This window comes from Ruegeria sp. CH2 (assembly GCF_056537065.1).
On record NZ_JBQFQV010000001.1, the window covers coordinates 678761 to 735130 of the forward strand.

57 protein-coding genes and 2 pseudogenes are annotated in these 56370 nt (G+C 59.7%); 18 read left to right on the forward strand and 41 right to left on the reverse strand.

What is annotated here, in order from left to right; genetic code table 11:
• Nucleotides 1-19 precede the first annotated feature (19 nt).
• The 4 genes from ACR0M9_RS03370 to hemA form a co-directional block, all read right to left on the reverse strand.
• Nucleotides 20-838, reverse strand: coding sequence for a DUF2189 domain-containing protein (locus ACR0M9_RS03370; protein WP_480772841.1), 819 nt, complete (start codon nucleotides 836-838; stop codon nucleotides 20-22).
• A gap of 166 nt (nucleotides 839-1004) precedes the next feature.
• Entirely contained in the window at nucleotides 1005-2126 is a 1122-nt protein-coding gene (gene ispG / locus ACR0M9_RS03375) for a flavodoxin-dependent (E)-4-hydroxy-3-methylbut-2-enyl-diphosphate synthase (protein WP_209503626.1), read from the reverse strand.
• 71 nt (nucleotides 2127-2197) lie between these two features.
• Entirely contained in the window at nucleotides 2198-3403 is a 1206-nt protein-coding gene (locus tag ACR0M9_RS03380) for a helix-turn-helix domain-containing protein (protein WP_480772842.1), read from the reverse strand.
• A 129-nt stretch (nucleotides 3404-3532) separates the two neighbouring features.
• Entirely contained in the window at nucleotides 3533-4756 is a 1224-nt protein-coding gene (gene hemA, locus ACR0M9_RS03385) for a 5-aminolevulinate synthase (protein ID WP_480772843.1), read from the reverse strand.
• 327 nt (nucleotides 4757-5083) lie between these two features.
• Between hemA and ACR0M9_RS03390 the strand changes: the two genes are divergently transcribed.
• The gene (locus ACR0M9_RS03390) at nucleotides 5084-6469 is read left to right on the forward strand and encodes a M20/M25/M40 family metallo-hydrolase (protein WP_480473343.1); all 1386 of its coding nucleotides are present in this window, start codon (nucleotides 5084-5086) and stop codon (nucleotides 6467-6469) included.
• A gap of 153 nt (nucleotides 6470-6622) precedes the next feature.
• Here ACR0M9_RS03390 and lpdA read toward each other — a convergent pair whose 3' ends face one another.
• Nucleotides 6623-8017 (reverse strand): dihydrolipoyl dehydrogenase, encoded by a 1395-nt coding sequence (gene lpdA / locus ACR0M9_RS03395; RefSeq protein WP_480517424.1) that lies wholly within the window; start codon nucleotides 8015-8017, stop codon nucleotides 6623-6625.
• Between the two features lie 215 nt (nucleotides 8018-8232).
• On the opposite strand from lpdA, the gene ACR0M9_RS03400 reads away from it, so the two are divergent.
• On the forward strand, nucleotides 8233-8667 hold the full coding sequence (locus ACR0M9_RS03400; RefSeq protein ID WP_480772844.1) for a hypothetical protein: 435 nt from the start codon (nucleotides 8233-8235) through the stop codon (nucleotides 8665-8667).
• Nucleotides 8668-8705: 38 nt separating this feature from the next.
• Here the strand turns inward: ACR0M9_RS03400 and ACR0M9_RS03405 are convergent, their stop codons facing one another.
• The 4 genes from ACR0M9_RS03405 to ACR0M9_RS03420 all read right to left on the reverse strand — a co-directional run bounded on the left by ACR0M9_RS03405 (nucleotide 8706) and on the right by ACR0M9_RS03420 (nucleotide 15255).
• The gene (locus ACR0M9_RS03405; protein ID WP_267364025.1) at nucleotides 8706-9281 is read right to left on the reverse strand and encodes a DUF924 family protein; all 576 of its coding nucleotides are present in this window, start codon (nucleotides 9279-9281) and stop codon (nucleotides 8706-8708) included.
• A gap of 109 nt (nucleotides 9282-9390) precedes the next feature.
• Nucleotides 9391-10668 carry an MFS transporter gene (locus tag ACR0M9_RS03410; RefSeq protein WP_480504774.1) on the reverse strand — a complete coding sequence of 426 codons (1278 nt, stop codon included), beginning with the start codon at nucleotides 10666-10668 and terminating at the stop codon, nucleotides 9391-9393.
• Nucleotides 10669-10776: 108 nt separating this feature from the next.
• Nucleotides 10777-11826: a tRNA preQ1(34) S-adenosylmethionine ribosyltransferase-isomerase QueA gene (gene queA, locus ACR0M9_RS03415; protein ID WP_480772845.1), complete on the reverse strand. Its 1050-nt coding sequence runs from the start codon at nucleotides 11824-11826 to the stop codon at nucleotides 10777-10779.
• 42 nt (nucleotides 11827-11868) lie between these two features.
• Nucleotides 11869-15255, reverse strand: coding sequence for a YhdP family protein (locus ACR0M9_RS03420; protein WP_480772846.1), 3387 nt, complete (start codon nucleotides 15253-15255; stop codon nucleotides 11869-11871).
• A 68-nt stretch (nucleotides 15256-15323) separates the two neighbouring features.
• On the opposite strand from ACR0M9_RS03420, the gene ACR0M9_RS03425 reads away from it, so the two are divergent.
• The 7 genes from ACR0M9_RS03425 (at nucleotide 15324) to ACR0M9_RS03455 (ending at nucleotide 21361) form a co-directional block, all read left to right on the forward strand.
• Nucleotides 15324-15785, forward strand: a complete 462-nt coding sequence (locus tag ACR0M9_RS03425; protein ID WP_480492993.1) for a peroxiredoxin — start codon at nucleotides 15324-15326, stop codon at nucleotides 15783-15785.
• Between the two features lie 89 nt (nucleotides 15786-15874).
• Complete coding sequence (locus ACR0M9_RS03430) at nucleotides 15875-16693, forward strand: ferritin-like domain-containing protein (RefSeq protein WP_480772950.1); 819 nt, start codon at nucleotides 15875-15877, stop codon at nucleotides 16691-16693.
• 173 nt (nucleotides 16694-16866) lie between these two features.
• A complete protein-coding gene (locus ACR0M9_RS03435; RefSeq protein ID WP_480504766.1) occupies nucleotides 16867-18198 on the forward strand; it encodes a DUF5930 domain-containing protein in 1332 nt (443 codons plus the stop codon).
• Nucleotides 18188-18688, forward strand: a complete 501-nt coding sequence (locus ACR0M9_RS03440) for a bactofilin family protein (protein ID WP_209596778.1) — start codon at nucleotides 18188-18190, stop codon at nucleotides 18686-18688. Before ACR0M9_RS03435 ends, ACR0M9_RS03440 begins: the two co-directional genes overlap by 11 nt.
• 118 nt (nucleotides 18689-18806) lie before the next feature.
• Nucleotides 18807-19628, forward strand: a complete 822-nt coding sequence (locus ACR0M9_RS03445; protein WP_480772847.1) for a M90 family metallopeptidase — start codon at nucleotides 18807-18809, stop codon at nucleotides 19626-19628.
• A 102-nt stretch (nucleotides 19629-19730) separates the two neighbouring features.
• Nucleotides 19731-20420, forward strand: coding sequence for an aquaporin Z (gene aqpZ, locus ACR0M9_RS03450; protein ID WP_209503607.1), 690 nt, complete (start codon nucleotides 19731-19733; stop codon nucleotides 20418-20420).
• 98 nt (nucleotides 20421-20518) lie between these two features.
• The gene (locus tag ACR0M9_RS03455) at nucleotides 20519-21361 is read left to right on the forward strand and encodes an alpha/beta fold hydrolase (RefSeq protein WP_480538106.1); all 843 of its coding nucleotides are present in this window, start codon (nucleotides 20519-20521) and stop codon (nucleotides 21359-21361) included.
• 41 nt (nucleotides 21362-21402) lie between these two features.
• Here ACR0M9_RS03455 and ACR0M9_RS03460 read toward each other — a convergent pair whose 3' ends face one another.
• Nucleotides 21403-21960 (reverse strand): peptidylprolyl isomerase, encoded by a 558-nt coding sequence (locus ACR0M9_RS03460; protein ID WP_209503603.1) that lies wholly within the window; start codon nucleotides 21958-21960, stop codon nucleotides 21403-21405.
• Entirely contained in the window at nucleotides 21953-22459 is a 507-nt protein-coding gene (locus tag ACR0M9_RS03465; RefSeq protein ID WP_209503601.1) for a peptidylprolyl isomerase, read from the reverse strand. Before ACR0M9_RS03465 ends, ACR0M9_RS03460 begins: the two co-directional genes overlap by 8 nt.
• 133 nt (nucleotides 22460-22592) lie before the next feature.
• Here ACR0M9_RS03465 and ACR0M9_RS03470 point away from each other — a divergent pair, with 133 nt between their 5' ends.
• The 6 genes from ACR0M9_RS03470 to ACR0M9_RS03495 all read left to right on the forward strand — a co-directional run bounded on the left by ACR0M9_RS03470 (nucleotide 22593) and on the right by ACR0M9_RS03495 (nucleotide 28507).
• Entirely contained in the window at nucleotides 22593-23783 is a 1191-nt protein-coding gene (locus tag ACR0M9_RS03470; RefSeq protein WP_480558152.1) for a phosphoglycerate kinase, read from the forward strand.
• A 72-nt stretch (nucleotides 23784-23855) separates the two neighbouring features.
• A complete protein-coding gene (locus ACR0M9_RS03475; RefSeq protein ID WP_209503597.1) occupies nucleotides 23856-24200 on the forward strand; it encodes a lysozyme inhibitor LprI family protein in 345 nt (114 codons plus the stop codon).
• A gap of 141 nt (nucleotides 24201-24341) precedes the next feature.
• A complete protein-coding gene (locus ACR0M9_RS03480) occupies nucleotides 24342-24641 on the forward strand; it encodes an FtsB family cell division protein (protein WP_209503595.1) in 300 nt (99 codons plus the stop codon).
• A gap of 159 nt (nucleotides 24642-24800) precedes the next feature.
• On the forward strand, nucleotides 24801-25790 hold the full coding sequence (gene pdhA / locus ACR0M9_RS03485; protein ID WP_209503593.1) for a pyruvate dehydrogenase (acetyl-transferring) E1 component subunit alpha: 990 nt from the start codon (nucleotides 24801-24803) through the stop codon (nucleotides 25788-25790).
• Between the two features lie 15 nt (nucleotides 25791-25805).
• A complete protein-coding gene (locus ACR0M9_RS03490; RefSeq protein ID WP_480564279.1) occupies nucleotides 25806-27179 on the forward strand; it encodes a pyruvate dehydrogenase complex E1 component subunit beta in 1374 nt (457 codons plus the stop codon).
• A gap of 14 nt (nucleotides 27180-27193) precedes the next feature.
• Nucleotides 27194-28507, forward strand: a complete 1314-nt coding sequence (locus tag ACR0M9_RS03495; protein WP_480772848.1) for a pyruvate dehydrogenase complex dihydrolipoamide acetyltransferase — start codon at nucleotides 27194-27196, stop codon at nucleotides 28505-28507.
• A gap of 68 nt (nucleotides 28508-28575) precedes the next feature.
• On the opposite strand, the gene cysE is transcribed toward ACR0M9_RS03495, so the two are convergent.
• Nucleotides 28576-29385, reverse strand: a complete 810-nt coding sequence (gene cysE / locus ACR0M9_RS03500) for a serine O-acetyltransferase (RefSeq protein ID WP_480473363.1) — start codon at nucleotides 29383-29385, stop codon at nucleotides 28576-28578.
• A gap of 27 nt (nucleotides 29386-29412) precedes the next feature.
• Between cysE and ACR0M9_RS03505 the strand changes: the two genes are divergently transcribed.
• Nucleotides 29413-29808 (forward strand): TraR/DksA family transcriptional regulator, encoded by a 396-nt coding sequence (locus ACR0M9_RS03505; protein WP_480545417.1) that lies wholly within the window; start codon nucleotides 29413-29415, stop codon nucleotides 29806-29808.
• Here the strand turns inward: ACR0M9_RS03505 and ACR0M9_RS03510 are convergent.
• From ACR0M9_RS03510 to ACR0M9_RS03605, 20 genes and pseudogenes are all read right to left on the reverse strand, one after another.
• A complete protein-coding gene (locus tag ACR0M9_RS03510; RefSeq protein WP_480545415.1) occupies nucleotides 29789-30085 on the reverse strand; it encodes a DUF7742 family protein in 297 nt (98 codons plus the stop codon). The genes ACR0M9_RS03505 and ACR0M9_RS03510 overlap by 20 nt on opposite strands.
• Nucleotides 30086-30093: 8 nt before the next feature.
• Nucleotides 30094-32709: pseudogene (locus ACR0M9_RS03515) on the reverse strand (baseplate multidomain protein megatron); the annotation flags it as partial.
• A 162-nt stretch (nucleotides 32710-32871) separates the two neighbouring features.
• Nucleotides 32872-34203: pseudogene (locus tag ACR0M9_RS03520) on the reverse strand (baseplate multidomain protein megatron); the annotation flags it as partial.
• Complete coding sequence (locus ACR0M9_RS03525; RefSeq protein WP_480772849.1) at nucleotides 34203-34649, reverse strand: C40 family peptidase; 447 nt, start codon at nucleotides 34647-34649, stop codon at nucleotides 34203-34205. The pseudogene ACR0M9_RS03520 and the gene ACR0M9_RS03525, both read right to left, overlap by 1 nt.
• A complete protein-coding gene (locus ACR0M9_RS03530; protein WP_480772850.1) occupies nucleotides 34646-35533 on the reverse strand; it encodes a DUF2163 domain-containing protein in 888 nt (295 codons plus the stop codon). Before ACR0M9_RS03530 ends, ACR0M9_RS03525 begins: the two co-directional genes overlap by 4 nt.
• Nucleotides 35533-36165 (reverse strand): DUF2460 domain-containing protein, encoded by a 633-nt coding sequence (locus ACR0M9_RS03535; RefSeq protein ID WP_267364987.1) that lies wholly within the window; start codon nucleotides 36163-36165, stop codon nucleotides 35533-35535. The genes ACR0M9_RS03530 and ACR0M9_RS03535 overlap by 1 nt, the downstream gene beginning before the upstream one ends.
• 15 nt (nucleotides 36166-36180) lie before the next feature.
• Nucleotides 36181-36843: a phage tail tape measure protein gene (locus ACR0M9_RS03540; protein ID WP_480504745.1), complete on the reverse strand. Its 663-nt coding sequence runs from the start codon at nucleotides 36841-36843 to the stop codon at nucleotides 36181-36183.
• Entirely contained in the window at nucleotides 36830-37039 is a 210-nt protein-coding gene (locus ACR0M9_RS03545; RefSeq protein ID WP_267364990.1) for a rcc01693 family protein, read from the reverse strand. The genes ACR0M9_RS03540 and ACR0M9_RS03545 overlap by 14 nt, the downstream gene beginning before the upstream one ends.
• On the reverse strand, nucleotides 37036-37356 hold the full coding sequence (locus ACR0M9_RS03550) for a gene transfer agent family protein (RefSeq protein WP_480772851.1): 321 nt from the start codon (nucleotides 37354-37356) through the stop codon (nucleotides 37036-37038). Before ACR0M9_RS03550 ends, ACR0M9_RS03545 begins: the two co-directional genes overlap by 4 nt.
• A gap of 4 nt (nucleotides 37357-37360) precedes the next feature.
• Nucleotides 37361-37774 (reverse strand): phage major tail protein, TP901-1 family, encoded by a 414-nt coding sequence (locus tag ACR0M9_RS03555; protein WP_267364994.1) that lies wholly within the window; start codon nucleotides 37772-37774, stop codon nucleotides 37361-37363.
• A gap of 20 nt (nucleotides 37775-37794) precedes the next feature.
• Nucleotides 37795-38208, reverse strand: a complete 414-nt coding sequence (locus ACR0M9_RS03560; protein ID WP_480492978.1) for a DUF3168 domain-containing protein — start codon at nucleotides 38206-38208, stop codon at nucleotides 37795-37797.
• Complete coding sequence (locus ACR0M9_RS03565; protein WP_480772852.1) at nucleotides 38205-38543, reverse strand: phage head closure protein; 339 nt, start codon at nucleotides 38541-38543, stop codon at nucleotides 38205-38207. Before ACR0M9_RS03565 ends, ACR0M9_RS03560 begins: the two co-directional genes overlap by 4 nt.
• A complete protein-coding gene (locus tag ACR0M9_RS03570; protein ID WP_480772853.1) occupies nucleotides 38540-39139 on the reverse strand; it encodes a head-tail connector protein in 600 nt (199 codons plus the stop codon). Before ACR0M9_RS03570 ends, ACR0M9_RS03565 begins: the two co-directional genes overlap by 4 nt.
• 171 nt (nucleotides 39140-39310) lie before the next feature.
• On the reverse strand, nucleotides 39311-40489 hold the full coding sequence (locus tag ACR0M9_RS03575) for a phage major capsid protein (protein ID WP_267365002.1): 1179 nt from the start codon (nucleotides 40487-40489) through the stop codon (nucleotides 39311-39313).
• 35 nt (nucleotides 40490-40524) lie between these two features.
• Nucleotides 40525-41082 (reverse strand): HK97 family phage prohead protease, encoded by a 558-nt coding sequence (locus ACR0M9_RS03580; RefSeq protein ID WP_480772854.1) that lies wholly within the window; start codon nucleotides 41080-41082, stop codon nucleotides 40525-40527.
• Between the two features lie 14 nt (nucleotides 41083-41096).
• The gene (locus tag ACR0M9_RS03585) at nucleotides 41097-41315 is read right to left on the reverse strand and encodes a GTA head formation protein, RCAP_rcc01685 family (RefSeq protein WP_480480401.1); all 219 of its coding nucleotides are present in this window, start codon (nucleotides 41313-41315) and stop codon (nucleotides 41097-41099) included.
• A complete protein-coding gene (locus ACR0M9_RS03590; RefSeq protein WP_267365008.1) occupies nucleotides 41308-42471 on the reverse strand; it encodes a phage portal protein in 1164 nt (387 codons plus the stop codon). Before ACR0M9_RS03590 ends, ACR0M9_RS03585 begins: the two co-directional genes overlap by 8 nt.
• A gap of 335 nt (nucleotides 42472-42806) precedes the next feature.
• Nucleotides 42807-43433, reverse strand: coding sequence for a hypothetical protein (locus ACR0M9_RS03595; RefSeq protein WP_480564253.1), 627 nt, complete (start codon nucleotides 43431-43433; stop codon nucleotides 42807-42809).
• A gap of 104 nt (nucleotides 43434-43537) precedes the next feature.
• Nucleotides 43538-44839 (reverse strand): DNA-packaging protein, encoded by a 1302-nt coding sequence (locus tag ACR0M9_RS03600; protein ID WP_480772855.1) that lies wholly within the window; start codon nucleotides 44837-44839, stop codon nucleotides 43538-43540.
• Nucleotides 44817-45161: a hypothetical protein gene (locus ACR0M9_RS03605; protein ID WP_267366896.1), complete on the reverse strand. Its 345-nt coding sequence runs from the start codon at nucleotides 45159-45161 to the stop codon at nucleotides 44817-44819. The genes ACR0M9_RS03600 and ACR0M9_RS03605 overlap by 23 nt, the downstream gene beginning before the upstream one ends.
• Before the next feature lie 690 nt (nucleotides 45162-45851).
• Between ACR0M9_RS03605 and ACR0M9_RS03610 the strand changes: the two genes are divergently transcribed.
• Nucleotides 45852-47117, forward strand: a complete 1266-nt coding sequence (locus ACR0M9_RS03610) for a DEAD/DEAH box helicase (RefSeq protein WP_480772951.1) — start codon at nucleotides 45852-45854, stop codon at nucleotides 47115-47117.
• A gap of 88 nt (nucleotides 47118-47205) precedes the next feature.
• Here ACR0M9_RS03610 and mltG read toward each other — a convergent pair whose 3' ends face one another.
• From mltG to fabD, 7 genes are all read right to left on the reverse strand, one after another.
• A complete protein-coding gene (mltG, locus tag ACR0M9_RS03615) occupies nucleotides 47206-48363 on the reverse strand; it encodes an endolytic transglycosylase MltG (protein WP_480772856.1) in 1158 nt (385 codons plus the stop codon).
• Complete coding sequence (gene fabF, locus ACR0M9_RS03620; protein WP_209596796.1) at nucleotides 48364-49629, reverse strand: beta-ketoacyl-ACP synthase II; 1266 nt, start codon at nucleotides 49627-49629, stop codon at nucleotides 48364-48366. It lies immediately after the preceding gene.
• Nucleotides 49630-49808: 179 nt separating this feature from the next.
• Nucleotides 49809-50552: a 1-(5-phosphoribosyl)-5-[(5-phosphoribosylamino)methylideneamino]imidazole-4-carboxamide isomerase gene (locus ACR0M9_RS03625; RefSeq protein ID WP_480564242.1), complete on the reverse strand. Its 744-nt coding sequence runs from the start codon at nucleotides 50550-50552 to the stop codon at nucleotides 49809-49811.
• Between the two features lie 122 nt (nucleotides 50553-50674).
• Nucleotides 50675-51214 carry a GNAT family N-acetyltransferase gene (locus ACR0M9_RS03630; protein ID WP_267364575.1) on the reverse strand — a complete coding sequence of 180 codons (540 nt, stop codon included), beginning with the start codon at nucleotides 51212-51214 and terminating at the stop codon, nucleotides 50675-50677.
• Nucleotides 51215-51352: 138 nt separating this feature from the next.
• Complete coding sequence (locus ACR0M9_RS03635) at nucleotides 51353-51586, reverse strand: acyl carrier protein (RefSeq protein ID WP_050602116.1); 234 nt, start codon at nucleotides 51584-51586, stop codon at nucleotides 51353-51355.
• 207 nt (nucleotides 51587-51793) lie between these two features.
• Nucleotides 51794-52531: a 3-oxoacyl-[acyl-carrier-protein] reductase gene (gene fabG / locus ACR0M9_RS03640; RefSeq protein ID WP_480504723.1), complete on the reverse strand. Its 738-nt coding sequence runs from the start codon at nucleotides 52529-52531 to the stop codon at nucleotides 51794-51796.
• A 42-nt stretch (nucleotides 52532-52573) separates the two neighbouring features.
• Nucleotides 52574-53512: an ACP S-malonyltransferase gene (fabD, locus tag ACR0M9_RS03645; protein ID WP_209503566.1), complete on the reverse strand. Its 939-nt coding sequence runs from the start codon at nucleotides 53510-53512 to the stop codon at nucleotides 52574-52576.
• A 174-nt stretch (nucleotides 53513-53686) separates the two neighbouring features.
• On the opposite strand from fabD, the gene ACR0M9_RS03650 reads away from it, so the two are divergent.
• Nucleotides 53687-54910 (forward strand): cytochrome b/b6 domain-containing protein, encoded by a 1224-nt coding sequence (locus ACR0M9_RS03650; RefSeq protein ID WP_480772857.1) that lies wholly within the window; start codon nucleotides 53687-53689, stop codon nucleotides 54908-54910.
• A 57-nt stretch (nucleotides 54911-54967) separates the two neighbouring features.
• Here the strand turns inward: ACR0M9_RS03650 and ACR0M9_RS03655 are convergent, their stop codons facing one another.
• Both ACR0M9_RS03655 and ACR0M9_RS03660 read right to left on the reverse strand, forming a co-directional pair.
• Nucleotides 54968-55540, reverse strand: coding sequence for a YceI family protein (locus ACR0M9_RS03655; protein ID WP_209503563.1), 573 nt, complete (start codon nucleotides 55538-55540; stop codon nucleotides 54968-54970).
• Between the two features lie 125 nt (nucleotides 55541-55665).
• Entirely contained in the window at nucleotides 55666-56184 is a 519-nt protein-coding gene (locus ACR0M9_RS03660; protein ID WP_209596809.1) for a hypothetical protein, read from the reverse strand.
• Nucleotides 56185-56370: the final 186 nt, after the last annotated feature.

Consider the following 56370-nt stretch of genomic DNA (forward strand, 5'->3'; position numbering starts at 1 on the left):
GACGAACTGATCGCTGACCTCAGCCGTCTGCCGGTTCCACGGCCCGTTGATAGAGATGCCACGTTGTATGGCCAAGGATCGGCAAGGTGAAGATCAAGCCCATAAACGCCGGAACCATCGACAATAACATTGTGACCGAGATGATCGCTGCCCAGCCGAGCATGACCACAGGGCTTTCCGAGACGACGCGTAAGGACGTCAACATGGCTGAAACGAAATTGGTTTCCCGGTCCAGAAGCATGGGCATGGCGACGACAGTTACCGAAAACAGGACAGCCGACAGAAACGCTCCGACACAGGTACCGATTGCAAGGAATGTCCACCCCTGCGGAGTGAACAAGATGATGTTCAAGAATCCATCAAAATCCGAAAAGGATGAGTTCTGCAGGATGATCGCAAGCCAAAGCCGGACCTGGTAAACCCAAACCCAGAAAATGAACAGTGTGACAAAGGCCATCCAGCCCATTTCGCGCTTGCGTTGATCGGCCATGACAGTGATGATTTCATACCAGCCAAATTCCTCTCCCTTCTGTAACCGCCGGGACATCTCATATAGTCCTGCAGCGGCGAAAGGCGCGACCAGAGGAAATCCAACAATCGCTGGAATGATCATCCAGATCTTGCCAAGCCAGACCAAGCTCCAGACCATCAGGATTCCAAAAGCCGCATAGAAAAGCCCGAAGAAACCGCTCATGAAGGGGCGCGCCAGAAAGTCGGAAAACCCAGCTTTCAGCGACGCCTTTATATCATCCGAAGTAACCCGAATGACATTTGGCATGGCCTGTTGGTCTGGCGTCAGGTTCTCAGGTGGCGTAGGGCCTGCGGTCTTGGATGTCATGACACACTCCTCCCAAAGCATGGGTCCGCGCGGGTCTGTTTACCAACAGAACCAGCGGCGAAACAGGCATCGTTCAGTCACGAAACAAGTTTGCAACAGCTCAGGCATCAGGGCAAGGGATGAGTAAGGTCGCTATGCCTGCCTTACCGACACAGCCAACCCCACACTACTCTGCGGCTTCCGCAGCCGCATCCAGTTCCGCGGCTTTCTTTTCGACCTGTTCCACGATGTGGTCGATCATCTGATCGTTGGACATCTTGTGGCTGGCCTTGCCTGCCAGATAGACCATCCCGGACCCGGCCCCGCCACCGGTAAACCCGACATCGGTCATCAACGCCTCGCCCGGCCCGTTGACCACGCAGCCGATGATCGACAGGCTCATCGGTGTCTTGATGTGTTCCAGACGGCGTTCCAGCGCCTCGACGGTCTTGATGACGTCAAACCCCTGCCGTGCGCAGGACGGGCATGAGATGATGTTGACGCCCCGGTGGCGCAGACCAAGGGACTTGAGGATTTCAAAGCCAACCTTCACCTCTTCCACCGGATCGGCAGACAGGCTGACGCGGATCGTGTCGCCGATCCCCATCCACAGCAGGTTGCCCAACCCGATGGCAGATTTGATGGTGCCGGACACCAGTCCGCCCGCCTCGGTGATACCCAGATGGATGGGCGCATCAGTGGCTTCGGCTATGCCCTGATATGCGGCGGCGGACAGGAAAACGTCGCTGGCCTTCACACTGATTTTGAACTCATGAAAATCATTGTCCTGAAGGATGCGGATATGTTCCAACCCGCTTTCGACCATCGCTTCGGGGCACGGTTCGCCATATTTCTCAAGCAGGTGCTTTTCCAGACTGCCCGCATTCACGCCAATGCGGATCGAGCAATTGTGGTCGCGCGCGGCCTGAATGACTTCTTTCACCCGGCGTTCATCGCCGATGTTGCCGGGATTGATGCGCAGACAGGCAGCGCCTGCCTCGGCCGCTTCGATACCACGACGATAGTGAAAATGGATGTCCGCAACGATGGGCACCGGGCTTTCGCGCACGATCTCTTTCAATGCCTTAGCCGACGCCTCATCGGGGACTGAAACGCGCACGATATCCGCGCCAGCTTCGGCTGCGGCCTGAACCTGCGCCACTGTTGCCGCCACATCGGTGGTCAGGGTGTTGGTCATGGTCTGAACAGCGATCGGGGCATCGCCGCCAACAGGGACGTTGCCGACCATGATTTGACGGGATTTACGACGATAAATGTCGCGCCAGGGGCGCACGTGATTAAGGGACATAAGGACGGATCCGCGTCTGCCTGAGTTGCGACAGTAGATAGTCCGGCACAGGGGTTACCGCAATGGCAAGATCACTCGGCGGGCGCTTCTGTCGCCGCGGTTTGCAGTTCAGCCACCAGCTGCTTGAGCGCGCTGTTCTGATCCGCCTCAAGATCGGCAACGGCATAAACTTCCGAAACTGCGTCTTTCGAAAGGATCACCCCTTTGGCAACCGTGCCGGGTGCCCCTGCCGGGCCATAGTGCTCGCCGTTCATCGAGAAATAAACCGATCCCGACGCCCCTGCCCGCAACAGCGGCGGTTCTTCTGTCAGAGGAACCTCAAAGACACTGCCTTGCTCGACCGTTCCAAGCGTCCCTTCGAAAATGACACTGCCATCTGCCGCCGTTACCCGCATCCAAGAAGGATCGACAGCAACGATTTTCAGCATGGTATCAACCTGTTCCACGACCTGAGGCAAAGCTGGTCGTTCAACCGTGTGCACTTCGGCAACTTCGAACTGCGGCAGGCTTGGCGGGCGGAAGGTTCCGACATCGCGCGGATCAAGGGTCGAAATCGGCGCATCGCGGGCAACCAGAACCGGAACATCCAACGCCTGCGGACGATAAAGGCGGTCCAGTGCCTCGGTATTCGCCGCAGCAACCACATCATCGACAACGCCGCCGCGCACGGCATCCAGCGGATCAAGGTCGGACAGCACCACAGGCGCTTGTTCGACCGGGCTGACCTGCACCTGCTGGATCTTGTTCAGAACGGCCCACCCGCCATAGCCGATGCCGCCAATTACCGCCAACAGCACCAGCGACGAGCCGATGGCGCGCGGTTCAATCTGACTGACCAGAGATTCCTTGCCCGGAATGTACGGCGTATTGGGCGAGATGAAGGGATCGCGCCCCATTGGCCCACGCGCCGGAAGCGCGCCGGTCGGCTTTCGCACCACCGAAGCCTCGGCCGACATGCCATGCGCGACCGAAAAACCGCTTTCCGCGCAGAAAGTCGAGAATGTTTCATCCGGGTTCATTCCCAGATAACGCGCATAAGAACGCACATACCCGGCGATAAAGCCGGGCGTGTCAAAGGCGTCGGGATCCGCGTTTTCGATGGCAGCAATGTAGTTGGCTTTGATCCTCAACTCGCGCTGAACATCCAACAGGGATTTGCCCATGGTTGCGCGTTCGCCGCGCATCTTGTCACCAAGGCGTACCTCGTAGTCATCAAACCCTTTGGGTCTGACATCTACGTCCTCATCAGATTCGCGCTGTGATCTGCGCCCAATCATTCCTGCTGCCCCATTCTGCCTGTCGCGTGTTTCGCGTTAGCGGCGAATCATCCCCAAAACGATTCGTCTGCCAATTTTGTTAGCGTAAGCTTAACACGCGGCAAATACGTTGCACACTTTGGCGTGAGGTTAACCGGCAAGTTCGGCGCGATTTAGCGCACAATGTGACCAAAGTTCGTCCATCGCCTGTACCAGACGGTTCATTTCGTCAGGTCCATGCACCGGAGAAGGGGTAAAGCGCAGACGCTCGGTTCCGCGCGGAACGGTCGGGAAATTGATCGGTTGCACATAAATGCCGTAATCATCCAACAGCATATCGCTGAGCTTCTTGGTATGGACCGGGTTTCCGACGATCACGGGCACGATATGGCTTCCGTGGTCGATCAGCGGCAGTCCCATCCCCTTCAACCGCAGCTTGAGGATTTTGGCCTGCGTCTGATGCTGCTCGCGCAGTTCAGGTGCAGTTTTCAGGTAGGCAACAGATGCGGCAGCCCCGGCCGCAACCGCAGGTGGCAGGGACGTGGTAAAGATAAAGCCCGGTGCGTATGACCGCACGGCGTCGCACATCTTGGCGCTGGCCGCGATATAGCCGCCCATCACGCCATAGGCCTTTGCCAGCGTGCCGTTGATGATGTCGATCCGGTGGGCAAGGTTATCGCGCTCGGTCACACCGCCCCCGCGGGGGCCATACATGCCCACGGCATGCACTTCATCGATATAGGTCAGCGCGCCGAATTCATCTGCCAGATCACAGATTTCTTCGATTGGACCAAAATCGCCATCCATTGAATAAACCGACTCGAATACGACCAGTTTGGGCGCGGCGGGGTCATCCGCCTCAAGCAGTTCGCGCAGATGCGCCACGTCATTGTGCCGGAAGATGCGCTTAGCCCCGCCATTCCGGCGTACGCCTTCGATCATCGAGGCATGGTTCAGCGCGTCAGAATAGATGATCAGGCCCGGGAACAGTTTGGGCAGCGTGCTGAGCGTTGCGTCATTGGCGATATAGGCGCTGGTAAAAAGCAGCGCGGCTTCCTTGCCGTGCAGATCGGCCAGTTCAGCCTCAAGCCTTTTGTGATAAACTGTGGTGCCCGAGATATTGCGTGTACCGCCCGAACCTGCACCGGCTGCATCAACAGCTTCGTGCATTGCATTCAGAACGACCGGGTTTTGCCCCATGCCCAGATAATCGTTGCCGCACCATACGGTGATGTTCTGCTGTGACCCGTCCGGACGTGTGCGCACCGCATGGGGAAAATACCCATTGCGACGTTCGATATCGATGAAGGTCCGGTAACGACCTTCATCATGCAGCCTGGCAATCGCTGAATCGAGCTGAGCAGTATAGTCCAAAGGACCCTCCTTGAACGCCCGTATCCGGTTTCCCATTGGGCGATATTTTCGCCACCTCCCACAGCTTACCCTGTTTCGGTGGCTTTGTGTTCCCTTATTCAGCTGGTTACAGCCGAAAAGGTGAACCCAACTTTGATTTGCATCAAATATAAGTTTGCACCCCATCCGACAAGTAAAGTTACGGCCATCGAACGCGTGGAAACGACGCAGGTCCCGCCTCCCTACCCAAAGCTTACACCGCCGGGCCGCAATTCGTGTCAACAACTCTGGACGGCGCCGACAACGCTGCTAGGGTTCGCGGGAACAAAAAACAGGCAGGAGCCCCCCATGTCGCTAGACGCCGTGTTGAACCGGATTGACGAAGATCTGCAAACCTCGATCGACCGCCTGATGGAACTGCTGCGCATCCCGTCGATCTCGACTGACCCCGCATACAAGGCCGAGGTTAGCCGCGCCGCGGACTGGCTGGTCGCCGATCTGAACAGCATCGGGATTGCGGCAGAGAAACGGGAAACACCGGGCCACCCGATGGTTGTTGGCCACGTGGGTGAGGACGCGACTGCGCCGCATTTCCTGTTTTATGGCCACTACGATGTGCAGCCGGTCGATCCGTTGAACCTGTGGAACCGGGATCCATTCGATCCCGCCATTGAGGACACCGAAACCGGACCGGTCATCCGCGGACGCGGAGCGTCAGACGACAAAGGCCAGCTAATGACTTTTGTCGAAGCCTGCCGCGCCTGGAAGGCCGTACACGGATCCTTGCCCTGCCGCATCACTTTCTTTTTCGAGGGCGAAGAAGAATCAGGCTCGCCCTCACTGGTTCCTTTCCTCAAGGAAAATGCCGCCGAACTCAAAGCGGATCTGGCGCTGGTCTGCGATACATCCATGGTATCACGCGGCGTTCCGTCGATTGCGGCGCAGTTGAGGGGCATGCTGAAGGACGAGTTTACCATTGTGGGGCCGCGCATCGACCTGCATTCCGGCCACTATGGCGGCCCGGGCCTGAATCCGCTGCGCGAACTGTCGAAAATCGTGACCTCTTTTTATGACGACGAAACCGGGCGGATCGCTGTCGACGGGTTCTACGAAGGCGTGCATGAAGTACCCGAAGACCAGTTGCGCCAATGGCAGAATTGCGGCTTCGACGAAGCGGATTATCTGAATTCGGTCGGCTACACCCAGCCGCATGGCGAAAAGGGTTACTCCACCTTGGAGCAACAATGGGCACGACCAACGCTCGAAGTGAACGGGCTGTGGGGTGGTTATAACGGTGCGGGCTCCAAAACCGTTATTCCGTCCAAGGCCCATTGCAAAATCACCTGCCGTCTTGTTGGTGACATGGACCCGGACGCGCTGCGCGCCAAAATCCGCAAACATGTCGAGGATCAGCTATCCCCGGACGCCAAAGTGGTCTGGGATAACGATATGGAAGGGTCTCCCGCTTCGGTCATGAATATCACCCGCCCCGAATTCGAAGCCGCGCGCGGCGCATTGTCGGATGAATGGGACCGCGAGGCAGTGTTCACTGGAATGGGGGGATCAATCCCTGTTGTCGGCTATTTCAACACCGTTCTGGGGCTCGACTCGATGCTGGTTGGCTATGCAAACGAAGATGATGCCATCCATTCGCCGAACGAGAAATATGACGTGAAAAGCTTCCACAAGGGCATCCGGTCATGGGCGCGCATTCTGGATGCTTTGAACAAATAGGTCTTATGCGAGGCTCTGCCTCGCGCTCCGGGATATTTGCAGCCAGATGAATAAAGGATCCCTGCTTCATCTGGCCTAAAATATCCCGGGGGAGGCGCGCGGCACGCGCGGCGGGGGCAGAGCCCCCAACCCTGACGGGGAACTACGCCGATCTTACATATGGATCACGCGACCATAGGCATCCAGCACACTTTCGTGCATCATCTCTGACAGTGTCGGGTGCGGGAAGACGGTGTTCATCAGGTCTTCTTCCGTTGTCTCCAGCTGGCGACCGACCACGTAACCCTGAATCAGTTCGGTAACTTCGGCACCGATCATGTGGGCGCCCAGCAACTCGCCTGTTTTCGCATCAAACACGGTTTTGATCAGCCCGTCCGGCTCACCCAAGGCTATGGCCTTGCCATTGCCGATAAAGGGAAAGCGGCCGACTTTGATGTCGTAACCCAGCTCTTTGGCCTTTGCTTCGGTATATCCAACCGAGGCAACCTGAGGCTGGCAATAGGTGCATCCCGCGATGCTTTCGGGTTTGACCGGGTGCGCATGTTGACCCGCGATGAGGTCCGCGACCATGACACCCTCGTGGCTTGCTTTATGTGCAAGCCAGGGCGCGCCTGCGATGTCACCGATCGCATAAAGGCCCTCAACGCCGGTGCGGCAATACTCGTCCGTAACCACATGTGTCCGGTCGATCTTGACGCCCAGAGCTTCCAGACCAAGGTTTTCGATATTGCCAACGATCCCGACAGCCGAGATCACTGTGTCGAACTCTTGTTTCTCGACCTTGCCCTTTACCTCGATATGCGCGGTCACTTTCCCCTTGCCACGGTCCAGCTGCTTGACCATGGCTTTTTCCATGATGGTCATGCCCTGTTTGGTGAACGCCTTCTTGGCCAATGCGCTGATTTCGGCGTCTTCGACCGGCAACACCCGGTCCATCACCTCGACAACTGTGGTGTCTGCGCCCAGCGTATTGTAGAAGCTGGCAAACTCGATGCCGATCGCACCAGACCCGATGACGAGCAGTTTTTTCGGCATCCGCGGCGGTTGCAGTGCGTGCTTGTACGTCCAGACCAGATCGCCGTCAGCTTCAAGGCCCGGCAGTTCCCGCGCCCGTGCCCCGGTTGCGAGAATGATGTTCTTGGCGGTCAGTTCCTCGGTGCCTTTGTCGGTCTTGACGCTGACCTTGCCCTTTGCAGGGATCGTGGCCTGCCCCATTACAACGGCAACCTTGTTCTTCTTCAGCAGATGGCCAATGCCTCCTGACAGCTGCGCGGCCACGCCACGGGATCGTTTGACCACCGCGTCCAGATCATATCCGATCTTTTCGGCTTTCAGACCGAAATCCTTGGCGCGCTCCATCAGATGGAACACTTCGGACGACCGCAACAGCGCCTTGGTCGGAATACAGCCCCAGTTCAGGCAGATCCCCCCCAAATGCTCGCGCTCGACCACTGCGGTTTTCAGGCCCAGCTGGGCTGCGCGGATTGCAGCGACATAGCCGCCGGGGCCAGCCCCGATTACGATCAGATCATAGGATTGTGCAGCCATGTGTTCCTCTCGGCGCAGGAGTTGAAAATTTAGTTTACCATTAAACTATTATTCGGAACGCATCAACACACCGTTCCCGCGACAAATAGGACGCAGGGTAAGCGATGCCTGAACTTGCGGATTTCAGCCTATACCCCGGGCCATGCAATGGCTAGAAAAGAAACGCCGACACCGGTCGGACCTATTCTTTTCTCAACCCATTCAAGGGGCTGACCATGGCCAAAACTCTGAAAGATCTGCTGCTTGCCCTGCTCAACGCCACATTGATACTTGTTGCGCTGTGCCTGTTTCTGGGCTGGAAACTGGCGTCGAAAGCCGAAAGCATCACTGCTGAAGTCTCGCAAACGGTTCAGGCCGTGGCCCCCCTCCGGGATGAGGCAAAGGGCATTCGGGACGAGCTTGCGGCGTTGCGGACTGATTTGACGGTACTTTTACAACAAGACACGTTGGCAGACAGCCAAGCCGCGCAAAACCTCCGGGCAACGCTGGGGCGCCTGAATGCAGCAGAACAGAAGCTGCAAACGGTTCAGGAGCGGATTTCGGAACTTACTGACACGCCAGAAGTGCTGATTGCGCAGGCGATCCAAACCGGTGCCGATATCGCGGCAGAACGCGTTTTGGCATTGCGGGGATGTACACCGGAGTCATAAAGCGCAGCCGCGACCAAAGCGCGGTTGCGGCTTCGCGCTCAGCCCGTTGCCTGTAGTTCGCGCACGGTCGTGCCGTACCCGCCCATATCGACATAGGCAGTTTCATGCGGGGTCGAGCTGCGGGACAGCGCCGCGTTCCGATACGGGAAACGACCGAACTTGCGGATCACCTCGCGATGCGCTCTGGCGTGCAGAAGGTTGCTTGCGTCACTGCTCATGTTTTGGCAGATCAGACGCACACAGCGTTCCTGATCACACAGGTTTTCCGAGTGCATCATGGGCAGGTAAAAGAACTGTCTGGCCGGTTCGTCAATCTTTTTGTCCCAGCCTTTGTCGACCGCACATTTCGCTGCCGCCAAAGCCGCGCGATCGGTCGAGAAGGCACGCGCCTCCCCCCGGAACATGTTGCGCGGGAACTGATCTGTCAGGATGATATAGGCAAGCGCCCCGCTGGGGTAAGTCAACCAGAGCGAAAACCGGCCCGCTGCCGCCGCTTCCCAAGTTGGCTGAAACCGCGCCCGAATGTCTGCATCCAGCGCCTCATCCTCAAGATACCAACCCTTAGGGCCAACTTCATCTAACCAAAAACTCAATACTTCTTCAGGCGTTACCATTGCCTTAAACTCCGTCAATTGCCCGCGCCCCAGACGTAACGTCATTTAAGTCCCTTTTACAGAACTGTTACAGTAACATATTGCAACACAAACGACATAATTCCGTGTCTCAAGCGGTTTCGCGCGAACCCTCTTCGAACTCGGCTTCTGCCGCCTCTATCGCAACTTCCTGTGCAACCTCGAATGCAACGGGCGATGCGGTTGGATAAAGCGTCGACATGGTGCTGGTTTCATCAACAGGAATGGCTGCACGCTGGGTCATCCGGTAGACCGAATAGGCGGCCAACGCGACAAGCAACACGGCGATGATCAGGAAAAAGCCCGGCGGGCCAAACACTGCATCCCCCATCAGCCAACCTGTGATAACAGGTCCGGTAATTGCCCCAAGGCCGTTGATAAAGATCAGGCCGCCGGATGCCGCGGCCATATCTTCGTATTCCAGAAAATCGTTGGTGTGCGCAATCAGCAATGAATACAAAGGGTTGGTCATTCCGCCGATCACAAAAGCAGACGCCAGAAGGATTTCGAAGGAAAAGCCATAAAGCATACCACTGACGGCGCCAACAGCCCCGGTTGCCGCAACCAACAGGATCAGGAAACGCCTGTCCATCCGGTCGGAAAACCAGCCCAGCGGGTATTGCAGGACAATTGCCCCAACATAGAACGCCGCCACAAATGCCGAGATTTCAACCAAGGACAATCCGGCCTGAGCCCCATAAACCGCCGACATCCCAAACTGCGCCGAGAACACGCCCCCCAGCAGGAACATGCCGACACACCCCAGCGGAGAGCTTTTCATCAACTCCCGCAGCGTCATCGGCTTGGTGGTATCGAACGCCGGAGTTGGTGAGATCGACAGCAAAATCGGTGCGAAAGAAACCGAAACAAGGATCGAGGCGATCACGAATGTTTCGTACCCGGCCGGGTCGCCCAACAGGAAAAGGCCCTGCGCGCCGATGATACCCAACATCTGAACGATCATGTAAAGCGACAGGGCCTGCCCGCGGTTTTCATTATTGGCTGCGTTGTTGAGCCAGCTTTCCGCAGTGACGTAAACACCCGAGAAACAGAACCCGATCACCACGCGCCCCAGAACCCAGGCAATCGGGTCTGCCAGCATCGGATACATGATCATCACGGCCGAAATGAAAGACGCCAGTGCCGCAAAGACCCGCACATGGCCAACACGCCGGATCATCTCGGGCGCAAGCCGTGAACCGCCCAGAAAACCAACGAAATAAGCTGACATTACAAAAGACATCTCAAGGGTCGAAAATCCCTCAAGCTGTCCACGAACACCCAGGATCGTGCCCTGAAGGCCGTTTCCGACCATCAGCAACCCCATGCCGAGCAACAATGCCCATGCGCTGGACAGAACCTGAATCATTTGGGCCTCCGATAGGTGCCAACCTTGTTTGAGTTTTGTTCTGCGATCAAAGACCGCTTCCATCGCGCTTGTCTACGACATTCCCTGTCGGTGATGCCGTATGCGCGCCTATCCGGGGATCAAAAGCGACGCATCGCCATAAGAAAAGAACCGGTATTTCTGTGCGATGGCATGGGTGTAAACCTCGCGCATCCGGTCCTGACCCATTAACGCTGAAACCAGCATCAGCAGCGTGGATTTTGGCAGATGAAAGTTTGTCATCAGCGCATCGGTCACATGAAACCGGAAACCGGGATAGATGAAGATATCGGTGTCACCTTCCCACGGTTCGATCGCGCCCGAACGCGCAGCACTTTCGATCAGGCGCAGGGCAGTGGTGCCCACCGGGATGACACGCCCGCCCGCAGCTTTTGTGGCCTGTATCTCGGCAACAGCCTCGGCGCTGACCTGCCCCCATTCGGCATGCATCTTGTGGGTTGTCACATCCTCGACCTTGACCGGCAGGAAGGTTCCGGCGCCAACATGCAGGGTCACATGTGTGACGGCGACACCCCGTTCCGACAAAGCCTGCATCAGGGCATCGTCAAAATGCAACGAGGCGGTCGGCGCTGCCACCGCACCGGACCTGCGGGCCCAGATGGTCTGATAATCCATCTTGTCCTGCTCGTCCGCCGGACGTTTGGCGGCGATATAGGGCGGCAACGGCATTACACCGGCCTGATCCAGCGCCTTGTCGAAATCCTGACCGCTGAGATTGAAGCGCAAAATGGCCTGCCCGTCTTCCACCCGATCCAGCGTCGCGCTCAGATCGGCGGAAAATACAATCTCTTCCCCCGGCTTCACTTTCTTCAGCGGCTTGATGAGCGCAGACCAAGTGCCATCGGCCTGTGGGTCCAGCAGAGTGGCCTCGATCCCGGCGGAAACCGGGCCTTGCGCGCTGTCCCTGTGGCGCCGCCCGTTCAGGCGCGCCGGGATAACGCGTGTGTCGTTCAACACCAGCCGGTCACCCGGACGCAGGAAATCGGGCAGATCGAACACGTGGCTGTCCACTGTACCACCCCCCTGCGCCACAAGCAGGCGCGCAGAGGATCGCGGGCAGGCAGGCCGCGTTGCAATCAGGTCGTCGGGCAGGTCGAAATCAAAATCGCTGAGCTTCATGACCGCGCCTTACAACCCCACAAAAGATTCGGCCATATCCCCTCAGCGGTCACTGGGAGGAGAGCCAAAAGTCGGTTTCGGCTCGTCAGGTTCCACCGGCGCAGCATTGGGGCCGTCCGAGACCGTTGGCGCAGGCTGACGCAAGAGATCACGCAGAAAAAGGGGCGCCAGACCGGACAGAGGGTTCACCGCGACTTTGGGCGAGGATATCGGCCCGGTGAGCGTGTAATTGAACCCAAAGACGCCTTCACCCTTGCGGGTAAATACGCTGCCAACGGCATTTAGAAGGTAAATCGGTGAAATCGCCCCCCGCAGGTTCAGCAGGCTGTTCACGGTGTCGATTGTGCCATCAAACGAAAGCCCCATTGACGGGCCAACAGCGCTGCCACTCAGCACTTTGATGTCAGTGGGCGATATCCTCATGCGGCTGTCAATCGCCGAAAAGAAGATCCCCTGCCCGGCCATCTCGTCCAGCAGACCAACAAGGCTGATCGCGTTCAGGATCGCGGCCATGGCCGGGGCATCGGTGATCCGCGTATTTACGATTTTCAGGATCACGTCGTAACTGCCGGGCGCAGCCACCGGTTCAAGCTTGAGGTCCAGATCACCGCCGCGCGCCTGCGTCAGAACCCCGGCTGATCGCAAAACGGCCCCCGCGTCTTTCGACGTCAGGTCAACGGCGCTTCGATTTCCCCGCGGGGTCACTTGACCGGCAACAGCCGCTCCGCCGTTCACCCGCGCTGTGAAAGTGCCATTTACGCCACCGGTTGTCTGGAACGCCCCCCGGAAACCTGTCAGCGCGACAGTTTCGGTGACCTTAAGACGGTCCAGTGCCACGTCCAGATTCGGCCCGGGGGCCCCGCCGCCACCCGATCCTCCGCTGCTTTCCCCGAAGTTTGCACGCCCCATGTTCAGCACACCGCCTAAGACGCGGATATCCGGGACAGCAGCCCCCCGCCCGATCAGTTCCGCCGGAACCGCCAGCCAGTCCCCCAGATCGAACGAGCTGAAATGGACGCGGTCATATTCACCGTTTTCGTGAAAGGAAATGGATGCGGTTGTGCGCAGTCCCGCTGCATCGATCCGCAGGTCGTCCACCTTCAGCTGCGCGCCCAACGTCGCGTCCGCAGTCAGCGATCCCGTGGTGTTCGCTGCCTTGCGCCAGCCAAGTTCGGGGATGGCAAGTGCCACGCCCTGAAGGTCCGAAACAACAGACAGTTTCGGAGGTACCCCAGCGCCCAGGCCCAGTGTAATATCGGCAGTTCCTTTGCCCGTCAGCATCCCCGGCGGCAGACCGGCCCTGATCTCATCCATCAGACGCGGGGACAGTTCGATCTGGCCGGTCAAGGTGCTGCGCTGTTCGGTTTCGCCGTCAATGGGTTGCTGCCAAAGCGCCTCTAGCGGTACATCGCCGAACTGACCCAGTCCCTGAATCTGAACACCCGACTGATTGCCGGAAATATCCAGCATCGGGGCACTTACGGAAAATCCCGGCACCAGACGGTCACTGGACAGATTGGCCAGCGTTCCGTTGAAGTGAAATTCGGTATCCTGAAACTTCAACTCTTTTATCAACGGCAGGGACAGCGTTCCGGTCAACGCAACCGTGCCTGTGGCAACGTCAACGGGCAACCCGGCCTTGCTCAGCAATTCCAGCGGCGGTCGGTCCAGCAGCGACAACGCAGAGGTCACGCTGCCCTTTGCCTGAATACGCGCGATGCCGGGTGCGGATTTCTTGATATCCGTGTCAGGTATGATGAAGGACGTCCCCGCGGCATCCACACTCCCCCCGTCATCGGCGATCACCACCCCGTGCTGCGCAGTGACCGTAAACCGGCTGTCGATCAGACTGGCCTGCCCCTGTGCATTCTCGATCGGCGGCAGGGTCTTGGCAAAGCGGACCTTGGCCTGATCGAACCCGAAATCAAGATACAGATCCGGTTTGGAACCGGGCTCCAGACGCAGGGCGAAATCCATGTCTGACAGAACCCCCTGATAGAGGTTTTCCGTCACCCATTCCCGCGGCTTCGGCGCCAGACGCTCGGGCCAGTAACTCAGAACATTGTCCGAGCTCATCTGATCCAGATGGGCATCCAGCGCCACAGCCCAGCCATCGGGACGCCCGTGCAATACCCCGAAGGCGCGCACGGTGTGGCCCGGATCCTCGATGGTCATCTGGCCAAGGCGCAGCTGGAACGGGTTGAACGCCATCTTGAAATCCACGCTGGCGCGCGACAGCTGAATCGGCTCTGGGAACAGGTTCGCCGGGTTCACATTGATCCCGGACAAGCGCAACTGCGTCTCCAGACTGTCCAGCACACCATCCTCAGCCCCTTGCAGAAACGCCTTACCATCGGCCTGAACCTCGCCCCAGGCCGACACCACCGACACCTCATTGAAGTCCAGCATCTGGGCTTTCGGGTCATAGGTGAAATACGTGCGAGCAGATTCGAAAGGAACCGGGCGCGTTTCCGGGTTGGGCTGCACCGCCCCGGCCCCCAGATTGAGGGTTGCGAACACGGTTCCTGTGGCCCCGTTCTCATCGACACTGCCCCGCAAAGCCCCTGAAATCGGTGCGCGTAGAACCTGCAACCAGGCAAGGGCCGGGCTTTGGCCTGCTATGTCTTCGGCCGGAAGATCGGTGACCGAGATGCCAAAGCTGGCGGCAGGCGTGCCCAGCACGCTGGTATAGTTGGCCTCGATACTGCTGACATAGTCACGCCCGGCCAGAACCGAAAACCCGGTCGCAAGCCGCACTTCGTTGTCACTGCGGTTCGCCTGAATATGCCCACCGTCCAGAACCCACGACCGCCCCTGCCGCAGGTCGCGGTAATCCAGCGTAATCGCATCAAGTTCGACCGAGGTCAGCGCCGACAGGAGCGGAGACTGAAACACCTCGTCCGATCCCTCGATCAGCTGTGCAAGGTCCGGCGCTTCCTGCACCGGCGCGCTGCCCGATCCCACGGTCAGGGTCAGCGCCCCGTCCTGATCGCGGGTCATGGCGATCTGCGCGCCGCTCAGAATGATGCGCTTGGGCCGGACCTGACCGCGCAGCAAGGGACGCATGGCCAGGCTGGCGCGCATATCGGATACCTGCGCAATCTGCTGGCCTGCGGCGTCACTGATGGCAACATCGGTCAGCCGCAGACGGGGGCGCCAGCCTTCGTGGATGATGAAACTGACGTCTCCAAACCGGATTTGCAGCCCGCCCAGCGCCCGTTCCAGCCGGGCTTCGACCCTGTCGCGCAGCCACACAGGTGCGTGCATCCTCTGCCCCACGACCATGAAACCGGTGAACATCGCCAGAAGCACCAGCACGATGGCCCCACGCATGGCCCACAGACCAGCGGTGCGGCGGCGCGACCGACGGCGCACAGGCTTGCCCGGCTTTGCTTCGTCGTCTTCGTGCTGCTTCAATTTGCTATCCACGCCTTCCAACCCGCACGCGTTGCCCTATGATGAAGGGCAGCCTTTAAAAACCTTTAGCGGAGTTTCCAATGCCCGACGTTTCAGACATCGCCCCCGACTTCACTTTGCCGCGCGACGGCGGTGGCGAGGTGACGCTTTCGGCGTTGCGCGGTGGCACCGTGGTTTTGTTCTTCTATCCCCGTGATGATACGCCGGGCTGCACCAAGGAATCCATCGGTTTCTCAGAGCAGCTTCAGGCGTTTACCGAGGCAGGGGCTCACGTTTTCGGCATTTCGCGGGACAGCGTCGCCAAGCATGACAAGTTTGTCGCCAAACACGGGCTGACCACTCCGCTCTTGTCGGACGAAGGCTCGACCGTCTGCGAGGACTATGGCGTATGGGTTGAAAAGAACATGTATGGCCGGAAATCGATGGGGATCGAGCGATCGACCTTTGTCATTGATAGCGAGGGACGCATTGCCAAGGTCTGGCGCAAGGTCAAGGTGCCCGACCATGTGGATGAGGTGCTGGAAGCGGTGAAGGCGCTCTAAGCCCCCCTCGACCTGCCGCGCCATCCGGTCTATCACCCGCGCTGACATGCCAAAGGCGGAGCAACCCGGTGCCCAAAACACTGACACAGATGGCGACAGAGGTTCTGACAACAGCGGACGGGCGGGCCAAAACCGCCCTGTCCAAAGCCCATGCCGCCGCGTGGTTTGCTTCCCGCAAGGCCGAGGGTGAGCCGATCGAGATCGGCACCGCATCACCGCCCCTGTCCCCCGCGCGCCCGGACAAGCCCGCGCTGTTGTCTCCGCGTGAGGTACCCAAACGGAAACCGGGTACCGAGGCCGGGCGCATTGCCCTGCTACACGCGGTTGCCCATATCGAGCTGAACGCCGTCGATCTGCACTGGGACATCATCGCGCGCTTTGGCCATGTACCCATGCCCATCGGGTTCTATGATGACTGGGTGAAATGCGCCGAAGAAGAATCGCGCCATTTCGAGATGGTCTGCGATTGTCTGGAACAGATGGGCAGCCATTATGGTGCCCTGCCCGCCCATGCTGGCATGTGGCGCGCCGCCGAAGATACAGCCGAAGATCTGATGGGGCGGCTGGCCGTTGTACCCATGGTGCTTGAGGCGCGTGGGCTGGATGTCACTCCCGGCATGATCGAGATATTCCGCAAGGCCAAGGCCGCGCAGGCCATCGCCGCGCTCGAGGTAATCTATGCCGAAGAGGTCGGCCACGTCGCTTACGGCTCAAAATGGTTCCACTTCCTGTGTGGCCGCGAAAACGCCGACCCCAAGGATGTGTTTCACGCGCTGGTCCGGCGGTACTTCCACGGTGTTCTCAAGCCCCCCTTCAACGAAGAAAAACGGGCCGAAGCCGGGTTGCCCCCCGATTTCTACTGGCCCCTGACCGAAGACATGCCCGCACCCGGAGACCTCTCGAACTGACACTTCTGCGTCATTTTCGGCAAAATCTCGCCGATCTTTGCGGGATATCAGCGCCATTTGCAACTGATTGGTCAACAAACTTGCCCGAACGCCCCTGCCGCTTTATGCAATCGGCGCAAGGGACGGCAGGCACTCACGACCGGTTCCGATCTTGGGGATGAAAGGTAGGGCGCGTGCGAACACGTCTGGCAATAAAACTGCACTCACTGCTTGAGAGGCATTTCCCGGAACGCCGGGTCTTTCTGAAATCCGACACAGACACAAAATTTATCCGGCTCAGTTCGGAAACTCAGGTCGTCGCAGTGGCCGGCGTTGCCGTCATGGTCGGATGGACAGCTGTTGCGACAGCCATACTGTTGATGGACAGCATCGGGGCCGGGAATTTCCGGGAACAGGCAAAGCGCGATCAGGCCATCTATCAGGAACGCCTGAACACCCTGTCGGCAGAACGCGATTCCCGCGCGCATGAGGCACTGGCCGCTCAGGACCGATTCAATGCCGCGCTGGACCAGATTTCCGCGATGCAGTCGGAACTGCTGGCCTCGGAAAACCGTCGCCGCGAGCTTGAGACAGGTATTGAAGTCATCCAGACGACATTGCGCGCCACGATGAAACAGCGCGAGGAGGCGCGCTCAGAGCTGGCCCAATTGAAACAGGACACCAGCGGATCCGATATGTATGCCGCGGTTTCCAGCGCCCCGGTGCAGATGGCCTTTATGACGGACGCCTTGGCGCGAACCGCCAAAGAACGCGACCTGATCGCCACCAACGCGCAGGACGCGTTGGAACAGCGGGACGACCTGGAACTGGAAATCCGTCTGATGCAGGAACGCAGCGACGAGATTTTCCGCCAGTTGGAAGAGGCGATGGTCATCTCGGTCGAACCTCTGGACAAGATGTTCCGAGAGGCCGGAATGCCGACAGATCGCATCATCGAAGAGGTCCGGCGCGGATATAGCGGTATGGGCGGTCCGCTGACCCCTTTATCCCTTAGCACACGCGGCGAAGAAGACGAGCTTTCGCCCGAAGAAGTCCGCGCAAACACGTTGCTGCGCCAGATGGATCAGCTGAACCTGTACCGGATTGCTGCGGAAAAGGCCCCCTTCGCCAATCCCGTACATTCTGCCGTGCGTTTCACCAGTGGCTACGGCAACCGGCGTGACCCCAAGTCCGGTGGTCGTCGGCAGCATAACGGTGTCGATTTTGCGGGACCGCAAGGCACCGATATATTCGCGACCGCTGATGGTGTGGTCACGCATGCCGGCTGGCAATCAGGCTTCGGACGCCTTGTGAAGATCAAGCACGCGTTCGGAATTGAGACACTTTATGCTCATAACACCAAGATCAACGTAAAGGTCGGCCAAAGGGTCTCGCGCGGGGATCATATTGCTGATATGGGTAGCACCGGACGGTCCACCGGCACGCATCTGCACTATGAGGTGCGCGTGAACGGAAATCCCGTAAACCCAATGACTTACATCAAGGCTGCGAAAAATGTTTTCTAAAAGCAAAATCAACGAGCCCGCACCCAAAGCACCTGAGGCGGCCAAACCTGCCGCTCCGGCGACCCCAGCGGCCCCTGCTCCGGCTGACGCGAAACCTGCAATGGCACCCAAGCCCAAGCCGCCGGCCTCGGTCCTGTCCTCGGATCTGCACATCACCGGCAACATCAAGACCAGCGGTGACATTCAGGTGGAAGGCACCGTCGAAGGCGACATTCGCGCCCATCTGCTGACCATTGGTGAATCGGCAACGATCAAGGGCGAAGTCACCGCAGATGACGTTGTGATCAACGGTCGCATCGTTGGCCGCGTGCGTGGTCTCAAGGTTCGCCTGACCTCGACCGCCCGTGTCGAAGGTGACATCATCCACAAGACCATCGCCATTGAAAGCGGCGCGCATTTCGAAGGCTCGGTTCAGCGTCAGGACGACCCCCTGAACCCCGGCCGCAGCGCCAAAGCCGGATCGAACCCGGCGGCAGAAGTCAAGCAGTAAGCAGACTGCATTTCTTGTCAGGACGCCGTGGGGAAACCCGTGGCGTCTTTTCTTTTGCGTGCCCGGTTGATCCGGGTTTCCCGTTTTCGTCCCTAACTGATCACGCTACAGTCGATCCATGTTGCTTTTTCTGACGGTTGTCGCGCTGATCGCTGGCGCTGCCGCCTTTCACTTCTGGTCGAAACGACAAACCCGCCTGACCTTGCTGGCCACGTCGCTGTCCCGGCACCAGCGCGATATTGTGAACGCTCAGGTGCCGATAATCCGGAAACTGCCCAAAGACCTGCGCGGGGCGCTGGAAGGAAAGATCAACCTGTTTCTTGATCAGGTCGATTTCGTCGGCTGCAACGGGCTGGACGTCACCGAAGACATGCAGGTGTCGATTGCCGCGCAAACCTGTCTGCTCGTGGTGAATACGGACCAGTGGTATGACAACCTGACGACCATTCTGGTTTACCCCGGTGCCTTCAAGTCAAAACAGCGTCGCCACAGTGGCTATGTCGTCACCGAACAGGAAATCATCCGCAGCGGGGAAAGCTGGAACCGCGGCCCCGTGATCCTGTCCTGGGCCCACAGCCAGCGCGGAGCCCTGAATGATCACGATGGCCGGAACGTCGTCTTTCACGAGTTCGCGCACCAGCTTGATGACCTCTCGGGCGCAACCAATGGTGTTCCCGTGCTCAGCAATGGACAAAGCTTTGGCGAATGGGAAACCGCCTTTCTGAACGGTTACAAGACACATGTTCTTGCCGTGGAAAACGGAAAACCTACAGTGATCGATCCCTACGGCGCGGAAGGTCACGAAGAGTTCTTTGCCGTTTCGGTCGAAGTGTTCTTTGAACGTCCACATGCACTGAAATCCTCTGACCCGGCAATCTATGAACAGCTGTCAAAGCTTTTTCATCTTGATCCCGCTCAATGGCACAGCGGTCCGTTCTGACCCGATTGAGGAAGCGTCGAAAAAAATTCCCCGTTCGCAACAATTTAACATAAGCTAATTCTTGAATTACGGTTAACCTCATTATTGGGCGGAGGATTTTCTATGTCATCGAAACTACTTGCCGAGTTCTTCGGCACGTTCTGGTTGGTTCTGGGGGGCTGCGGCAGTGCCGTTCTGGCGGCTGGTGTGGCAGATGTCGGCATCGGTTGGCTTGGTGTTTCCTTTGCCTTTGGCCTTACCGTTTTGACGATGGCTTACACGGTCGGCCCAATCTCGGGCGGGCATTTCAACCCGGCCGTCAGTTTGGGCCTGATGATTGGAGGACGGTTTCCGGCCAAAGACCTTCTGCCTTATTGGGTTGCACAGGTCATTGGCGCAATTGCCGCCGCAGTGGTTCTGTACCTGATCGTCAGCGGGGCACCCGATTTCGCTGGTGTCGGTGGGTTCGCGTCAAACGGGTATGGTGAGGCCTCACCACAGGGATATTCGTTGATGTCGGCTTTGATCATCGAAATCGTGATGACCGCTTTCTTCATTCTGATCATTCTGGGCGCGACGTCGGACAAGGCACCCGCAGGGTTCGCTCCGATTGCCATCGGTCTGGCGCTGACCCTGATCCACCTGATCTCAATCCCGGTGACGAATACCTCCGTCAACCCGGCGCGCTCAACCGGCGTTGCCCTGTTTGCCGACGGCCCTGCACTGGCTCAGCTCTGGCTGTTCTGGGTAGCCCCCCTGATTGGCGGCGCAATCGGTGCCTTGATCTGGAAAGCAATGTCCTCGGATGACTGATCCGCGCGGGAAAGGTAATTATCCCGTTTATTGAAAAACACGGTATCCTTCCGCTTAACCTGGCTTGGTTACGGCCTTTGGTTCAACGGGAGGATACAATGAAGACATTAACCACAGCATTTTTTCTAAGCTGCGTCGCGACGGCAGGCTGGGCCGAAGACAAATGGCTGAGCATCCCGCAAGCCCCCCAGATGCCCGCCGCCACCGAAGCGGGCACGGCAGAGATCAACGGCATCGACATGTATTACGCCACGTATGGCGATGCGGGCGGCACCCCGGTTCTGATGATCCACGGTGGGCTTGCCCATGGCGATGTCTGGGCCGCGCAGGTTGCCGACCTGTCCCAGGACCACAGGGTAATCGTGGCGGATACGCGCGGGCACGGACGGTCCACCAACGATGGCAGCCCCTATTCCTACGCGTTGTTGTCGCAGGATTATCTGGCGCTGCTGGATCATCTGGGGGTCGATCAGGTGCACTTGGTCGGCTGGTCCGACGGGGCAAATATCGGGTATTCAATCTCGACCACCAACCCGGATCGGCTGGCCAGTCACTTTGCCCATGCAGGCAATGTCACGCTGGACGGGATCGATCCTTCGGTGGAAACCAACGAGGTGTTTGGCACTTATGTGGGCATGATGGCCCAAGATTATGCGGCCAAGTCCCCGACTCCTGACGGGTTCGAGGCATTCCTTGGTGGCGTTGCCGCCATGTGGGGCACCGAAAAACCCGGTGGGCTTGAGGCGCTGTCATCGATCACCGTCCCGACACTGGTGGTTCAAAGCGCACATGACGAGGCCATTCTGATGGCGCATTCACAAGCAATTGCTGACGCGATTCCGGGCGCCAAGTTGCTTGTTCTGGATGATGTCAGCCACTTTGCATCTTTTCAGGATCCCGGTGCCTATACCCGTGCCATCCGCGATTTCATCGACCAATAGGCCAAAGAAAAAGCCCGGCGTTTGAGCCGGGCTAAATCATCTTATTCGGTAACGGTAACTTTTTTCATCACATCCGGTGCACCGATGATCGCACCGTTCTGGCCTTCGCCCCGCTTGATCGCGTCGACCACATCCATACCGTCGGTCACCTGACCAACCACGGTATACTGGCCGTCCAGAAACGGGCCGGGGGCGAACATGATGAAGAACTGCGAATTGGCCGAATCCGGATCGCTTGACCGGGCCATGCCGACAACACCCCTGTCAAAACTCACGTCCGAGAACTCGGCAGGCAAATCCGCGCGATCCGACCCGCCGCGCCCGGCATAGCGCATGTCGAAGCCGTCCGCGCCCGAGTTGCCGTATTGCACGTCGCCGGTTTGCGCCATGAAGCCATCGATTACGCGATGAAACACGACGCCGTCATACTGACCGTCAGCGGCCAGAGCGGTGATCTGTTCCACATGCTGGGGTGCCACATCTTCGAACAGGTCGATCGAGATTGTGCCATTGGCCCCTTCCCCTTCGACCTCGATCTGCAAACCGCTGGCCAGCGCCGGGCTTGCCAGCAAGGCAAAAGCCGCAGCCAGTTTATGCATCTGCGGCCACCTTGACGCTGATCATGCGGTCTGGGCTTGCAGGCGGCTCACCGCGTACGATGGCGTCCACATGCTCCATACCGTCGATGACCCGGCCATAGACCGTGTACTGACCGTTCAGGAAGTGATTGTCCTTGAAGTTGATGAAGAACTGCGAATTGGCCGAATCCGGGTTCTGCGAGCGCGCCGCGCCCAGCGTGCCGCGATCATGGGGCAGCTTGGAAAATTCTGCCGGAACATTCGGCAGCGACGAACCGCCGGTGCCCGCCATGCGCAGGTTGAACCCGTCTTCCATATCACCATGCTGCACGTCGCCGGTTTGCGCCATGAAACCGTCGATCACACGGTGAAACGCCACGTTGTCATATTCACCGCCACGGGCCAGTTCCTTCATCCGCGCACTGTGCAAAGGCGCTACATCCGGCAGCAGCTCGATGACGACATTGCCGCCTTTCAGCTCGATGATGATTGTGTTTTCGGGGTCTTTGATCTCGGCCATGAGGCCCTCCTGTCGTTTATCTTGCGCAAATACCTATGACGCACGCGTGCGAATGCCAAGTGACGCATTGACCTGAGGGCAAAATGCAGGAAAAGAACCGCCTAAATCGGTTGCCAACGACAAGGATCGCACAATGGGCTGGAAAACACTGGACGATATGGACCTGAACGGCAAACGCGTGCTGGTGCGTGTGGACATCAACGTGCCCGTGGTTGACGGTGTTGTGACCGACGCCACCCGCATTCAAAGGATCGTCCCCTCGGTGCGCGATATTCTGGCCGCTGGCGGCAAACCGATCCTTCTGGCTCATTTTGGCCGTCCCGGTGGCGAACGGCGTGAAAGCCTGTCACTGAAACAACTGGTCCCGACTTTGGAAAGCGCTTTTGGCGCCAAGGTTCTGTTTGCTGCCGATTGCGTCGGGGCCGAGGCGGAACTGGCCGCCGGAGCCTTGCAACCCGGTCAGGTCCTGCTGCTCGAAAACACGCGCTTTCACGCGGCCGAAACCAAGAACGACGCCGATCTGGCCGCTGGCATGGCCAAGCTGGGCGATGTCTATTGCAACGATGCGTTTTCAGCCGCGCACCGCGCCCACAGCTCGACCGAGGCCATCGCCCGTCTGCTGCCCGCCTGTGCGGGCCGTCTGATGCAGGCCGAGTTGCAGGCGCTGGAAAGCGCGCTGGGTGCGCCCAAGCGCCCGGTAACGGCGGTTGTCGGCGGCGCCAAGGTCTCGACCAAGCTGGAACTGCTGGGCAATCTGATCGACAAGGTCGATTACCTGGTGATCGGTGGTGGCATGGCGAACACATTCCTTGTCGCCCAAGGCATCAGCGTTGGCAAATCACTGGCTGAAACCGCAATGAAGGACACCGCAGCCGAAATTCTGGCCAAAGCCGAAAGCTCGGGCTGCCAGATCGTCCTGCCGCGTGACATTGTAGTGGCCGAGAAATTCGAAGCCAACGCACCCCACAAGGTTCTGCCAGCCGACCAGTGCCCCGAGGATGGCATGATCCTGGACGCGGGCCCTGAAAGCGTCGCCGCGATTACCGCGATTTTCGACAAAAGCCAGACCCTGATCTGGAACGGCCCGCTGGGCGCGTTCGAACTGGAGCCGTTCGACGCGGCCACCAATGCCGCGGCCCTGAAAGCCGCGGCCCTCAGCCGGTCGGGTCAGCTGATTTCGGTCGCAGGTGGCGGTGACACGGTTGCGGCGCTGAACGCGTCGGGGGCGGCCAAGGATTTCACCTATATCTCGACCGCAGGCGGTGCGTTCCTTGAATGGATGGAAGGCAAAACCCTGCCCGGTGTCGCTGCGCTGGAACAATAAGTGACGCTGACCGCATTTGGCCGCTTGTCAGGGTTCATGGTATTATCCCCTATTTGAATGGGGGATTATACCATGAGGTCATTATACCTGCTCATCCTTCTCGCAATGCCGTGGCCTGCAACAGCACAATCCAGTTGCGGTGGCCAGACACAGCTTGATGCAAATTTCTGTGCCAAGGAACAATGGGAAGCCGTTGACCGCGACCTCAACCGGTTGTGGAAACAGATCAAGCCGGTCGCTGATGCACGTGGCAACGGCGATGCCCTTCTGGCGGAACAACGTGCGTGGCTAAAGGCGCGGGACGCCACCTGCGACAAGGAACTATCCGGCGGCGGCAGCGCTGCGCCCATGTTCTACTGGACCTGTATGAAAGAGCAGACGGTCGCAAGAAATCAGCAGCTTCAGTCCTGGCGCTGAGCTTTAACCGGGACGCACACGAAATACTGATGAAAAAACCGAATCAGGGGATTCACAACCCGAATCGCCTGTGACATAGTGCGATCAGAGGCTCGGAAAGAGCCCGTTATTGAGGCAAGTTTTCATACGGCGGTAAACAGAGTGTCCCGTTCCCATCGGCCCGGTTTGGGTGCAGTTCTCTTCTTCTCGGTGGCTTTCATGCTGGGTGTGTATTTCACCTTTGCCGCTGTTCAAGGGGATTACGGCCTGTTCCGGCGGGTCGAAATTGCGGCGGAACGGGACGCTCTGTCACGCAGTCTGGAAAAACTGAATGTCGAAATCGCCGAGATGGAAAACCTGACACGGCGTCTGTCCGACACCTATCTGGATCTGGACCTGCTGGACCAGCAGGCGCGCTCGGTTCTGGGCATGATCCGGTCGGACGAAATCGTGATCCGCTGATCAAGTACCCTATTCAGAAAAGGCAACTCAGGCCCGGCGTTTCGGCCGGGATGCGCCGTGGCGAACGCTGCGTCACATTTACCCTCGCCAGAAAGCCCCAAATGCTTTATGAGATAGTTTAACGCTAAACTATCTGTCCGAAAGGGGGAGATCGCCACGATGGCTGCGCGAAAAACCACAAAGAAACCAAATGTTTCTGCGGAAGAACTCCAGACATACTACCGCGAGATGCTGCTGATCCGCCGATTCGAGGAAAAGGCCGGTCAGCTTTATGGTATGGGCCTGATCGGCGGGTTCTGCCACCTTTATATCGGACAAGAGGCCGTTGTTGTCGGGCTTGAGGCCGCAGCAGAGGAAGGCGACAAGCGCATCACCTCGTATCGCGACCACGGTCACATGCTGGCCTGTGGCATGGATCCGGGCGGCGTGATGGCCGAACTGACCGGGCGCATCGGTGGCCTGTCCAAAGGCAAGGGCGGCTCGATGCACATGTTTTCGAAAGAAAAGCACTTCTACGGCGGGCACGGTATCGTCGGCGCGCAGGTTCCGCTGGGCGCGGGGCTGGCTTTTGCCGACAAGTACAAGGAAAACGGCCGCGTGACCTTCACCTATTTCGGGGACGGTGCCGCGAACCAGGGTCAGGTGTATGAGACCTTCAACATGGCGGCCATCTGGGGCTTGCCGGTGATTTTCGTGATCGAGAACAACCAATACGCCATGGGCACCGCACAGTCCCGCTCAACCTCGACCAAGGACATCTTCCATCGCGGCGAGGCGTTTGGCATTCCGGGCGAGATCGTCAACGGCATGGATGTGCTGGCGGTCAAGGAAGCGGGTGAAAAAGCTGTCGCGCACTGCCGCGCAGGCAAAGGCCCCTATATCCTGGAAATCAAGACCTACCGCTATCGCGGCCACTCGATGTCCGACCCGGCCAAGTACCGTACCCGCGAAGAAGTTCAGAAGGTCCGCGAACAAAGCGACCCGATCGAACATGTGCGCGAGTTGCTGCTGACCGGCAAGCACGCGACCGAGGATGACCTGAAAGCGATCGACAAGGAAATCAAGGAGATCGTCAATCAGGCCGCCGAATTCTCGAAAGAAAGCCCCGAGCCTTCGGTCGAAGAGCTCTGGACTGACATTTACGCCTGAGAGGACGAATAAGACATGGCAACCGAAATTCTCATGCCCGCCCTTTCCCCCACGATGGAAGAGGGCACGCTGGCCAAATGGCTGGTCAAGGAAGGCGACACCGTATCCTCGGGCGACATCATGGCCGAGATCGAGACCGACAAGGCAACAATGGAGTTCGAAGCCGTCGATGAAGGCATCGTCGGCAAGATCCTGATCGCCGAGGGCACCGAAGGGGTCAAGGTGAACACCCCTATCGCAGTGCTGGTCGAAGAAGGCGAAGACGCCTCTGCCCTGCCCGCGGCAACCCCCGCAGCCGCAGCGGCACCCGAGGCCGCCCCCACAGCAGCCCCGGCCCCGGCTCCTGCCGCAGCGGCCCCCGCTGCTCCAGCGGTGGACCTGTCACCCGACTGGCCCGCGGATGCCGAGATGAAGTCCGAAACCGTGCGCGAAGCCTTGCGCGATGCAATGGCCGAGGAAATGCGCAGTGATGAAAACGTCTATCTGATGGGCGAGGAAGTCGCTGAATATCAGGGGGCCTATAAAATCTCGCAGGGCCTGCTGGATGAATTTGGCTCCAAACGCGTGATCGACACCCCGATCACCGAACACGGGTTTGCCGGTATCGCGGTGGGTTCGGCCTTTGGCGGTCTGAAACCGATTGTCGAATTCATGACCTTCAACTTCGCCATGCAGGCGATTGACCAGATCATCAACTCTGCGGCCAAAACGCTTTATATGTCTGGTGGTCAGATGGGTTGCCCCATCGTGTTCCGGGGGCCCAACGGGGCCGCGGCCCGCGTGGCCGCACAGCACAGCCAGGACTATGCCGCGTGGTACATGCAGATCCCCGGCCTGAAGGTCGTCATGCCCTATTCCGCTGCTGATGCCAAAGGCCTGCTGAAATCGGCCATCCGCGATCCCAACCCGGTTGTGTTCCTGGAAAACGAAATCCTCTACGGCCGCTCCTTCGAAGTGCCGCAGGTGGATGACCTGACCATTCCGCTGGGCAAGGCCCGCATCTGGCGCGAAGGGTCAGATGTGACAATCGTCAGCTTTGGCATCGGCATGCAATACGCGCTGGAAGCTGCTGACAAGCTGGCCGAAGACGGCATCAGCGCCGAAGTGATCGACCTGCGCACCATCCGCCCGATGGACACTGGCGCCATCATCAACTCGGTGATGAAGACCAACCGTCTGGTGACAGTGGAAGAAGGCTGGCCGCAGGGGTCTGTCGGCAGCTACATCAGCTCGGTCGTGATGCAGGAGGCGTTTGATTACCTCGACGCGCCGGTCATCAATTGCACTGGCAAGGACGTTCCGATGCCCTATGCCGCCAATCTCGAAAAGCTGGCCCTGATCACCACCGATGAGGTGATCGCCGCCGTCAAACAAGTGACCTACCGGTAAGGAGCGACAGACAGATGCCTACAGAAATTCTGATGCCCGCCCTGTCCCCGACCATGGAGGAAGGCACGCTCGCCAAATGGCTGGTCAAGGAAGGCGACACCGTCTCCTCCGGTGATCTGCTGGCCGAGATTGAAACCGACAAGGCCACGATGGAATTCGAGGCCGTTGACGAAGGCACCATCGGCAAGATCCTGATTCCCGAGGGCACCGAAGGGGTCAAGGTCAACACCGCCATCGCGGTTCTGCTGGAAGACGGCGAAAGCGCCGATGACATTGGCACGGCTCCGGCTGCTGCTCCGGCGGCTGCCCCCGCAGCCGTCGCGGGCAACGAGGCTGCCGCGCCAGTGGCACCCGAGGCGCCCGCCCCTGCCCCGGCCGCTCCGGCCAAGGCAGATGGCGGTCGGATTTTTGCCTCGCCTCTGGCCCGCCGGATTGCTGCGCAAAAAGGTCTCGACCTGACACAGATTGCCGGTTCCGGCCCGCATGGTCGCATCGTCAAGTTTGATGTCGAAGGCGCAACTGCCACCGCTCCGGCAGCAGCTCCTGCCACTGCTCCGGCCGCCGCCGCGCCCGCAGCTGCCCCTGCAGCTCCGTCTGGTCCATCGGCGGATATGGTCGCTCGGATGTACGAAGGCCGCCCGTACGAGGAAATCAAGCTCGACGGTATGCGCAAAACCATTGCTGCACGCCTGGGCGAGGCCAAACAGACCATCCCGCATTTCTACCTGCGCCGCGATATCAAGCTGGACGCGCTGCTGAACTTCCGTGGTCAGTTGAACAAGCAGTTGGAAGGTCGCGGCGTCAAGCTCAGCGTCAATGACTTCATCATCAAGGCCGTCGCCAACGCGCTGCAACAGGTTCCGGCCTGTAATGCCGTCTGGGCAGGTGACCGGGTGCTGCAACTGAAACCGTCAGATGTGGCTGTTGCGGTCGCAATCGAAGGCGGGTTGTTCACGCCGGTCCTGCAAGACGCTGACATGAAATCCCTGTCAGCCCTTTCGACCGAGATGAAAGACCTTGCCGCCCGCGCACGCGAGCGCAAGCTGGCTCCGCATGAATATCAGGGCGGCACCTTTGCCATCTCGAACCTGGGCATGTTCGGCATCGACAATTTCGATGCCATCGTGAACCCGCCCCATGCCGGTATTCTGGCCGTCGGCACCGGCGTCAAGAAACCGGTTGTCGGGGATGATGGCGAGCTGACCGTGGCAACCGTGATGTCTGTCACCATGTCCGTTGATCACCGCGTCATCGACGGCGCGCTGGGGGCCGAACTGCTCAAGGCCATTGTCGACAATCTGGAAAACCCGATGGTCATGCTGGCGTAAGCCATACCGACCTAAAAAAAAGGCCGCCTCGAATATCGAGGCGGCCTTTTTTGTTAGTTTAAATCGACCTACTGATCTTTGCCCAGCATGTGGTCCATCGAGATTGACGGCTGATCGCATCCGGCCTCGCCCACGATCTTGGCCGGGATACCGGCAACGGTCTTGCACGGCGGAACGTCCTGCAACACCACCGAACCGGCAGCGATACGGCTGCAATGGCCGACTTTGATGTTACCCAGAACCTTGGCCCCGGCCCCGATCAGAACACCGTCTCCGATTTTGGGATGGCGGTCTTCCTCTTCCTTGCCGGTTCCGCCCAGCGTCACCGAATGCAACATCGACACGTTGTCTCCGACCACGGCGGTCTCACCGATGACGATGGAATGGGCGTGGTCGATCATGATCCCCTTGCCGATCCTTGCGGCCGGGTGAATGTCGATGCCGAAAATCTCCGACGATCGCATCTGGAAGAAATAGGCCAGATCAAAGCGCCCCTTGCGCCACAGCCAATGCGCGACGCGATAGGCCTGCATGGCCTGATAGCCCTTGAAATACAGGATTGGCTGCAGCAACCGATGGCAGGCCGGATCACGCTCGTAAACCGCCATCAGGTCGGCGCGGGCGGCTTCCAGCAAACCGGGATCGTTTGCATAGGCCTCATCCACGATCTCGCGCAGAACCATCATCGACATTTCGTTCGAACACAGCTTGGCCGCGATCCGATAGGACAGCGCTCGCTCAAGGCTGCGGTGATGCAGGATACAGGCGTGCACAAGCCCGCCCATAAGCGGTTCTGTCTCGACGGCTGCTTGGGCCTCGGATGTGATACGGTTCCAGACCGGATCGACCGGTGTCACGGGGCTGCGTTTTTCAAACATAGCTTTTGATCCTTTGCTGCGCCTAGAATGCCATTTAGTGGCAAAAAGGCCAAACGCAAACCCGTGATCCGCGATACAACGAAAATGAATGAGTCCGAGCGCACATATTTTGAAACACGAATTCACGAGCGTCTGGCCGAACTGGATCAATTGTCCGCATCAGGCCAGCAGGCTCAGGCCGTTGTTGAGCTGGATCAGCAGGCGGTTGGTCGGCTCAGCCGCATGGATGCGTTGCAAAACCAGGCGATGGCAAAGGCGCAACAGGTGAATCGCAATGTCGAAACCCGCCGCCTTCAAGCCGCGTTAAAGCGGCTGGACGAGGGGGAATACGGATATTGCGAAGATTGCGGCGACCGTATTCCCGATGGGCGATTGTCTCTGAATCTGGCCGCCAGCAAATGCGTCAGCTGCGCGACCGGGTGATCAGAAACTCGGCAAGATGGTGCAAAACCATCGAAAAACACTGACAATATTGCAAATCGTCAAACCCCGGCTCATCGGCCAGCACCCTGTTGCGCGCAACCGCCATCAGCGATCCGTTGCCGTAAACCGGATGCAGCTGACCCGTGCGCGCCCGGTGTATGTCGGCCAGTTCCGCTTCATGGATCATCCGGACGCATAAGCGGGTCCGCTCTGGCGGCGGCGCCGCCAACAAGGCGCGCGCCGCGGCACTTAGATCACCGTGCAATAGCGGTCGCATCGTGCCGCTTACCCGACAACCAGACGCGCCATCGCACCGGGGCCGTAAATGGCCGACACCTGCGCAATCCCGACCTCATATGACCCGGTCAGACCATCTGCCGCCTTCAATGCCACCGAATATGACCACCCTGGCAGGGATGTCATCTCTTCACGGATAAGGGTTCCCCCAGCAAAGACACGCACAAGATAGGATTCGCTTTCCTCGCCCAGCGGAACCTCCAGCCCTGACCAGTCATCCCCGTCCAACCGGGCGCGCCGCACCCAGGTCAGGTGATCGCCGGTTACGTCGGATCGCACCCGAAGGTGAACCGGGGAATACGGGCGCAAACCATTGCCGTCGAATGAGGCGATCAGGTGCTGGTAAGCCGGATCGTCGTAACCACGGGTCGCCGGGCCGATGCGATAATGCTTGGCCAATCCCCGCTCGTTACGCAACAGGTTGATCTGCTGCACCTGATCGTTCAGCAACACGAATATGGACCCGTCCGGCCAGACATCCGGCATCAGGGCATCCGACCCCAACTGGCCCCTCAACCGCCCGGACAGGGCGTAAACGCCGGGGGAGTCAAGCGTGGCATCCGAGAACTGGAAAACCTCCCAGTTGCCGGGTGTTCCGTCGCCGATGGCCGCCAGATTGACACCGTTCAGAACCGCGCCACGCGGACGCGATTCCAGCTGACCGGCCAACAGTCGCACCTTCACCGCCGGGCCCTCGTCCCAAACGCCGATACTGGCGCGCCTCAGCGGTGTTTCGGTCACGCCCACAATGGCCTGACCGGGGATCACATCACTCAGGCTGTACCCCTCATCGGTTGAGGAGGAATAAACCGTTGCGGCCCCCGGCCATGGATCAGCGGTCACCGCAAGATAGGGTGCATGCGGGGTCTCTGCCCCGGTGATCAGCGGCAGGTCCAGAAACACCGGCAGCACGGGAACGGGCGCGGCATAGGGCCTGACAACCGCCGGGTCGTCGTGCAGGTGCGATGCCTTATACACGCCCTGTTCAACCCGGACCGCTTCGACCAGTTGCAGATCGGCAGATTCCAGACGGTCAATCCGGTAAAGGGGGCTGTTTTCGGTTTCTGACAACCGCACCAAATCACCTGCGCCCAGATGCAGCAGCGATGGCGGCAAGGCAAACCGCACCGTATCGCGGGAAACACGGGCCTCGCTCAACCAGCGCTCAGCCGTTTGCCGGCCTTCGGTGCGTGTCATGGACAACGGCATCTCATTGACCGAGACCGAATGCGTGCTGTCCTCGGGCAGAACCGCCTCTTCCGCAACCAGATCGTGATCCGCATCCGACTGGACAAAACGCAGGCGCACGCGGCCCGTCATCTCGGCCTCGGCTTCTCGCCGGTGCTCAACCGTGCCATCCAGATCACCGCTGATCGCCAGATGATCAGGGTTCAGGGCAATCGCGCCATAGCCATCGCGCATCTGAAAGCGCAAGATGCCGTTCCGTTCGATCGCGTCGAACCCATAGCGCAGCATCAGCGGCTGCAAAGCCGACCGCGCATTTGTCACATCTTCGATGACATATCCCCGAACCACGCCATAAAGCCCGGTAACATCGATATCCGTCACCCCTGCCGCGTGGCATATCTCAGTCACGACCGAGGCCAGCGTGCGCGAGCCGGACCGGCCGTTCAGCCAATGCCCCCGGTCATAGTTTGCCCCATCATCCCACTGGCTTCGCAGATTTGGAAAGGTCGGAAACGGGCGGGTATCCCACGCCCAGACATAGGCATTCGCCAGGTCCAGCATTGGTCCGCCATAGACTTGCGACACCGGGTTGACGTTCGGGTCGCTCCAATATCCAAGGGTCGCCGCAAGGTACTGGACCTGAATGAAATCGTCACGCAGTCCGTTTGAATATGCAGGCAACAGCGATTCAGACGATTTCGGATCCAGAAACTTGTTCGGCTGGTTCGTGCCCTTGTCGATTGCCGCACATCCCAACTCGGTAAACCAGATCGGCTTTGATCCGGGCACCCAGTCGGTCGGATTGGGCTGACGAACGCCACCGATCCGCTCGTGATGCAGATTTGACCACCAGCCGCGCAGGTCCTTGTAGCGCCAGACCCATGGCTCATCATGCTCCTGATCTTCGATGGGCGTTCTGATCTGTGCATCGGCCTCTTCCGGCGCGGCATAATACCAGTCATACCCCTCGCCCCCCTCGATATTGTCGCGCAGATACCCAAGGTCGTAGACCGACGGCGCACCACCCTCGGCGTCCACGTGATTTTCGCCATCACGCCAGTCAGACAACGGCATGTAATTGTCGATGCCAATGAAATCGATATTGTCATCCGCCCATAACGGGTCGAGGTGAAAATACCTGTCACCGCTTCCATCCGGCTGGTATCCGAAATACTCGCTCCAATCCGCCGCATAGCCGATCTTGGTGTCCGGGCCCAGAATCTGGCGCACCTCTGCCGCCAGCGCACGCAGTTGCGCAACGGCGGGAAACCCCGAGGCCCCGCGGATCTGGGTCAGGCCACGCATCTCGGACGAGATACAGAAGGACGACACCCCACCAGCCGCCTTGCACAACATGGCATAGTGCAGAATGAACCGGCGCAGGCCCCATTCCTGCGGGCCGGAGTATTTGACGATTTTCGTGGCCGGAACGGGACCATTACCAAGCAAGCCGCCAAACGTGCCGCCACCGTTTACCCATTGCAAATCGCCAGGCCCGCGATCATCCGGCCGCCCGCCAAGCACCGGGCCCGAGCCGCTGGTGCCGCTGCCGCCGCCCGTGTCCACCGGGGCGTCAAATCCTTCGTTGATCGTAAAATCCGCAGCACTTGCCGTCCCAAAGAACGCGGCCACCTGCGCGTCCGCCGCCGCGGTCTGATCAGCAGACCCTGCGCGCCCCGGCGCCACATCCAGCGTGATCCGTCCCCGCCAAGGCAGGTGGGGCTGACTTGTGGCCTCCGACCAGGGATCGGGCAGCCCGTTTCCCTGCAATTGCTCCATCAGGATGAACGGATAGAACATGACCCGCTTTCCCGACTGGTTGAGGTGTCGGATCGCCTCGACCACCGCCGGGTCTGCGGGTGTTCCGCCATAGACCGGGCGGCCGTCCTGCCGGGTGACCTGACCCGCCGTGCTTCGAACCTGATCCGACACGATCCATGGCATGTTGCGGCTGTCCGTGCCACTCTGTTCGACCTTGGGCCGGATCGTGCATGTGCCGCATCTCAGATCGTCACCGAACCACGACACCACCAACGAGGCCGCGTCGCAATTTGGCAACTCGGTCTCCAGCGCACGGGTCGAGCTCACAAGATCCGATACACCCGACGCGGAATGCGCATTGGCCGCCCAGCTTGTCCCGGATTGCGTATAATTCACCTGCGAACGGGCCAGCGCATACTCGCCCGTGCCCGGTATCATCGCAACGCCCCGCACGATCTGCGGCAGGGCGCTTGGGTAATCAGGCATGTCGCGCTGCGCGGGGCGCACCACCTCGAACGAGAACTGCGGCACCCGGTTGCCAAAACTCGCAAGCTGGAAATCCTCGATCACGACATAGGCTGTACCGCGATAGGCCGGCACCGTGCCCGTCCCTTCGATTGCTTCGATCAGGGGATCGGGCAACTGATCCTGCGTGCCGTGATAGATGCGCATGTTCAGCCCGGATCGGTCCTGTTCTTCCCCGTCTGCCCAGATGCGCCCGACATCGGCAATCTCGCCTGCACCAACGGCAATGGCCAGCGAAATCGAATAGCTGTAGCTGACGGTGGTCACTTCGGGGGTCTTGGGTTTGCCTTTGCCCCCGCCTCCGCCGCCCTGCGTTTCACGGGTCTCGGTCTCCAGAAAGTCCGAGGCCCAGATGACCTGACCGCCCACGCGCATACGCCCAAAGACCGTAGTCACCGGCGCGCCCTCGCCGGTTTCCGTCAGCCTGAACCGGTCCATGCGGCCTGTTTCGATGACTTCGCTGCCACTGCCCATGACGGACTGGCTGAAGAACCTCTGGTCGATGACCCGCCCGACCGTCGCGCCAATGGCCCGGCCAATGATCGCGGTGGACAGGCCCGCGACCGTTCCGCCAATTGACCCGCCCAGCGCCGCCCCGGCTGCGGAAAGAAGAATAGTAGCCATCAGAGCACCTCCAACGGGAATTCGAAACAGGAAACGACCCTGCGGCGCCATGGGCCGCTCAGCGCGTTCTCGACGACGCCATGACCGGAATAGGCGTGAATGAACCTTGGTTCCGGGCCTGCGACGCTGACGATGCCAAGATGCTTGGCCACGCTGCCATCGCGCATCCGGAACAGCAGCACATCTGCGACCGCAAAATCGGCGGCCGGTTTTTCGACCAGATGCCGCCGCGCCGCCGCCCACATGCGTTCCTCGCCCTGCGGCTCGGACCAGTCCAGACTGTAGACCGGAACCGCCTCGGGCTCCCGCCCAATCACGGCGCGCCAGACGCCGCGCAGCAGGCCCAGACAATCCGTGCCCGCCCCCTTGGTCGAGGCCTGATGCACATAAGGCGTCCCCAGCCAGCTGCGCGCTTCCGCGACTATATCCTGCCTGTGTATCGTCACCTCAGGCTCCCTCCGCTGTTGGCTTTGCTCTGTTTGGGGACGGCCATCACCCAGTCTTCGCCCGGAAGATCGGGAAAACCCTGAAAGTTCAGCAGGTTGTTGAACTTCAGACGGCAGGTCTCCATGCGTTTGTCGCACCCCGCCCGCAGCCTGACCGTGTCACCCGGCACAAGGCTTTCCCCGAAACCGGACCAGAGCGTGATCTGCCGCCCTTCCGCCACCTGCCGGTCATGCTTGATTGATGACCAGAGCCCCTTCGCCGCTCCCGACACAACGTCGACCCTGCCGCGCTCGAACCAGCCGTCTTCGATGGTTGCCCCGCCCGCAACAAGCAGAACGGTTCCGCCATCGAAACCGGTGACGGCGCCCTCAATCCAATAGCCGGGCGTATCCATGCCGAACCGACAGGTCCGGTCCCCCAAAACGGCAGTACAAGGCTTCTGATACACGCGCCCCAACGGGCGGTTCAGCAAATCGGTCAGGCCACGCAGCTCGGCGTGGAATGCACCGCCTGCGCGCCGCAATTCCCCGATCGAGCCCCGGAACTGAAGGATACGCTGATCCGGGTCGGCCCAGTTGACCAGCCACGCGCGCACTTCGGCCCCGTCGAACCGCCCCGCCTCGATATCCTCTTCGCGAATGGCCGCATCCGACAGCGCGCCCATGGCTTCGGTGTTGTCAATGGACAGGCCGGTGGCCTGCTCGATGGCCGCCGCCGTCAATCCGGTGCTGGCCCTGAACGTCAATCCGTCAAAGCCAAGCTCCAGATCGTGATCGGTGAACCCGTATTCCTGACCATCCCGGCGTCTGATCGCCCAACACCGGCACGCGGTGGTCATTCCGCTTTGCAGATGCGCGTGCAGGCCCTGTTCATCCACAGCCATCAGACACGCACCTCAACAACAGGAACGTTCGGCGCCTCTCCGGCCTGAAAACTGGCGACGCTTGTATGGATCTTGTCGGTGTCAAACCGCACCGGCACATCGAATTCGAACCCGGCGGTGATATCCACCTCTTCCGGTGGCGGGTCGGCAAAGGTGATCCGGCCTGTTGCCAGATCAACCTCGAATTCCACGCCCTCCCGGATTTCGTCCTGATCCAGCCCCAGACGCACCGTCCCCAGCACCGGCTTGACGATGGGGCGGGCATAGCTGACCCCGCCCGAGCTATATGTCTTGATCAGCTGAAACTCGGTCCGCACACCGTCGCCGCGAGCGATAACCTGATCTCCGACATCGACATCCAACGTGGCCTTGCCGGATTTGAAATCCGACCAGTCCTTCCAGCGAAACCCGTACATCTGGCCCTGCCGCGCCTCGAAGAACGAGATCAGCGTCTCGATATCGTCCAGCGAGCGCATCCCCAGCCCCGCGTCATACCTGCGCCGGGAATGGGCCCAGGGCGTGTTGCGCTCTTCGAACCCGTTGGCCAGCGTCACAATATCCGTGCGCCGTTCGGGCCCCCCGACCGAGCCAAAGCTCAGGCTGGCGGGAAATCTCACCTCGTGGAAAGTCATCACCTGCTCCCTGATTTACCTGTTGCGATTGCCGCGCCCCAACGCACGGCTCATCTGTGCTGCAATCTGTCCCTGCGAGCGGCGGAACCCCTGCACATCCGGGGTCGTGATGTTCATCACCACATTCACCGAATGCCCGCCGCCCTGCGTGCGCACGCCCAGCTTGCCGTCCGTGCCGCGCGCCAGCGGCATGATCGCCTCGGGGCCAGCCTCGCCCATCAGCCCGGTGCCGCCCCGCATTGGAAACATTGTCGGGCTGCTGACCACGCCGCCATTGGCAAAGGGCATCACCCGGCCCTGGCTGAAACTGCCGCCATCGGCAAAGGGCAGAAGACCCTGCACCAACCCGCCGACCGAGTTTGCGAGCAACCCACCGAAATGATCCGTCACCGGCTTGATCGCGGCGGCATAGGCCGTTTGGATCAGCGAGTTCTTCAGCACATCCAGCGCGCCCGACAGGCTCATCCCGTCCAGAACCACGCCATCGAACGCCTTGCGCAAACCGCTGGACATGCCCCGCTCCAACGTGGCGACATCCTTGCCGGTTTCCTCGAACGCGGCGCTGATCCGCTTCATCTGGCTGTCAAACGCCGCGGCCATCGTCGCAGCATCACCCAGGGCATCGCCCAGCGCTGCCCCCCGCTCCTGCAAGTCGTCAAACCCGTCACGATCCGTCATCACGCTCTCCTTGTTGCTTGTCCGGGAAGGCGGCCAGCAGCGCGTCAAGCCCTGCCCGGTTCATCGCGGACATCCCGGCGCCCTGCCCCAGCATCAGCCGCAGTTCTGCCGGGGTCAGACGCCAGAACTGATCCGGTGTCAGCCGCAGCCCCAGAAACCCGGCCCGCATCAGGGCGGGCCAGTCGAACCCGCTCATGTCGTTTCCGGCACCATAAAGGCGCGGGCCAGCAGCTCGGCCGCCGCTTTGGCCGCAGCCATCGGGCCGCCCTCGATTTCGGCATGAAACAGGTCGGCGCGGGTGGTATCCCGGCCCCCGCCCCGCAACCCGGCAACGATCAGCGCCAGCACGTCACTGCTGGAATACGCGCCACCCTCGAACCGCTGCACCAGCTCGACCAGGGATCCGGTGTTCAGCTCCTGCTCCAGTTCCGCCAAAGCGCCCAGCGTCAGCTTGAGCACCCGCCGCTCTCCATCGATGGTCAGTGCCACCTCGCCCGTCCACGGATTGGCCATGCGATTACAGCGCCGTAAAGCTCAGCGCACCGGCGCTTGCCATGCTCATCTCATAGGTCGCCTCACCGTTGTGCGAGCCTGCATATTCGATGCCCGTCACCTGAAACGCCCCCTCGACAATGCCGAAATCGGGGATAATCACCTGAAACGCCGGGGTCTCGCCGTCAAAGAACAGCTGCCGCGCGCGTTCGTCCGTACCTGCATCCTTGAACACGCCCGAGCCCGAGATCGAGGCCGATTTGACCCCCGCCCCCGACAACAGCTCGCGCCAGCCCCCCTGGCTTTCCAGGCTGGTGACATCCACGCTTTCGGCGTTGAAACTGATCCGCGTGGCCCGCAGGCCCGCAATGGTCTGGAACAGGCCCGTGCCGTTCATATCCACTTTGACCAAAAGGTCTTTTCCGTTCTGGGCAGCCATGTGCTCTCTCCGTTGATTGCTTAGTCGTCTTCCACGCGGGCGCGGAATCTCAGGTCGATCTGGCGGATGCTGCCGCCTGTCCCGGTTCGCCGGGCCGAGGCGCGCTCGAACCACAGCCCGACCAGATGCCCGCGGCTCAGAACCAGCGGCGCATTGTCCAGCGCGTCACACACCGCCCCGGCCAGCGTCTTTGCCGCGCCAAACCCGGCGGCTTCGGACACCACCGAAACCGTAAAGCGGTGGATCGCACCCGCGCCCGACCGGTCCGAGGCGTCGCGGACCTCTTCCGGGCCCAATGTCACATAGGTCTGCGGAACCGTTCCCGTGGGCACCGCGTCATAGATCGCGCCACCGGACTGGCCGCTGACATCCGCATCCGCGGTGAGGTGCTGAAACACCGCCGCCTGCAAGGCGGCTGATACGCCATAGCTCATGCCGCCACCTCTTCATCCGCGAAACAGGTCAGGTACTGGCCGCGCGCGTCGCGCTCAGCCACGGCGCGGATGACGAAACGGCGATTGCCTTCGCGAAACCGCTGATCCGGCGCCGGGCGCATGGTCGCCCCCTCGGGCGCGCCCCGCACCACGATGCGATACCCCACGCGCGAGACGGAAACGCCGGCGATCTGCCGTTCCGCGCCACTGCGCGCCGTGACCTCGGCCCACAGCGTTCCCAGCGCGGCCCATGCCTCGGTATATCCTCCGGCCCCGTCAGCGCTGCGCATCGGGGCCTCAAGGACCAGCTTGCGGTTCAGACGCGGCGTATTCATTGCACCACCCCCGCACCAAAGCGCACCATCCGATAGCGCTGGATCAGGCTGGTGACGCCAAACGGCATACACCCCGCGCCCAGCGCGGTCTCGTCCCGGTGTTCGTAATAGTGCGCGGCCAGCAACAGTACCGCCTGGCCCAGATCGGCAGGCAAACCGGCCCAATCCGTGGCCATCCCGGCCGTGAAGGCGATCTTCACCGCACCCCCCGTTGCAATCGCAGGCAGGGCCGACCCGACCGGCCGCAACCGCGGGCGCTGACCATCGCGTTCCAGCCTATACGCTGCCGCATCCGCAACGGTTTCAGAACCTGCCGCATCGGTCAGCGTCACGGCCAGCACCGATGTCACCGGAGCAACCGGCAAAACCTCGCCCGACGGATCGCGCCAACCGCTCAGGCTCCATGAAAAGTCGCGCTCGATCAGAACCTTGCCGGTGCGCGCCTCGATCGCGGCCATGGCCGCCCGCAGGAACCCCTTCAGCACCTCGTTCTGAACGTCATCCTCGGCAAAGCCCCTGCCCAGCCGCAGATGCGCCTTGAACTGATCCACCGGCAACGCCGCATCCGCGATGGCGGTTTCTTCGATCAACATCATCCATTCACTCCGCAATCTCGGACCCCACCGGGGGCCTCAGTCAGGAAAATGACGGGCACGCGCCGCCCCACGTTGCTCGGACGGAGGGGAGCAGCTAGACAACGCGGGGGATCTCACCCCGGCCCGCGCCCGCCGCCCGAGGGGCCGATGGCCCCCCGGATTCGTCACCGCTTAAGCGATGCCGAATTTCACCAGCTTGATGGCTGCAAAGTCGCTCACATCACCGCCCACACGCTTGGTCGCATAAAACAGGACATGCGGCTTGGCGCTGAATGGGTCGCGCAGCACGCGCAGATCGGGGCGTTCAGCGATAGTGTAACCGGATTTGAAGTCGCCAAACGCGATCGAAAAGCTGTCCGAGGCCGCGTCCGGCATGTCCTCGGCAATCAGTACCGGATAGCCCATCAGGCGCGCGGGCTCACCGGCGGCCAGACCGTCCGACCACAGGAAGCGGCCATCGCTGTCTTTCAGCTTGCGGATCACACCCGCCGTTTTCGAGTTCATGACGAATGTGCCATTGACCCGGTATTGCGCGCCCAGCGCATAAACCACATCGACAATCGCATCCGCATCGACGCCGCCATCGATGCCGGTGGCAACATACCCCAGGCTGCCCCAGGACCACGTGTCATCGGATACCGCACGGTGGATCATCAGACCCTTGGGTTTGTCCACACCATCACCCGTGATAAAGGCCGCCGCCTCGGCACGGGCGAACTTGTCGGCAATCCGACCGGCCAGCCAGCCCTCGACATCGAACGCGCTGTCATCCAGCAAACGTTGCGAGGCTTTGGGCAGCGCGCTCAACTCGTGCAGCGGGATCGAGATACGGTCAATCGACGGGGTTCCGGTTTCGGAAGTGGCCGAATTCTCATCTGCCCAGCCGGCACCGACATCGGTATGGTCGATCAGCACATCGAACGAATTCGCCTCGACATTCACCACCGACGCAATCGAACGGATTGACGCGGTTGCGTTCAGAACCGACTTGATCGTCTCGGCGGTCTGCGGATCGACCAGATACCCACCATCGCTGTTGACGGCGGTGGACAGCGATTTGCTCTCCATTTCCAGCCCGCGCAGCCCATCATCCTCGCCCGAGCGTACATAGGCGTCGAACGCCTTCTGGTGCGGGGCACCGTCCAGGGTCGAGGCCGCAAGATGCGGGCGCGCCGCGATGGTTGATTTACGATCCAGCATGGTCAGTCGCTCTTCTGTCTGTTGCAATTTGGTTTTAACTTCAGCCTTCAGGCCCTTGAATTCATTCACGAAGCCAGCCATCGCCTGCTTCACCTCCTGAACCAGGGGCGCACCCTCTCCGGTCAAGGCCGGGATCTCGGTCTTGCTCATCAGCATGTCCTGTTTTTGGGTGGGTTTGAGGCGCGCTAGGTCCGCGCCAGCTCCTGCCGGGCGTCGTTGAACACCTCGGCAATACTGCGCCAGGTGTTCTCGGCATCGGGGTCGCTCCCCTTTGCCGCCACCCGCGCACTGGGCAGCATCGGGAAGGTCACCAGCGACACCTCCCACAGCTCCAGTTCCGTCAGGACCCGCTGGCCCTTGTCATTCTTTGCGGCCCGCTTGGTGCGATAACCGATCGACAGGCCATCCATCGCACCCGCCCGGATCAGCTCGGCCGCTTCCCGGCCTTTCTGGGTGCTTTCCAGCAGGCGACCCTTGACCCACAGGCCCTTGTCGTCCTCGCGCACCTCGTCCCAGACACCTATGGGTTGCGCCGGGTCGTGCTGCCACAGCATCTTGACCCGCTGACCCGCCTTGGCGAGCCCCTCAAGCGAGGCGCGATAGGCCCCGCGCTGCACCATGTCACTGCCCTGATCGACTTGCCCGAACAGGCTGGCATAGCCTTCGATCACCGCATCCTCGGTCACTGACAGGATGTCACCAAACCCTGCGAACTTATGCTCCAAATCCATGAACTTCTCCATGTAACCCACTGAACTTATGGCGTTACCACCAGGAATGACTGAAACGCCTGCGCCAGGATCACTGCGGCCACACCATAGACTGTCAGCCACAGCCGTTTCTCCAGCCGCTCCATCATCTCTTCGATCTGATCCAGCCGCCTGCACAGATGCGCGTGCTGGATCTCGGCCACCCGCTCATGCGCGGCCAGACGTAGCCCCGGCGCGCAGTCGAACGGCGGATACCCCTCAGCCATCGGCACGCTCCGGCAGACCCAGCAACCTGCGTTTTTCCACATCGCTCAGGAATTCCGCCCGGTTGACCCGCGCCCATTGCGCATCCCTCTCGGCAGACAGGGCCGTTACCTGATCCAGATCGGGCTTCAGGATCAGGTCCTCGCCGGTAAAGCCCGTCAGCCACTCCGACACCGCCGCCGCCACCCGCGTCACCAGGGGCAGCACGGTAAGGCGGTAAAACGCCCGGTTGGCCTCCTGATAGTTTGAATAGGTCGCGTCGCCCTGTATCCCCAGCAGCATCGGCGGGACCCCAAAGGCCAGCGCGATCTCGCGGGCGGCGGCTTCCTTGGTCTTCTGAAACTCCATGTCTGAGGGGGAAAAGCCCATCGGCTTCCAATCCAGCCCCCCCTCCAGAACCATCGGCCGACCCGCATTGCGCGCCCCGCGATAGTTCTGCTCGATCTCGTCGGACAGGCGGCGGAACTGCTCCTCGGCCATCATTCCGTGCCCATCACCGCCTTTCCACACCAGCGCCCCCGAGGGCCGCGCGGCATTGTCCAGCAGCGATTTCGACCACCGCGAGGCGCTGTTGTGCACATCAATCGCCGTCGCCGCCGCTTGCATCGGTGAGAACCCATAATGATCATCCTGCGGGTGGAACGTCTTGATATGACAGATGGCCTCGGCCGCGAACCGGTGCGTCTTGCCGCCGACGCTGTAATCATAGGCCTTGGGCCACCCATCCGCCCCCGGCACCACGCTCATCCGGTCCGAGCGCAAAACGTGCAGCTCAACCGGCAGCCCGTCCTCGGCCTGCACCGCCTCGACATAAGCATTGCCCGACAGCAGCAGCTGCCCGAACAGGGCCTCCAGCATCTCTGCCCGCCCCTGCGCCGCATTCGGGCGCCGCAACAGAGCCAGGATCGGATGCGCATCGAAACGCTGCCCCTGACCCTGCAATATCAAGGGCAGAGCCGCCGCCGATTCAGCAATCAGCTTGACCGACCGAAACCCCACCGGATTGCCCGAAAATCCCGTCCGCGTCAGAGACACCGTGTCCCGCGGGCTCCACGCCACGCGCCCGCCAGTCTGCCACGCCACCACAGGCCCCGTCGCGCTCGCCTTCGCCTCGGGCGCGCTGCCGGCCGATCCACGACGCAAGAAATCGAATACCATCTGTGCTCCTTTCTGCCGCCGCTCTGCCCGGCTTGTTGAAAGGAGTTATGACGGAAAGACGTTTAAGCCTTGGGAATGGGGCGTACGGGGGGAGGGCAACGGGTCAATCATGCGGATCGTTTCGGTTCGCAAACCTGCTTTCGATCACGCTGAACATCAGTATCAAGTATATCCAAGGTAGGGCTAGTACGTAGTAGAGGAGCGATCGTTGTTCTGAAATCGACGCAAACAGCAAGATTGCAACGAAGATCAGTCTGACAAGTAACCCTTTCTTCAGAACAGGCAACTCAGCTGCAGACGGGAACTTCAGTACTTTTCCAATGAAATCCATGGACCTACCTGTCAAGGCAACACGACCGAATAGTCGCAACTAGATGCTCGGCATCCGGAATATAGTCTAGCAAAATGGGATAATGCGTCCTGCCAAAGAGAATTGGATGACCTGGGTGAGAAAGCCCGAGTCCGAATGGCTGTACTTGCTGTTCGGAAAGAAGAATACCAACCTCAAGTGACGGGTAAGGGCGCGTATCGACAACAGAGTACGGAAACGTTGCTGAATGCTCACACGATATGACATAGAGCCGTACACCAAGTCTCCAATTTCTACCGCGCCTACAAACAATCACGCGCCTATCTGTGACAAAGTAGGCCAGGTTGTTCAGCACATACTGACGCTGGCTCGCGATGCCTGTTGAAAACAAGAAAAAGGCGAATGTCGTGGCCCCATAAATCCAAAGCGCATCACCGGGACCAAACTGGGCGTCGGCATTGATGAACGGCAGCGTCGCCCACATGACAACACAAGCAATTAAGTTAAAGAAATGGAGCTTACGCTCGTCACCTACAACTTGAAAGTACTTGGTTCCGTAACCCGGTCCACCTGACCAAAGTAGCTTTTCGTCGGGGTCAAGAATATCTTTTAAATCAAATCTGTTAGTATTGGTTACTGTGACCTTTTGCATAGCTTGGCCTATACACTGCCATATCTCCAGAAACCAGCCGCAAACAGTTGATAGAAAAGCTTGGTTAAAGCTTTGTTGTCGTCATTACTTCGCCATCGCTAGGCTCACAACGCCCTCACCCTCGGCCTTCTAAACACCCCCGCAGGCCCCACAACCAACTCATGCAGCGCCCAGACCAGCGCGTCGACCCGGTCGGGCGAACCCTGCCCCTCGAACCCGTGCGCGGTCATCTGGCACATCTGCTCCTCCAGCGCGTCCAGCCCGGCGACATGGGCCACCCGCCCCTGCTCGTACAGCGCTGCCACAGGTTCCGCCCGCGCGACCTTGCCGCGCGACGCCCGCACGGCGCGGTAAGGGACCAGAGGGTCCACCTGTCGCACGACCTCTTCCACCAGTTGCCCGCCCTGATTGACCTCGGCCACCAGCCGTTCGGCCCCAAACTCATTCATCGCGTCAATCGCCGCCTGCGCCCAGCCTGCCGGGCCAACGCCCTGCACCGTCCGGTCAGCCAGCACATAGGCGCGCCAGTCCTCGGGCGGGCCTTGCACGTGCGCGCCAACCACCACGATCCCGCAGGCATCCGCGCCTGACCCGGACGTCACCGCCGGGTCCAGCGCCACGACGATACGGTCCAGCTCGGGCACTTGTGCGCAGCGCGCCGCCTCAAGCATAGAGCCTGTCCACAATGCCCCTTCGGCATCCGACAGCAGCACCCCGTCCAGCTCCTGCCGCCCCAGCCGCGTGCCCGCATAGCGCGCGCGCACTTCCTCCAGAAACGACGCCGCCAGATTGGCCCGGTTCGCCTCGGTCGGCGCATGGGTCTGCACGGTGGACGGCGACGCCAGCAACTCCTTCAGAACCTTCACATTTCGCGGCGTCGTGGTCACGCAGACCCGGGGCCTCTCGCCCAAACGCAGCGCAAATTGCAGCATGTCCCAGGTCTCGCCCGCCTTCTTCCACTTGGCCAGCTCATCCACCCAGGCCGCATCGAACTGCGGCCCGCGCAGCCCTTCGGGATCATGTGCCGAAAACGCCTGAGCCTCGGCCCCGTTGGGCCAGATCAGCTTGCGTTCCGATGCCTTCCACACGGGTCGCCGATCCGGGGGCGAGCATTGCAATATCCCGCTGTCGCCAAAGATCATCACGTCGCGCACCTGATCGAATGTTTCACCCACCAGCGCCACGCGGCACGCCTCGCCCTTGTCCAGCGGTTTCGGCCCCTCGACCATCGACCTTACCCACTCGGCCCCGGCCCGCGTCTTGCCCGCACCGCGCCCGCCCATGATCACCCAGGACCGCCAGTCGCCCTCGGGCGGCAATTGATGTGGCAGCGCCCAGAATTCAAACAGGAAAGGGAGGGCACACAGCCCCCCCTCCCCGATCTCACTCAGAAATCTCTCCCGCACCGCAGCATCGGCGGAGGCGAGCCAACCTGCACCCGATCTCAAATCGGGCCCGCTCAAGGTCGAGCGCGTACCCTCCTTGGGCAATTCCGGCTTGTCTGTAATGTTGTTCGACAAAGCTTGTCTCCACTTTCTGGCAACTTCGGATCAGCCCCTCCAGCTGACCGAGTTGCTTGGCTGAACCAGCAAGATCTGCATCCTCCCCGGCACCGATCTGTTTGCGCAGGTCTTCTGCCGCTTGCCGCAGATCGCGAATGGACCTTTCCAGGGACTGCAACAGTTCAGCCGTCTGGGAAATCCGCTCTTCCGGGGTAATCAAAGTCATGTTTGCCTGTGACCTCATGCGTGAGTGTTCTCCGCACGAGAGAAACGAAAAAACGGCCACCGGGTCACCCCGAGGCCGTTCGCCCACTTCTTCTAGCATGACACAACCTATACGGGATAAAGCGCGCAAAGTCAAGGGTTTACGCAACAGTCGCGCAACAGGGATCGTACGGTGCAGGTTAACGGACAGTGAATTTCCGGCTGTAGTAACCCTCGGCCTAAACGCCGCCCCGCCCTTTTGCCTCCCTAGCCCTGACCGCCTCACCGACCAGAGGGGTTAATACAGGGTTACCCCTGAGCCACTTTCAGCGTGTACAAATTGCACACTCCCCACCTGGACGCGTGTACAAACCTGACATTTTCCGAAATCGCGCTCAAAATCGCCCGCATCACCCGATTTCGGCGCCGCAGGGTCCGGCGCGCTGCAAAACCAGTCCTTGACATTTCCCCCCGAAACCCTCATGTGCCCCTCATCACGGCGCCACCGCGTGAGCATCGTCGGGCTTCAGGCCCCACAGCGCCAACACATAACTCCCAGTTCCCCTTCACGCAGGGTTCTTTAGGCGATGGCCGGATGGCGCTGGATTCGCTCGCGCATCCCGAGGTCTCGCTCAACCCTGCCGGTCACATGAACGTGGCCAGTCATCACCTGCTCGCGGGGCTTAACCTGCGGGCCGTAAAGGATAATTTTTTGTTCGACTTCGATATGCTCGGCCTCGCGCCGACACTGAATGACGCGTTGAAGCGCGCCAAATTTACACAACCCACCCCGATTCAGAACCAGGCCATTCCGCTGGCCCTGAATGGGCATGATATCCTCGGGCTGGCCCAAACCGGCACCGGAAAGACACTGGCTTTTGGCCTGCCCCTGATCGACCACCTGCTGGCACAACCTGGCAAGCCCGATCCCAAAACAGCCAAATCGCTGATCCTCGCCCCTACACGCGAGTTGGTGAACCAGATCGCCGACAGTTTGCGCACCCTCACCAAAGGAACAAAGCTGCGGGTCGCCACAGTTGTTGGTGGCCAGTCGATCAACAAACAAGTGATGTTCCTTGCCCGCGGCACCGATATTTTGGTCGCCACCCCGGGGCGCCTGATTGACCTGATGGAACGCGGCGCTGTTGACCTTGGTTCGGTGCGCCATCTGGTATTGGACGAAGCAGATCAGATGCTTGACCTGGGCTTCATTCACGCTCTGCGTCGCATCGCGCCTGCACTGGGAACACCCCGCCAGACCATGCTGTTCTCGGCCACAATGCCGAAACAGATGGAGGAGCTCAGCCGTGCCTATCTGAACAATCCACAGCGGGTGCAGGTTTCACCCCCGGGCAAGGCGGCGGACAAGATCACTCAGTCCCTTCATTTTGTTCCAAAAGCCGAAAAACCCTCTAAACTTCGCCATATCCTGTCTCAGGACGCGGATGCACTGACGCTGGTCTTCACCCGCACAAAACACGGTGCCGAGCGGCTGATGAAAGGGCTGGTCGCCGATGGCTTCAACGCAGCATCCATTCACGGGAACAAAAGCCAGGGCCAGCGTGACCGGGCCATCAATGCCTTCCGCGCTGGAGAGGTGAACATACTGGTGGCCACCGACGTTGCCGCGCGTGGCATCGACATCCCCGGTGTCGCCTATGTCATCAACTTCGACCTGCCCGACGTACCCGACAATTACGTCCACCGTATCGGGCGCACCGCCCGTGCCGGGCGCGAAGGGGAAGCGATCGCGTTCTGTGCACCGGAAGAAGTCGACCTGCTGCGTCAGATCCAGAAGCTGATGAAAATTGAAATCCCTGTCACAAGCGGCACCATGCCGGAAGGGGTCGAGGTTCAGCAACCTGCACGTCGTCAAAACAACCGCCGTCGCGGGTTTAAACCCAAACCGGCCAACGGTGATGGGAAACCTTCCAGCAGCAGACGGCGCCGTCCCAACAAAAGACGTTCAGCCGCCTAAGGACTGAACAGGCTGCCAAAGAAAACGCCGACGCCAGTTTTCATACCGGCGTCGGCGTTTTTTTAGCAAAACCAGCATTCCGCCGGGCTTAATTCCCCGAGCTTTGCTGTTCCTCAATTTCGCGCCATTTGGCAACGTTGCGATTATGCTCCTGCAGGGTTTCTGCAAACGCATGACCGCCCGAGCCGTCGGCGACGAAGAATACATAGTTGGTGTCATCCGGCGCAACCGCAGCTTCAAGGCTCGCCAGACCCGGATTTGCAATCGGCGTGGGGGGCAGCCCATCAATCTGATAGGTGTTCCACGGTGTCGGACGGTTCAGTTCGCTGCGCCGCAACCCGCGGCCCAATGTGCCCTGCCCCTTTGTCACGCCATAGATGACGGTCGGATCTGTTTGCAGGCGCATCCCCTGTTTCAGGCGGTTCACGAACACACTGGCGACCTGGCCACGTTCCTCCGGAACACCGGTTTCCTTTTCGATGATAGACGCAAGGATCAGCATCTCTTCAGGAGTGTCCAGCGGCAACCCGCCTTGGCGGCTTTCCCAAACCGCGTTGATCCGCAGTTGTTGCTTGTCCTGCATGGCCTGCAAAATCGCATTGCGATCCTGTCCGGCCACAACATCGTAACTGTCCGGGGCCAACATGCCCTCAGCCGGGATCTCGGTCACTTCACCTGACAGCGCTTCGAATGATTTCAGAGCTTCAACCACCTGCCACGAGGTCACACCTTCGGCCAGCGACACGCGATAGCGCGTGTCAGCCTCGTTGCGCTTCTCGGTATAGGCATCAGGCGTTTCTTCCTCTTCCGCATCAAATGAAGCAATCTCGACGAAATCCAATGTTGCCGGGTTCAATTCACGCACGCGGGTTTGGGTGCGTGTCACACCGATACGGTATTCGATTTCCGACCCACAAGTGCTGGCGCCGCTGCTGGTGATTTCTTCGATGATCTGCGCCATAGACGCGCCTTCGCGCACCAGAAAGCTGCCCGCTTTCAACCGCTGCGCCTGATCGGTATAGTCAGCGGCCATCCGAAACAGAATTGAACTGCGAATGGCACCCTGATCTTCCAGATCGCGACTGACACGTGTCATATTCGAACCGCTTTTGACCTGAAGGCAAATCGCAGTTTCAAGCGGGCCTTCGGCCTTGTACTGCGACTGTCCCCACAGGATCAGACCGCCCACCAGAAACAGGCCGACCACCAGGATGGTCAGCGCATTCGAAGCGATGGCCCGCCACATTTAACTGACCTTTCCGAAGATCACGCTGGCATTGGTTCCGCCAAACCCGAACGAGTTCGACAACGCCACGTTAATCTCACGCTCGCGCTTGGCGTTGGGGGCAAGATCAATCGGAGTTTCAACTGCCGGGTTGTCCAGGTTGATTGTTGGCGGTGCGACCTGATCGCGGATCGCCAGGATTGAGAATATCGCCTCAATCGCACCCGCAGCACCCAGCAAGTGACCGGTTGCCGACTTGGTCGAGCTCATCGTCGCATTCCCGGCATGCTCGCCCAACAGGCGCTCGACAGCACCCAGTTCGATCGTGTCCGCCATGGTCGAGGTGCCATGCGCGTTGATGTAATCCAGGTCTTTCGGCTCCAGCCCGGCGCTGCGCAACGCCGCTCTCATGGAGCGTTCGGCCCCGTCGCCATCCTCGGACGGGGCGGTGATGTGATAGGCGTCGCCCGACATACCATAGCCCAGAACTTCGGCGTATATCTTGGCACCACGCGCCTTGGCGTGCTCGTAATCTTCCAGAACCACGATGCCAGCGCCCTCTCCCATAACGAAACCGTCACGGTCCACGTCATAGGGTCGGCTGGCAGCCTTGGGATTATCTGCATATTTGGTCGACAGCGCCTTACATGCGTTGAACCCGGCAATACCGATCTCGCAGATGCAGCCCTCGCCACCACCTGCCACCATGACATCCGCGTCACCCGCCCGGATGATGCGGCTGGCGTCGCCGATTGCGTGCGCCCCGGTTGAACACGCGGTCACGACCGAGTGGTTCGGCCCTTTGAACCCGTGGCGGATTGATACCTGACCCGAGGCCAGGTTGATCAGTGCGCCCGGAATGAAGAACGGAGATACCCGGCGCGGACCCTTGTCGCGGATCAGGTTCGCGGTATTGGCAATCGATCCCAGACCACCAATGCCCGAGCCGATCAGAACACCAGTACGCAGGCGCGATTCTTCGTCTTCCGGCAGCCAGCCTGCATCCTTACAGGCCATTTCGGCGGCTGCGATGGAATACAGAATAAAGTCTTCGATCTTGCGCTGCTCTTTCAGCGGCATCCAGTCATCGGGATTGAAGGTCCCGTTGGTTCCGTCGCCGCGCGGCACCTCGCAGGCGTAGGTCGTTGCGACCCCGCTTGCCTCTGCATCGAAATGCGTGATTGGGCCTGCGCCGGACTCTCCGTCCAGCAGCCGCGACCAGGTTTCCTCGACCCCGCTGGCCAAAGGAGTGACCAATCCAAGACCGGTTACAACGACTCTGCGCATGAAGTGCCTCTTGCCTGCTTCCTGTTATGAGAACCGCTCATACCCCGGCCCGGGGTGCGGGGGCAAGAGCAACGGTTCTTTCCGCCCCGGCGTTCTGCCGCCGAATGCCCAAGGAAACCGGAAATTCGGCGCTTGTCAAAACCGCCCTTTCGCGCGTTCAGCCGAAAGGGCGGAGTTGCTTACTGAAACTGCGCGACTGGCTCGTGGGCCGATTTGGCAGTTTCAAGTGCTTTGGCCAAGTCTAGTGTCTTGCGGAACAACGCGCGCCCGACAATCGCGCCCGAGATATTGGGGATGTATGCCAGCCGCGAGATATCGTCTGCCGTGCGCACGACACCGCTGGCAATCACCGGGGTACGCGAATGGTTTGCCAATCGCGAGATCAGACCCAGCTTTGCCTCGACATCTTCGATGTCGCTGTCGATATCCGTCACCACGATGGCGGCAAAAGGCGCATCGCCGAACGCGTCGATAAAGGCTTCGGGCGTGAACGCACTTTGGCTGCGCCAGCCGTCAGTCATAACAAGGCCTTGCCAGACATCAACCGACAGCACGATCTGATCCGGGTAAAGCTTGGCCAGTTCCTTGACCAGGTTCGGTTCGCGCGCGGCCAGCGTGCCAACCACAACGCGGCCCGCGCCCTTGTCGATCCAGCGCTCAATCTGTTCGCGCGTGCGCATGCCACCCGCCAGCTGCACCGGAATCTCGGCCTTGCGAATGATATCTCCGACCAGCTGCGCGTTGGTATCCTTGCCCTCGATTGCGTCGAAATCCGTCAGGTGCATCCATTCGGCACCCGCCTCTGCCCAGCTCCGTGCGGTTTCTACCGGATTCACGTGCCAGATCATCGCTTCTTCCAGACGACCCTTGTCCAGCGAGACACACCGGCCGTTCTGCAGTTCCATCGTGGGGTAAATCCTCATGAGCTCGGTCCTCCGCTCAATCGTTTTGAAATCCCCGGCACCATACAACTGGAATGCCCGCCCGAAATCTCCGGGATCGGCACAGTTTGGCCATTTTGCGGCATACTGATTAAGTGGCGAATTTACGCGCGGGCTGGCGGTCCGTTGCGTCGTAACAAGTGTACCGGGGTTTCATTATACACCCCTTCCCGCATCAAAACATAGCCAAGCTTTTTGGCGAGTTTCTGCGAGGATGTATTTGAAGCGTTTATCATCGCGACCAACGGTCCGGGAATCACCCGGTCAAACCAGTCATGCGCAGCCTTGGCGGCCTCGTATCCCAATCCCTGCCCCTGTGCTTCGGGGACCAGAACCCACCCTGCCTCGGGGAAGCCGTCGAAATCGTCGCCCATGCATCGGTTGCTATAGAAGAATCCGGCTTGCCCGATCAGCTTGCGATTCGATTGCTGCATTACGCCCCACTGACCAAAACCGGCCATCTGCCAATGCCCCGCATTACGCAGGAAAGAATCCCACGCTTCGCCACGCGATCGGGGAGAACCGCCGATATGCCGCACGACGCAAGGGTTACGCCAGATTTCCGCGAACCGGTCAAAGTCCTCTGGGCGCATAGCGCACAGCGTCAAACGCGCGGTATTTATCATCGGAGTGGATCTTATCATGCCCTGTCCACTTTGAGTTTTGCCTCAGTGGAAACAGTGCGCAGGCCACAATAGCCACGCAAGTCCGAAATTCGGGCAGGCATAAAAAAACGGCGCCCCCGTTGCCCGGAAGCGCCGATTTTAATCAGAAAGAAACGCTTAGGACGCTTCGCTGATGAACTTGACGGCGTCGCCAAAGGTCTGGATGGTCTCGGCTGCGTCATCGGGGATCTCGATGCCGAACTCTTCTTCGAAGGCCATGACCAGCTCAACAGTGTCCAGGCTGTCTGCGCCCAGATCGTCGATGAAGGACGCGTTTTCCACGACTTTATCTTCTTCAACACCCAGGTGCTCAACAACGATCTTCTTAACGCGATCTGCGACGTCGCTCATGTCTATTCCTCATTCCTTTACAGGGCGGTCCGCCCGATTCTGCCCTTGCCCGCACGGGTTGGCTTTGGTTTGCCCGTTTTGGGCGGTTTCGGTCCCGGCGAACCGGGAAATAGAAGGCCGACCTGAACGACCGGCCCCGCATAGATGCGCCGCCTATAGCATAGTCGACGCAAGAGGCAAACGCTTTCGCACTCGCCCCTGTCGCGCTCACAACATGGCCATACCGCCGTTCACATGCAAGGTGCTTCCGGTAACATAGCCCGCTTCGGGGCTGGAAAGATACAGAACGGCAGCTGCAATTTCCTCCGGATCGCCCATGCGCCCGGCTGGAACCTTGAGCAACAGACCCTTTTTCTGTTCCTCGGTCAGTTTCTCGGTCATTGCCGTCGTGATAAATCCAGGTGCCACGGCATTCACAGTAATTCCGCGGGTCGCGACTTCGTGGGCCAAAGCCTTGGAAAACCCGATCATACCGGCCTTCGATGCGGCATAGTTCGCCTGCCCCGGATTACCGATTGCGGCCACAACGGACGAGACATTGACGATACGACCCCAGCGCGCCTTCATCATGCCCCGGATCACCCCTTTGCACAGTTTCATGGTCGAGGTCATGTTCACGTCAATGACGCTTTGCCATTCTTCATCAGACATGCGCATGAACAGGTTGTCGCGCGTGATTCCGGCGTTGTTTACAAGAATGTCCACCGATCCCATCGCCTCGACCGCTTGCTTTGGCAACGCTTCAACGGCTTCCGGGTCACTCAGATTGCAGGGCAGAACATGCGCGCGTTCACCCAGTTCGTCGGCCAGAGCCTGAAGCGGTTCAACGCGTGTACCGGACAACCCAACCGTTGCACCTGCGCCATGCAACGCCCGTGCGATGTGGCCTCCGATACCGCCCGAAGCACCGGTGATCAGCGCATTCTTACCTGTTAAATCAAACATTCGGTTTCCCTCTTGCTGCGTCGGTTACAACGCGAATTGAGCTTACGATTCGGCCTGAATGGCCTTCTGGACGTCTTCCGGTGTACCCACAGCCTTGCCCGCGATTTCGCGATCGATCTTGCGGATCATACCGGACAGCGCTTTGCCAGCGCCGATTTCCCATGTTTCAGTCACGCCTTGAGCCGCCATATATTGCACGCTTTCCCGCCAGCGAACCGAACCCGTCACCTGCTCGACCAGCAATTGACGGATCAGATCCGGGTCGCTGACAGCCTCAGCGCGCACATTGGCCACCAAAGGTACGACAGGGGCCTTAATTTCGACGGCAGCAAGCGCTTCTGCCATTACATCTGCAGCAGGTTTCATCAGCGCACAGTGAAATGGAGCACTTACCGGCAACATAACGGCACGTTTTGCACCTTTTTCCTTGGCGATCTCGGCTGCGCGCTCGACAGCGGCTTTTGAACCCGACACGACGACCTGTGTGGGATCGTTGTCATTTGCGGCCTGACAGACCTCGCCCTGTGCGGCTTCTTCCGCCACGGCGCGCACGGCCTCCAGATCCAGCCCCAGAATGGCGGCCATGGCCCCCTCGCCAACGGGTACGGCGCTTTGCATGGCTTGACCACGGGTGCGCAACAGACGCGCAGTATCTGCAACAGACAAGGCACCCGCTGCGGCCAGAGCCGAGTATTCACCCAGTGAATGCCCCGCCACAAAAGCCGCCTTGCTGACAGATACGCCTTCGGCTTCCAAAGCGCGCATGGCTGCCATCGACGTTGCCATCAACGCGGGTTGTGCATTCTGGGTCAGTGTCAGGTCAGCAATATCGCCGTCCCAGATCAGGCTGCTCAACTTCTCGCCCAACGCGTCGTCCACCTCATCGAAGATGGCCTGAGCTGCCGGGTAGGCCTCAGCCAGAGCTTTGCCCATACCTATGGTCTGGGCGCCTTGCCCCGGGAAAACGAACGCGAGTGTCATTGCAACCTCATGGATGGTGTCAGGTTGCGGCGGGGTGTAAACTGACTGACCGTCTGGCACAAGTATTGCCTGCTTTCTGCATTCTGGCACCTTTTTTGTGCACCCGCGCTCACTTGTGTCTGTTTCATCCGGCTTTACCTTGGGCACACCCTAGAATCCCGGAGCGCCCGACATATGCAATCGACCAATTCCTTTTCAAGCTACGGCAGCATCGCAAAGACGTTTCATTGGCTGACCGCGTTGCTGATCTTCACGGCTTTGCCCCTCGGCTGGGTCGCAGATAATCTGGCGCATGCGGTACTGCACTCGGCAACGGCCCCTACCGAGTTGGAAATTGCCCGTGCGGCGCGCGTGTTCTCATTGCATAAAACCGTGGGGGTTACCGTGTTCTTCGTGGCATTGGCCCGCATTCTTTGGGCGTTCACGCAAACCAAGCCCGGCCTTCTGAATGCTGACAACAAGCCCGAAGCCTTTGCCGCTGAAACCGTCCACTGGCTGCTTTACGGTTCGCTGGTCCTTGTGCCGCTGACCGGCTGGATTCACCACGCCGCGACCGAAGGCTTTGCCCCAATCCTTTGGCCCTTCGGCCAAAATCTGCCTTTTGTACCGAAATCCACCGCCGTGGCCGAGGTTACAGGAGTTCTGCATTGGCTTTTCATGTGGGTTCTGGTTGTTTCCCTTGTCCTACACGTTGCAGGTGCGCTGAAACATCACGTCATCGACAAGGACGGCACATTGCGCCGGATGTTACCGGGCCTGTCTGATGTGCCGGAACCACCACATCAAACCCATTCACTGATTCCAGCCGTCGCCGCATTGGTGGTCTGGGGTGTCGTCGTCACCGGAGGCTGGGCAACGGGTAAGCTTACCCCTAACGTAGGTGAAGCACCGGATGTCCAACTGACCGAGGTTCAATCCGAATGGAAGGTTCAGAACGGCACGCTGTCGATTACGATTTCGCAACTGAATAGCCCCGTCACAGGTTCGTTTTCGGACTGGACGGCCGCAATTACTTTTGACGAACCCACAGAGCCGGGCCCGGCAGGGTCTGTCGATGTCACGATAGCCATCAGCTCGCTTAGTCTTGGAACCGTAACCGATCAGGCCATGGGACCGGATTTCTTCGACAACGCCCGGTTCCCGACTGCTCAGTTCAAAGCCGACCTTTATAAAACCGAAAATGGTTACGAGGCGCGCGGTCCGCTTACAATTCGCGACAAGTCGATCGATGTCGTTTTGCCCTTCTCGCTGGATCTTCAGGGCGACACAGCCACCATGGCGGGCACGACCGAGCTTAACCGGCTGGAGTTTGATGTAGGCACATCGCAGCCTACCGAAGACTCGCTGGGCTTTACCGTCGCAGTATCCGTAGAACTCACAGCGGCACGCGGTCAGTAAGGCAAAAAAAACGCCGGTGATTTGATCACCGGCGTTTTTCTGTTCGTGATTCTGTGATTACTCGGCTTTTTGTGCCTCGACCGAAATCTGGATTTGCACTTCGTCGCTGACAAACGGTGCAAACTGACCCAGGTCGAATTCGCTACGGACAAGCGTTGTTGTCGCGTTGAAACCAGCCCAGGGCTTGTTTGCCATCGGGTGGGTGTCAGCCTTGTTGAGCTTTGCGTCCAGAACAACCGATTTGGTCACACCGTTCATCGTCAGATCGCCGGTGATGTTCGCGGTGTTTTCACCAGTCACCTCGATTCCTGTCGAAGTAAAGGTGATCAAATCTCCTTCGGCCGCGCCAAAGAAATCCTCGGTCATGAAGTGATCTTCACGGGGTTTCCAGCCGGTAAACATCTCCAAAACGGGCATCGACACACTCACGCTCGAAGCGGCGGGGTTTTCCTGGTCGAACATGATCTCGCCTTCAAAGCCGGAAAACATGCCAGTCGTGGTTGAAAACCCAAGGTGGTCATAGCTGAAAATGACTTGGCTGTGGCTGGGATCCAACACGTATTTCTCGGCGCTGGCGAATGCCGTTGTCGCTGATACGGCCAATGCAGCAGCAAGAAGGGTGGATTTCATATCAATCTCCGCGGTTTTGTGAATGCAGTCCGTCAGGACTGCTTGAATACAAAATGTGCCGCCCAAGGGCGGCACACAACCTTTTTTGATTCACAACTTCTGTTCTTTTTTGAACAGAATAAAAATCAACCGAAAATTGTTACGCTTTTGCTGAGCTGCCCTTTCAGCGCCCGGCTGACATCCGCCGATTCAAGCGGCAGCTTCATCAAAAGACTTCCGTCCACGTCAAACAGGTGAACCTCATTCTCTTCAAAACGCGCCCCACCCAGCGAGTCATAGCTGCGGCGCAGGACAGTCTGAGGGCGTCCGTCTTCGTTCTTTTGCAATACCCGGACTTCGCGGCGGATCGGGTCGAAATAGGCGTCAGGGCGCGGGTCGAAAACCTCGATTGTCAACAAGGCGACGCCAACGACCAGAAACAGCATGGATGCCGCCATCTTGATCGGCCAAACATCTGCGCCAACGACCGATCCGGGCATCAACCACATTGAAAACGCGGAAACGATCAAAAACGCCCCGACCATCCGCGCCAGTATCAGGCGGGCCTTCCAGTTCGGTGCAAATGTGATCATTACCGGCACCGAATTCTCAAAGCGCGAGCCGGCAACGTTTTCCTGATATGCGTTTGTGTTAGTAGCGGTCATAACGCGTCACCCTTTTAAGGTTACTTTCGAAATTCTGTTGATCCGGTTGATGCCCGGTATGCAAAACAACTTTGAGCCGAAAAGCGTCAGCAATTGGGCGACCCAAAGGAATTTGGGCGGCGTCTCAGAGGCATGTGTGGCAGGGCTTGCCCTTGCGGCTCAGACGTGTATACGGGGCCATCCTTC

Excerpts from the sequence above, each read along its gene's own strand:
- fabF (WP_209596796.1), bottom strand. The coding sequence starts at position 49,629 with ATGCGCAGAGTCGTTGTAACCGGTCTTGGATTGGTCACTCCTTTGGCC.
- ACR0M9_RS03380 (WP_480772842.1), bottom strand. The coding sequence starts at position 3,403 with ATGATTGGGCGCAGATCACAGCGCGAATCTGATGAGGACGTAGATGTC.
- ACR0M9_RS03565 (WP_480772852.1), bottom strand. The coding sequence starts at position 38,543 with ATGAATACGCCGCGTCTGAACCGCAAGCTGGTCCTTGAGGCCCCGATG.
- ACR0M9_RS03400 (WP_480772844.1), top strand. The coding sequence starts at position 8,233 with ATGGCCAAAACTCTGAAAGATCTGCTGCTTGCCCTGCTCAACGCCACA.
- ACR0M9_RS03405 (WP_267364025.1), bottom strand. The coding sequence starts at position 9,281 with ATGGTAACGCCTGAAGAAGTATTGAGTTTTTGGTTAGATGAAGTTGGC.
- ACR0M9_RS03545 (WP_267364990.1), bottom strand. The coding sequence starts at position 37,039 with ATGAGCGGGTTCGACTGGCCCGCCCTGATGCGGGCCGGGTTTCTGGGG.
- ACR0M9_RS03535 (WP_267364987.1), bottom strand. The coding sequence starts at position 36,165 with ATGACTTTCCACGAGGTGAGATTTCCCGCCAGCCTGAGCTTTGGCTCG.
- ACR0M9_RS03505 (WP_480545417.1), top strand. The coding sequence starts at position 29,413 with ATGCCATTTAGTGGCAAAAAGGCCAAACGCAAACCCGTGATCCGCGAT.
- ACR0M9_RS03460 (WP_209503603.1), bottom strand. The coding sequence starts at position 21,960 with ATGCATAAACTGGCTGCGGCTTTTGCCTTGCTGGCAAGCCCGGCGCTG.
- ACR0M9_RS03445 (WP_480772847.1), top strand. The coding sequence starts at position 18,807 with ATGTTGCTTTTTCTGACGGTTGTCGCGCTGATCGCTGGCGCTGCCGCC.
- ACR0M9_RS03555 (WP_267364994.1), bottom strand. The coding sequence starts at position 37,774 with ATGGCTGCCCAGAACGGAAAAGACCTTTTGGTCAAAGTGGATATGAAC.
- fabG (WP_480504723.1), bottom strand. The coding sequence starts at position 52,531 with ATGTTTGATTTAACAGGTAAGAATGCGCTGATCACCGGTGCTTCGGGC.
- aqpZ (WP_209503607.1), top strand. The coding sequence starts at position 19,731 with ATGTCATCGAAACTACTTGCCGAGTTCTTCGGCACGTTCTGGTTGGTT.
- ACR0M9_RS03430 (WP_480772950.1), top strand. The coding sequence starts at position 15,875 with ATGGCGACAGAGGTTCTGACAACAGCGGACGGGCGGGCCAAAACCGCC.
- ACR0M9_RS03650 (WP_480772857.1), top strand. The coding sequence starts at position 53,687 with ATGCAATCGACCAATTCCTTTTCAAGCTACGGCAGCATCGCAAAGACG.
- ACR0M9_RS03560 (WP_480492978.1), bottom strand. The coding sequence starts at position 38,208 with ATGAGCTATGGCGTATCAGCCGCCTTGCAGGCGGCGGTGTTTCAGCAC.
- ACR0M9_RS03570 (WP_480772853.1), bottom strand. The coding sequence starts at position 39,139 with ATGATGTTGATCGAAGAAACCGCCATCGCGGATGCGGCGTTGCCGGTG.
- ACR0M9_RS03540 (WP_480504745.1), bottom strand. The coding sequence starts at position 36,843 with ATGACGGATCGTGACGGGTTTGACGACTTGCAGGAGCGGGGGGCAGCG.
- ACR0M9_RS03635 (WP_050602116.1), bottom strand. The coding sequence starts at position 51,586 with ATGAGCGACGTCGCAGATCGCGTTAAGAAGATCGTTGTTGAGCACCTG.
- ACR0M9_RS03630 (WP_267364575.1), bottom strand. The coding sequence starts at position 51,214 with ATGATAAGATCCACTCCGATGATAAATACCGCGCGTTTGACGCTGTGC.
- lpdA (WP_480517424.1), bottom strand. The coding sequence starts at position 8,017 with ATGGCTGCACAATCCTATGATCTGATCGTAATCGGGGCTGGCCCCGGC.
- ACR0M9_RS03455 (WP_480538106.1), top strand. The coding sequence starts at position 20,519 with ATGAAGACATTAACCACAGCATTTTTTCTAAGCTGCGTCGCGACGGCA.
- ACR0M9_RS03550 (WP_480772851.1), bottom strand. The coding sequence starts at position 37,356 with ATGGCCAATCCGTGGACGGGCGAGGTGGCACTGACCATCGATGGAGAG.
- ACR0M9_RS03585 (WP_480480401.1), bottom strand. The coding sequence starts at position 41,315 with ATGGCTGAGGGGTATCCGCCGTTCGACTGCGCGCCGGGGCTACGTCTG.
- ACR0M9_RS03470 (WP_480558152.1), top strand. The coding sequence starts at position 22,593 with ATGGGCTGGAAAACACTGGACGATATGGACCTGAACGGCAAACGCGTG.
- ACR0M9_RS03495 (WP_480772848.1), top strand. The coding sequence starts at position 27,194 with ATGCCTACAGAAATTCTGATGCCCGCCCTGTCCCCGACCATGGAGGAA.
- ACR0M9_RS03580 (WP_480772854.1), bottom strand. The coding sequence starts at position 41,082 with ATGGAGAAGTTCATGGATTTGGAGCATAAGTTCGCAGGGTTTGGTGAC.
- queA (WP_480772845.1), bottom strand. The coding sequence starts at position 11,826 with ATGAAGCTCAGCGATTTTGATTTCGACCTGCCCGACGACCTGATTGCA.
- ACR0M9_RS03390 (WP_480473343.1), top strand. The coding sequence starts at position 5,084 with ATGTCGCTAGACGCCGTGTTGAACCGGATTGACGAAGATCTGCAAACC.
- ACR0M9_RS03440 (WP_209596778.1), top strand. The coding sequence starts at position 18,188 with ATGTTTTCTAAAAGCAAAATCAACGAGCCCGCACCCAAAGCACCTGAG.
- ACR0M9_RS03490 (WP_480564279.1), top strand. The coding sequence starts at position 25,806 with ATGGCAACCGAAATTCTCATGCCCGCCCTTTCCCCCACGATGGAAGAG.
- ispG (WP_209503626.1), bottom strand. The coding sequence starts at position 2,126 with ATGTCCCTTAATCACGTGCGCCCCTGGCGCGACATTTATCGTCGTAAA.
- ACR0M9_RS03410 (WP_480504774.1), bottom strand. The coding sequence starts at position 10,668 with ATGATTCAGGTTCTGTCCAGCGCATGGGCATTGTTGCTCGGCATGGGG.
- ACR0M9_RS03595 (WP_480564253.1), bottom strand. The coding sequence starts at position 43,433 with ATGCAAAAGGTCACAGTAACCAATACTAACAGATTTGATTTAAAAGAT.
- ACR0M9_RS03510 (WP_480545415.1), bottom strand. The coding sequence starts at position 30,085 with ATGCGACCGCTATTGCACGGTGATCTAAGTGCCGCGGCGCGCGCCTTG.
- ACR0M9_RS03655 (WP_209503563.1), bottom strand. The coding sequence starts at position 55,540 with ATGAAATCCACCCTTCTTGCTGCTGCATTGGCCGTATCAGCGACAACG.
- ACR0M9_RS03530 (WP_480772850.1), bottom strand. The coding sequence starts at position 35,533 with ATGGCTGTGGATGAACAGGGCCTGCACGCGCATCTGCAAAGCGGAATG.
- ACR0M9_RS03425 (WP_480492993.1), top strand. The coding sequence starts at position 15,324 with ATGCCCGACGTTTCAGACATCGCCCCCGACTTCACTTTGCCGCGCGAC.
- cysE (WP_480473363.1), bottom strand. The coding sequence starts at position 29,385 with ATGTTTGAAAAACGCAGCCCCGTGACACCGGTCGATCCGGTCTGGAAC.
- ACR0M9_RS03575 (WP_267365002.1), bottom strand. The coding sequence starts at position 40,489 with ATGAGCAAGACCGAGATCCCGGCCTTGACCGGAGAGGGTGCGCCCCTG.
- ACR0M9_RS03660 (WP_209596809.1), bottom strand. The coding sequence starts at position 56,184 with ATGACCGCTACTAACACAAACGCATATCAGGAAAACGTTGCCGGCTCG.
- ACR0M9_RS03590 (WP_267365008.1), bottom strand. The coding sequence starts at position 42,471 with ATGGTATTCGATTTCTTGCGTCGTGGATCGGCCGGCAGCGCGCCCGAG.
- ACR0M9_RS03625 (WP_480564242.1), bottom strand. The coding sequence starts at position 50,552 with ATGAGGATTTACCCCACGATGGAACTGCAGAACGGCCGGTGTGTCTCG.
- ACR0M9_RS03465 (WP_209503601.1), bottom strand. The coding sequence starts at position 22,459 with ATGGCCGAGATCAAAGACCCCGAAAACACAATCATCATCGAGCTGAAA.
- ACR0M9_RS03605 (WP_267366896.1), bottom strand. The coding sequence starts at position 45,161 with ATGACTTTGATTACCCCGGAAGAGCGGATTTCCCAGACGGCTGAACTG.
- mltG (WP_480772856.1), bottom strand. The coding sequence starts at position 48,363 with ATGTGGCGGGCCATCGCTTCGAATGCGCTGACCATCCTGGTGGTCGGC.
- pdhA (WP_209503593.1), top strand. The coding sequence starts at position 24,801 with ATGGCTGCGCGAAAAACCACAAAGAAACCAAATGTTTCTGCGGAAGAA.
- ACR0M9_RS03370 (WP_480772841.1), bottom strand. The coding sequence starts at position 838 with ATGACATCCAAGACCGCAGGCCCTACGCCACCTGAGAACCTGACGCCA.
- ACR0M9_RS03475 (WP_209503597.1), top strand. The coding sequence starts at position 23,856 with ATGAGGTCATTATACCTGCTCATCCTTCTCGCAATGCCGTGGCCTGCA.
- fabD (WP_209503566.1), bottom strand. The coding sequence starts at position 53,512 with ATGACACTCGCGTTCGTTTTCCCGGGGCAAGGCGCCCAGACCATAGGT.